A 56,806-nucleotide genomic window follows, 5' to 3' on the forward strand; every position below is an offset into this window, starting at 1 on the left:
GCCCGGCCGAGCGGGCCCAGTGGCCGGGGCTCAGGTCGGGCCGGTCGGGTCGGGTCGGGATCGGAATCACGGCCCGGGTCGGGGTCGGTCGCCCGGCTCCGCCCGGCCCAGTGACCAGGGCTCGGAGCCAGGGCTGAGATCGGGGTTGGCCCGGCCGAGCGGGCCCAGTGGCCGGGGCTCAGGTCGGGCCGGTCGGGTCGGGTCGGGATCGGAATCACGGCCCGGGTCGGGGTCGGTCGCCCGGATCGACCCGGAGCCCGCCACCAGGGCTCCAGGCCGGAGTCGGCATCGGGATTGGCCTGGCCGAGCGGGCCCGTCGGGGCGTCGGACCGGAATCGGGTCGGGACAGGACGGGCCGGGATCGATATCACGGTCCGGGTCGAGGTCGGTCATCCGGCTCGGCCCGGCCCAGCGACCAGGGCTCGGCGCCAGAGTTGGCATCGGGATCGGCCCGGCCGAGCCGGCCCGGTGGCCGGGGCTCAGGGACGAGTCGAGGCCGGAATCGGGGTCGGGGTCGGTCCGTCCCGTTGCGGTGGGCTCGGTGGCGTACCGGGGCCATCGGGGAACGTTTGGCCTCCCCCGTGCGCCGTTCTCACGTCCCGGGGCCGTCAGGGGGGCTCCGGGTGGAAGTCCCCCAGGAAATCTCCGCCCGGCTCGACGACGCCGTAGGTGTTCGCCGGTACCTCGTGCCACGCGCCGGGCAGATCGCCCAGGGGTTCCGAGACCACCAGGCGGGTGTCGTCCGAGATGTCCTTGAGGAACGCGGCGTCCGGATGCAGCGCCCGCAGGGTTTCCACTCTGCTGCTGTAGTACAGGGACCTTGGCGTGCCCTCGCTGGCGTACCTGAAGGCCAGGACGCGTTCCCCGTCCGCCACGGCGATCGTCATCTGCAGAGGGGCGGGCACCCCGTGCTCCCTCCCGGTCCGCTCGACGAGCCCGGCCATACGGGCGACCGCACGCGGCGGATCGTCGTTCAGCCCGAAGGTCAGGGCCAGGTAGAACATCACCTCGGAGTCCGTGGTGCCCTCGATCGACGCGAAGCGCCGCGGGTCGACGGCGAGGAGCAGATCCCGGCGGAGTTCACTGAAGCCGGCGATCGAGCCGTTGTGCATCCACATCCAACGGTCATACCGGAACGGATGGCAGTTGGTCTGCTGCACCGCCGTACCGGTGGAGGCCCGGACGTGCGCGAAGAACAGCGGGGAACGGACGTGCCCGGCGATCTCCTGGAGATTGCGGTTGCTCCAGGCCGGACCGACATCGTGGAACACGGCCGGGGTTCGGGCGTACTCCGCGTACCAGCCGATGCCGAAGCCGTCGCCGTTGGTCGTCTCGACGCCCATCCGCGCATGCAGGCTCTGGTCGATCAGCGAGTGCTTCGGACGGTAGAGGACCTCCTCCAGGACCACCGGAGTTCCCGAGTAGGCGAGCCAGCGGCACACGGCTCACACCCCCGTCCGCATCGGCGCGCGAGCGCTTGCGCACCGCGGGGTGCGAGCCGTGGCGCACCCGGGGCGTGCCGGATCGCGGCGTCGGCCGGTCGTTCCGTGTCCGTTCCCGACAGGGCCGGTGTCCTCGGTCATCTCCGCCTCACGCCTTCCCCTGAGCGCGCCAGTGGTTGTCTCCTCACCTCATCCGTTCACCGAGGAGAGCACATCGCCCGGCACGGGTGATTTCCCGTCCGGTCCCGGGGCTCGGGACGTGAGCCCCGGAACCGGACGGCAGCCGGGATCAGCCGAAGGTCCCCTGCCGGAGCAAAACGATCACCGAGTGCCGGTGGTGCCGGCGGTGCCTCGCGGTGCCGGTGACCTGCGGCAGGCGTCCCCGCTGACGTCACCGGCACCGAGCTGCGGCTACCGGCCCGGTACCGGTCCGGACGCCGTGGCCGGTGTCGGTGCCGGTCCGTAGCCCACGGGACGGGTCGTGAAGGTGCCCCGGCCCCGCGTGCGGCTGCGCAGCCGGGTCGCGTAACCGAACAGTTCCGCCAGCGGCACGGTCGCGGTCACTGCGGCCGCCGCACCGCAGGACTCGGAGCCGCCGACGCGCCCACGCCGGGCGGCCAGGTCCCCGAGGACCCCACCGACCGCGTCCTCCGGCACGGTGACCGTGACTTCGGCGACCGGTTCCAGCAAGGCCGTCGCGCAGAGGCGCAGGGCCTCGCGGAGGCCCAGCCGGCCGGCGGTGCGGAAGGCCGTGTCGGAGGAGTCCTTCACATGGGTGGAGCCGTCGGTGAGTGTGACCCGCAGGCCGGTCACCGGGTGCCCGCGGAGCGGACCCTCGGCGAGGGCGTCGCGGCACCCGGCCTCGACCGCGCGCACGTACTCCTGCGGCACCCGCCCGCCGACCACGGCGGACCGGAACTCGAAGCCGGTGACGCCCACTTCGGGGCCGAGCGGTTCCACATCGAGCACGACGTGGGCGAACTGCCCGGCCCCGCCGTCCTGTTTGACGTGCCGGAAGACGAACCCGCTCACCGTGCCGACGACGGTCTCGCGGTAGGCGACCCTGGGGCGGCCCACGGTGACCTCCGGTCCCCCGTCACGCCGGATCTTCTCCACCGCGACCTCCAGATGGAGTTCGCCCATCCCGGACAGCAGGGTCTGCCCGGTCTCGGCGTCGGTGCGCACGACCAGCGAGGGGTCCTCCTCCGCGAGCCGCGCCAGCGCCATCGCGAGCCGGCCGGTGTCCGTACCGCGCCGCGCCTCGACCGCCACGGACACCACGGGCTCGGCGACCACCGGCGGTTCCAGGAGCAGCGGGGCGGCGGGGTCGCACAAGGTAGACCCGGCCCGGGCCGACTTCACGCCCGCGAGCGCGACGATGTCACCGGCGACCGCCCGGTCGAGCTGGGCGTGCCGGTCCGCCATGACGCGCAGGATCCGCGCCACACGCTCGGTGCGCCCGGTGCCCGGGTCCCACACGGTGTCCCCTTTCTCGATCGTGCCCGAGTAGACACGCACATAGGTCAGTCGTCCGGTGGCGCTCGCGTTCACCTTGAACACGAGCCCGGCGAACGGCGCTTCGGGATCGGCGGCCCGCGGCTGCTCGGCGCCCTCGTGGACACCGCGCACGGCGGGCACGTCGAGTGGCGACGGCAGGTAGGCCACCGCCGCGTCCAGCAGCGGTTCGATGCCGCGGTTGCGGTAGGCGGAGCCGCACAGGACGACCACGCCGTCTCCGCTGCGGGTGAGGTCGCGCAGGGTGGCGGCGAGGGTGGCGGCGGAGAGCGTCTCCCGGTCGCAGAACTCCTCCAGGGCCGCCGGGTGCAGTTCGGCCACCGCTTCCTCCAGTGCCCTGCGCCGCCGTACCGCCTCCTCCCGCAGCTCCTCCGGCACCGGCCCGTCCACGGCCGTACCGTCACCGTCCGCCCACACCAGGGAGCGCATCCGCACCAGGTCGACCACTCCCCTGAAGGCGTCCTCGGCTCCGATCGGCAGCTGGACGACGAGCGGGGCCGGGTGCAGCCGTTCCCGGATCGAGTCGACGGCCCGGTCGAGGTCGGCGCCCGCGCGGTCCAGCTTGTTGACGAACGCGATCCTCGGTACACCGTGCCGGTCGGCCTGCCGCCACACCGACTCGCTCTGCGGCTCGACCCCGGCGACGGCGTCGAACACGGCGATCGCCCCGTCGAGGACGCGCAGCGAACGCTCGACCTCGTCGGCGAAGTCGACGTGGCCGGGGGTGTCGATGAGGTTGACGCGGTGACCGTCCCAGACGCAGCTCACCGCGGCGGCGAAGATCGTGATGCCGCGGTCGCGTTCCTGGGGGTCGAAGTCGGTGACGGTGGTGCCGTCGTGCACCTCGCCCCGCTTGTGGGTGGTGCCCGTCGCATACAGGATCCGCTCGGTGACGGTGGTCTTGCCGGCGTCGACGTGGGCGAGGATGCCGAGGTTGCGGACGGTGGTGAGGGTGGTGAGGTCGGTGCGCACGGCCCGGTGCCTTTCGGGAAGGGGTCTGGAAGAGGGCAGCGCGATGTCCCGTACGCCGGGTGGACAGGGTGCGGCGGTGGCCGGGCGGGTGCCGGGCGGACTGCCGGGGTGTCAGCGGGGCGTCGCGGGCATCCGGTGCCGGCCGCGCAGCGGGCACCGGACGGACGAGGACACGAGGATCACCTCGGTCCGCGAAGGGGGAACGACGACGGCGGTACGGTCACGCACGGCCCGGCTCCCCTCGATCCTCACAGCTCATGAAGCGCGCCACCGTGGTGTCGGTGCGGCGCGCGATGCATGAGCGAGTGTAGGAAAAGGATCAGGCGACGAGTACCGATTTTCTTCCCGGGCTTTCGCGTACAACGGCCGCGCCCCGACGGCCGGTTCCGACCACTGGTTCCGACGAACGGTTCCAACGGCGGACCGCTACCCGGCGACCATCCGGCGACCGGACCGGCGACCGGCGCTACCGACGAGCCACCGCTAGCCGACAACCGACTCCAGTACCCGGGAGAGTCGGCGAACCCACTCCCGCGCCGTCCCCCGCACCCAGGGATGCCTCTCCTGAAAGCCGGCCCAGTCCACGTCCCGGTGAAGCGGCACGGTCGGGCGGAGGGCGTCCGCCTCCACGGGTGCCGTGTCACGGAACACGGAGCGCAGCAGGCGGGGCGGCAGCGACGTGCCCTCCGCCTCGGCGAGGAGCACGGCGTCGTACAGGTCCTTGCCCTGTGCCCGGCCGCCGTCCCGGCTGTCGGTGTGCAGCCACAGCAGCTTCCACGCCAGGGACAGGTCCCGGCTCGCGGTCCGTACCGCCGTGGGACTTCCGCCGTCACCCCGCGGAATCAGCGTCCACACCGGCGGCTCGGGGAGCCGTTCGTCCCGGGCGAAGTCCAGCCGTACCTCGCCGGGCGGCAGGCCTTCCGCGTGCCAGGGGATGAGCAGCCGTACTCCTGGTGTGGCGTAATACGCGTACGTCCACGTGCCGTCCACGCGCGCGTTCTGTGCGTCGAGGAACACGCCGGGGGCGGCCTGCGGGTGGGCGGCGACTCGTTCGAGCAGGTCCAGGTACGGGACGCTGGTCTCCACGACATCCGTTTCGTACAGCCAGGACAGTCCTTCGGGCGGCAGGACCGGTCGCCGGCCGCCGGTGTCGAACTCCTCGTACGTCCACATCTCGTACCGCGCGGCACCGTCGGCGGCCTCGGGCCACTGCTGCACGGTGTCGAGCCGGTCGAGGTGGGGATACGGGTCCAGCGGATCGACCCCGACAGCGTCCTCCAGGACCACCCAGTCGAGGTCGGCGGGCTCGCGCGCCGCGTCTCCCACCCACGCGGGCATGACCATGCTGCCGCGCAGCACCAGACTCCCGCTCCATGGAGCGTCCGCGACGAGGGCCAGCACATGGTCCAGAGCCGCCCGCCGGACCACCGCCGGACTCGCGGTGTGCGTCCCGGTCTCGGCGCGGACAGGTTCATCGGGCCCACCGTCGCCCCGCTGTGCGTTCACGGCGCAGACCGTAGCGTTCACCACTGACATCGGCGGGGCGGAGCGGACGCAGCGCGAACACGGAAGAACCCCATGGCCGCAGCCATGGGGTTCCCACTGGTGTCCGAGGAGGGACTTCTGGCCGCTGTTGGTCATGCGTTGGTCACGTGTCCAACCGGTCCAGCTCAGGGCAGCTCGAGGTCATGCCCCCTGTGGTGGTGTAGCTGTCGGTGGGCCGCCCATTCAGGAAGAGGACTGGCGAAAGGCGCTCGCCCTGCGCGGCGATGGCACCCTCGGGGGTTTCGCTGAAGAGCACGCGCCAATACGGTGGCCCGGTGATGTCGATCAAGAAGTTCCAAGTCACCTTCGACTGCGCAGAACCTGAGCGCCTCGCCCGTTTCTGGTGCGAGGTGTTGGGGTATGTGATACCGCCGCCACCCGAAGGGTTTGCCACGTGGGACGATTTCAAGCGCTCGCAGCCACCTGAGGAGCAGGACGCATGGTTTGCCTGCATTGACCCCTCAGGCGTGGGTCCGCGACTGTACTTCCAGCGCGTCCCCGAAGGGAAGGCCGCCAAGAACCGGCTGCATCTTGACGTGCGGGTCGGCACCGGACTCGTGGGTGAAGAGCGCCTCGCCGCACTGGAGGCCGAGTGCGCACGGCTGCTCCCGCTCGGGGCGGTACACGTGCAAACGCTGTACGACGGCAATGATTCGTGCATCCCGATGCTGGACATCGAGGGCAACGAGTTCTGCATCGACTGAGGGGCCGCGAACGTCCCCTCCTTCGGTCATGTCCCGCAGACACCATCCAGCTTGACACCGACATCCTTCGGGGAGGGGGTTGCTGAAGTGGCAGCAGGAGCGGCAGGACGCTGGGCGTGCACGCCTCGGCTCCACCTGGGTCGATCATGACCTTGGGTTCGCCCGGGACGGGTTCAAGCTCTACCGGGGCGAGGCCGGAGGCCCCCAGGACTCGGAGAAGGTGTCCGCCCGCCGGCGGACCCTGCGGACGCGGCTGAAGCTGCCCGAGGAGTTCCGTATCCGCGACCGGAGGCACTGAGAAACAGAAAAACCCCAGATCAACTGGGGTCTCTGCTGGTGTCCGAGGGGGGACTTGAACCCCCACGCCCGATAAAGGGCACTAGCACCTCAAGCTAGCGCGTCTGCCATTCCGCCACCCGGACCAGGTGTCTGTCGCCCGGCCGGGGTCTCCCCCGCGGCGACGAGACAACAATACCAAGGTTTCGGAGAGCGTTTCACCTGCGTATCCGTCCCCCGGGCAGGGGCCCGGACGCTCCGGGTCACTGGATCGCCGACTGTATACAGTCGGCGAGATCATGCGTACGGTAGGTAAGAATCATGGGTGAACCGGGGCCGCGAACCGGCCGGCGCCCGCGGGCGTCGCGTCAGCCCGCGTTGCGCTCGCGGTACGACCGCCGGGTGTGCTCGGTGTGCTCGCGCATCAGGTGGCTGGCGCGCTGCTCGTCACGGGCGGCGATCGCGGTGATCAGTTCACGGTGCTCGATCCACGACTGCCGGCCGCGCTGCCGGGCAACCGGCGTGTAGTACCAGCGGACCCGCCGGTCGACCTGGGCGGCCAGTTCGGCGAGGACCGCGTTACCGGCCAACTCCATCACCTTGGCGTGGAAGGCCGCGTTGAGGGCCACCGCACGGTGCACCTCCGCACGGTCCGCCTCCGCACGGTCCACGTCCTCGGCCGCCACCGCCTTCTCGCCCTCGGCGCACAGCTCCTCGAGGACGGCGATGCCGATGCTGTCCGCGTGCGCGGCGGCCAGCCGGGCCGCCTCCGCCTCCAGCAGCGTGCGGACCGTCAGGAGCTGGTCGGCCTCCTCCGCGGTCGGCTCGTGCACGAAGGCCCCCTGGGCGGGCCGTAGATCGACCCATCCCTCGGTGTTGAGCCGCTGCAGCGCCTCGCGCACCGGCTGTCGGGAGACACCCAGATGTCCGGCGAGTTCGCTCTCGACGAGGTGCTGGCCGGGCTGCAGGGCGCGGGTGGTGATCAGTTCCAGCAGTGCCTCGTAGACGCGGTCGCGCAACGGGCCGGGCCGTTCCAGCTTGGGCAGGGCCCCCTGCGGCAGTCCGGTCGACAGCATCGGGGTCCCCCTCCAGAGCCGGCCGCCGTGTCCAGCGGGCTGAGCGCGTACACGGTGCAAGTGCCCGCGCCCACTGTGAATTGTCTTTTGTCTACAGTCTACGGGGCACAGAAGCCGGGGAAGCGGGATCTGAGCGCGTCACGCCGACCGGGCGTACCCGCGGGACGGCCTCACGGGCACCGGACGACCTGCCCGGCGTACGACAGGTTGCCGCCGAAGCCGAACAACAGGGCCGCGTCCCCGCTGCTCACGGCGCCCCGCTCGATCAGCTTGGAGAGAGCGAGGGGGATGCTGGCCGCGGAGGTGTTGCCCGACTCGGTGACATCGCGTGCGATCACCGCGTTGACCGCGCCGATCTTCCCGGCGAGCGGTTCGATGATGCGCAGATTGGCCTGGTGCAGGACGACCGCGGCGAGGTCGGCGGGGGCGATGCCGGCCTTCTCGCAGGCGCGCCGGGCGATGGGCGGCAGCTGGGTGGTGGCCCAGCGGTAGACGCTCTGCCCCTCCTGGGCGAACCGGGGCGGTGTGCCCTCGATGCGCACCGCGTGGCCCATCTCCGGCACCGATCCCCACAGCACCGGCCCGATCCCGGGTTCCTGCCCCGGCCCGCACGCCTCGACCACGGCGGCCCCGGCCCCGTCGCCGACCAGGACGCAGGTGCTGCGGTCGCTCCAGTCGGTGACCTCGGACATCTTGTCCGCGCCGATGACCAGCGCCCGGGTCGCCGCGCCCGCCCGGACGGCGTGGTCAGCGGTGGCGAGGGCGTGGGTGAAGCCGGCGCAGACGACGTTGACGTCCATCGCGGCGGGCTGCGGGATGCCGAGGCGGGCGGCCACCCGGGCGGCGGTGTTCGGGGAGCGGTCGATCGCGGTCGAGGTGGCGACGAGGACCAAGTCGACGTCGCCCGGCGTGAGACCGGCTGTGGCGAGGGCCTTGGCGGCGGCGTGCGCCGCGAGTTCGTCGACCGGTTCGTCCGGGCCCGCGATGTGCCGGGTCCGGATGCCCACCCGGCTGCGGATCCACTCGTCACTGGTGTCGACCAGGCCGGCCAGGTCGTCGTTGGTGAGCACCTTGGCGGGCTGGTAATGGCCGACGGCGACGATGCGCGAGCCGTTCATGTCGTGGGTTCCCCTCGTTGCCTTGAGTGGCGGATCCACCAGTCTGATCAGTGACTCGCGGGTACGAGGGCAGGTGAAGCCACAGGAAACCCGCGCCCGAGTTGTCGGCTTCACTCAGCCCCTCGGAGCGCTCGTCCCGCACCGTGGCGTCTCCACGGTCGCCGTCTCGCCGGTCACCGCGATTCGGCCGACCCGTTCTCCGGCCCTCCTTCTCCCACCTCCGCGGTACCCCTCGAACCGAACGGAGTGTCCCCGTCAGAGTCGCAGTCCTCGGTGCCGGGTACCTGGGAGGAGTCCCGGCAGATGGAGCCGACTGCGGTGTGCGCGTACACCGGGGTGGACTGCGCCCGCACGCTCCATGTGCAGGACAATGAGATCGTCAAGGTCACCTCCCCGCACGACAACCCGGTGACCCACGGCAACCTCTGCAGCAAGGGCCGTTTCGGCTACCAGCACGTACAGAACCGGGGCTGATCAGGACATGGGACGAGTCACGGAACGACGCAAGGTCCTCCGGATCCGGGACGGGGCGGTCTCCACCCGGCCGGACACGCTCGTCGCCGAGGAACCACTGGAGATCCGGCTGAACGGCAAGCCGCTCGCGATCACCATGCGCACACCGGGCGACGACTTCGCGCTGGCGGCGGGATTCCTGGTGAGCGAAGGCGTGCTGGCCACCGCATCCGATCTGCGGAACATCGTCTACTGCGCGGGGGCGACCGCGGACGGGTCGAACACCTACAACGTGGTCGACGTGCAGACCGCGCCCGGCGTCAGCCTGCCGGAGTTCACCCTGGAGCGGAACGTCTACACCTCCTCCTCCTGCGGGCTGTGCGGCAAGGCCAGCCTGGACGCCGTCCGCACGACCGCCCGCTGGCCGATCGCCGACACTCCGCCGGTCCGGGTCGCCCCCGAGCTGCTGGCGATCCTGCCGGAGCGGCTGCGGGCGGCCCAGCGGGTGTTCGACCGGACCGGTGGACTGCACGCGGCGGCCCTGTTCACCGAGGACGGCGAGTTGCTGGACGTACGGGAGGACGTGGGCCGGCACAACGCGGTCGACAAGCTGGTCGGGCGGGCGCTGCAGAACGGGGACCTGCCGCTGTCCCGGACGATCCTGCTCGTCTCGGGCCGGGCCTCGTTCGAGCTGGCGCAGAAGGCGGTGATGGCCGGCATCCCGGTACTGGCTGCGGTGTCGGCGCCGTCGTCGCTGGCGGTGGACCTGGCGGCGGAGACGGGTCTGACCCTGGTGGGTTTCCTGCGGGGCAGCTCGATGAACGTGTACGCGGGTGAGGACCGGATCACCCTGCGGGAGGCGGCCGCCCAGGGCTGACGCGTCCGTCCGCAGCACAGCGGAAGGACCCCGCCGACGGGCGGCCGCCCAGGGCTGACCATCCCGCCGCAGCACAGCAGCAGGCTGACCATCCCCCGCGGCCCGGCTGCGGGGCCCCGTCGGCGGGGAGCACCCCTGCGCCGCGCGGCCCAGCCCAGCCTGTCGGCTCCTCGCCGGTCACCGGCGTTTCCCCGATCCCGCGGAGGGGGCGAGGGGCGGTCCGCGACGGTAGACGGTAGACGGTACGTCAGCCGTCGGTGCCGGAAATCCGCAGCAACAGGCCCGTGAACTGAGCACGTTCGGCGGCCGACAGCGGGGCGAGCAGCTCGTCGTTGGCGTCGCGGGCCGCCTGTTCGCAGCGGGCCAGCAGGCGGGTGCCCTCGTCGGTGAGGGACACGGCGTTCTTCCGTCGGTCCCGGGGGTCGGGGGCGCGGACCACGAGGCCGGCGGACTGCAGGTCATTCAGGACGCCCACGACGTCCTTGGGGTCCAGGCCCACGCTGCGGCCGAGGTCGGCCTGGGCGACCGGGGCGAGGTCGCGGACGGCGGAGAGGACCACGTGGTGCCACATCTTCAGGCCCTCGACCGCGAGGGCGTCGGCGACCAGGGAGCGGCCCCGTGCGGCGGCCCGGCCCAGGAGCCAGCTGGGGAGGGAACGGATCGCGGGCAAGGGTGCTTCGGACATGGCGCCAGCCTATCCAGAAACCGTTGGACTTCCCAACGAACCTCCTTTACCGTTGGGTCTTCCAACGAAATCGTGGGTAATCCCCACGATCGATTTGCCGGTGTCCCGGCCTGGAGGTTGCCATGCGTCGTGTCCGATACGAGTCCACGGGTGGCCCGCTGTTCCTGGAGGAGGCTCCCGTACCCGCACCCGCCCCCGGCGACGTGCTGGTGCGCGTCGAGGCGGTCGGAGTCACCCTGCCCGTCGTCCGCAAGGTCACCGCGGCCGCCGAGCCGATTCCGCTGGGCGGTGAGATCGCCGGTGAGGTGGTCACGGTCGGCGAGGGTGTGACCCGCTTCCGCGCGGGCGACCGGGTCACCGGGCTCTGCTTCGGCCATGGCTATGCCGACTACGCCCTGCTGCACGAAGCCATGGCCACGCCGATACCGGAGGGGGCCACCGCCGTCGACGCGGTCGCGCTGGTGCGCGGTGGCCTGGTGGCGCTCGGGGCGCTGGACGCGGCGCGGCCCGCGGCGGGCGAGGCGGTGCTCGTCACGGCGGCGGCGAGCGGTGTGGGGCACCTCGCGGTGCAGCTGGCACGGGCGTGGGGGGCGGGCCGGGTGGTCGGCGCCGTCTCTGATCCGGGCAAGGCGGACTTCGTCCGCTCCCTCGGCGCGGACGACTGTGTTCCTTATGGCGACGGCAGCTGGGGGGAGCCCGTCGACTGTGTCCTGGACGCCGTCGGCGGTGATCTGCTCACCCCCGCCCTCGCCGCGCTCGCCCCGCACGGCCGTCTGGTCGCCTACAGCTCGGGCGGCGGCACGATCCAGGCGTACGACCTGCTGGTGGGCGCCAAGTCGGTGATCGGCTTCCAGATGGCCCTCATCGCCCGTGGCCGGCCGGAGCTGTACGAACAGTGGCGGCGGGAACTGTGGCGCATGTTCGCCGAAGGCACCGTGAAGCCCGCCGTGCACGGCGAGTACGCCCTGGAGGACGCGGCGAAGGCGCACGCGGCGATCGAGACACGGGCCAACCTCGGCAAGGTCGTCCTGCGCCCGTAAGTGCCCGCACGCTTCTTGTGGGGCGCCCCGGGCCCAACTACCGTCGTTGAGACGCACGTTGGACATGGGATGTCCGGATGTGCGGATGTCCGGCCGACGAAGGGCAGGTCGCACCGTGCCGTCAGGTCTTCGCGCCCGTCCAGGATCCTTACTCGCCGGCGTCGCCCTCACGGCGACCGCCCTGCTCGTGTCCTTGGCTCCCGCTCCGCCGGCCGAGGCCCGGCAAGCGCACGCAGCGGCCGAGTTCGCGCAGCAGGTCCTGTTCAGGGCCTCCCAGGATCCCGGCTACGCCTGCTTCCGCATCCCGGCGATCGTCCGGAGCGTCGACGGCACGCTGCTGGCGTTCGCCGAGGGACGGGTGCTCAACTGCGGTGACGCGGCCGACATCGACATCGTGCTCAAACGCTCCACCGACGGCGGCCGCACCTGGGGCCCGTTGCGGGTGGTGAACGAGGGCGCCGGCGACACCCACGGCAACCCGGCACCGATCGTGGACCGCGACACCGGCCGGGTCTGGCTCGCGGAGACGTACAACACGGGCCGTACCGACAGTGCTGGCTGCTCGGTCCCCTGCGACCGCAGCCCGCATCTGCAGTACAGCGACGACGACGGCCTGACCTGGTCCGAGCCGCGCGATCTCAGCCCCGAGATCCTGCCCGCCGACTGGAACTCCTGGTACGCGACCGGACCCGTGCACGGCATCCGGCTCACCCGCGGCCGGCACGCGGGGCGGCTGGTCTTCGGGGTCAACACCGAGACCTGGGACGGCGGCCGGGTCACCGCCAACCACGCGGCACTCGTCGTCAGCGACGACCACGGCGGCCACTGGCGGATCGGCGCCACCGACACCTGGCCCGTCGCCGCCGACGGCACCTTCCGGCAGAAGCCGTCCGAACTCGCCCTCGCCGAGCGCGGTGACGGCTCGCTCCTGGTCAGCGGCCGAGAGCAGGACGGCACCGACCTCGGTCACCGCACCCAGGCCGTCAGCCGTGACGGCGGCGGCAGCTTCACCGGCCCGTTCCACGATCTGCCCGATCTGTACGCCCCGCAGGTACAGGGCTCGCTGCTGCGCCTGGGCGACCGTCTGTTGCTGGCCTGCCCCGGCGACCCCGACCGGCGCCGCACGATGATGATCCGGTCCTCCTACGACGGCGGCCGCACCTGGGACGGCGCGGACCGCGGCACGGTCGTCACGACGGACTGGTCCGGCTATTCCGACCTGGTCCGCGTCGACCCTGGCACGGTGGGCCTGCTGTACGAGGGGGGTGCGGTGGACGCGCGCGACGAGATCCGCTTCGCCCGCTTCACCGAGGACTGGCTCACGCCTCGCCGGGGCCCTGATCCGGCCACCGCCGACCTGGCCCCGCACGCCCGCCCGGCGGCGGTGCTCGGCGGCGCCGAGGAGACGGACGGGGTCTTCGGGGGCGCGCTGGAGTTCGACGGCGCCGACGACGCCGTACGCCTGCCGTACCGAGCCGAACTCCCGCTGGGCACCCGGGACTTCACGGCGTCCCTCTGGTTCCGGTACACGGCCACGAGCGGGGAGCAGCCGCTGCTGTCGATGGGCGGGACCGGCACCGGTCAGCCGCAGGTGTGGGTACGCGGCGAACCGGCGAACAACCGGGTGCAGGGCCTGATCACCGTGTGTGACGCGGCGGCGGCTCCGCGGACCGCGTACGTGCGCACGGATACCGCGTACAACGACGGGCGGTGGCATCACGTGGTGCTGCGTCGCGACGGGGGTACGGCCGAGCGTGCGGGAGGCCTGATGTTGTCCGTCGACGGCACGCGGTCTTCCGTCGCCGACCTGCCGGGTTCCGTCAGCCGCAACTCTCCCTTCGGCGTGCACATCGGTCAGCGCATGGACGGCCGCGCCTTCTTCACCGGCGCGATCGACGAGGTGCATGTGTGGGACCGGGCGCTCACCGACGAGGAACTCTCGGACCCGGAGGCGCTGCGGTCAGCGAAGGACACGGTTCTGTGGCTGCCCCTGGACCACGTGCGCGGTTGACTCCCCCGCCGCGTCCGGGGCTTCCTCAGGATCACGGGACCGGCGCTTGGCGATGACCGCGCACACCATCAGCTGCATCTGGTGGAAGAGCATCAGCGGCAGCACGGCCAGGGAGGCGTGGGCGCCGAACAGGACGCTCGCCATGGGCAGTCCCGAGGCGAGGGACTTCTTCGACCCGGCGAACTGGATGGCGATCCGGTCCTCCCGGCCGAAGCCGAGCGCCCTGCCGCCGTACCAGGTCAGCACGAGCATCACGGCCAGCAGCACGGCCTCGACGGCGAGCAGTGCGGCCAGCCGGACGGGGCTGACCTGGTGCCAGATGCCCTGGGTCATGCCTTCGCTGAAGGCGGTGTAGACGACGAGCAGGATCGAGCCGCGGTCGACCAGTCCGAGGACCTTCTTGTGCCGGGCGACGAAGTCGCCGATCCAGCGCCGCAGCAGCTGCCCGGCGAGGAACGGCACCAGCAGTTGGAGCACGATCTTCATCAGCGAGTCGGTGGAGAACCCGGCCCCGCTGTTGCCGAGCAGGGCCGCCGCGAGCAGCGGGGTCAGGATGATGCCGGCGAGGGAGGAGAAGGAGCCGGCGCAGATCGCGGCAGGCACGTTTCCGCGAGCGATCGACGTGAACGCGATGGACGACTGGACCGTGGACGGCACCAGGGTCAGGAACAGCAGCCCCTGGTAGAGGGGCTGGGTCAGCAGTGCCGGGACGGTACCGCGCAGGGCGAGCCCGAACACCGGGAAGATGACGAAAGTGCAGATCAGCACCGTGAGGTGGAGCCGCCAGTGCTTGAGTCCGTCCAGTGCCTCCCGGGTGGACAGGCGGGCGCCGTAGAGGAAGAAGAGGAAGGCGATCGCGGCCGTGGAGGCGCCCGAGGCCACGTCGGCGGCGGTGCCCCGGGCCGGGAGCAGCGCCGCGAGGCCCACCGTCCCGAGCAGCAGCACGATGTACGGGTCGATCGGCATCCAACTCGGCCAGCGCAGGCGTTTCACGATGCTCCGATTGCTGTGCGTGTCTGTGTGTGTCAGTGGCTGTCCTGCGGTTCACGGGCCCGCAGCACCCCTCTCCATCGTCCTCCCGCACCCGCCGATCGGGAATGGCGCACACCACTCTGACTGCCATCATGTTCCGTGATAAACGGGGGCCGGCCGCCGGACTAGGCTCGGAGCCGTGTACGACCCTACGCAGCTGCGCACGTTCCTGGCGGTGGCCCAGACGCTCAGCTTCACGCAGGCCGCCCGGCGGCTCGGGTTGCGCCAGTCCACGGTCAGCCAGCAGGTGCGGCGGCTGGAGGACGCGGCCGGCCGACAGCTGTTCTCCCGGGACACCCACTCCGTGGAGCTGACGGAGGACGGCGAGGCGATGCTGGGCTTCGCCCGCCGGATCCTGGAGGTGCACGAGCAGGCGACGGCGTTCTTCACCGGCACGCGCGTGCGTGGCCGGCTGCGGTTCGGCGCCTCGGAGGACTTCGTCCTCACCCGGCTGCCGGAAATCCTGGAGGGCTTCCGCTACGACCACCCCGAGGTCGACCTGGAGCTGACGGTCGAACTGTCCGGGACGCTGCACGAGCGGCTGGCCGCCGGAAAGCTCGACCTGGTGCTGGCCAAGCGGCGCCCGGAGGATCCCCACGGTGAGCTGGTCTGGCGCGATGACCTGGTGTGGATCGGTGCGGATCGGCTGCGCCTGGACGCCGACCGGCCCGTACCGCTGATCGTGTACCCGCCGCCCGGCATCACCCGGGCCCGCGCGCTGGAGGTCCTGGAGGGGCAGGGCCGTGACTGGCGGATCGTGTGCACGAGCGGCAGTCTGAGCGGGCTGATCGCGGCGGCCCGCGCCGGCCTCGGCGTGATGGCACACTCCCGGCGCCTGATCCCGCCCGGCCTGTTCCGGCTGCCAGACCGGGCCGGCCTGCCCGAACTGGGCAAGGTCGACTTCGTCCTCGTCCACGGACGGCGCCGGGCCGCGGCGGAGGACGCCGCGAACGCCCTGGCGGCGGCGATCCTGGCGGGCGGCGAACGCCTGCGGCGACGCGGCGACTGACCGGGCCGACCACCCCACCGGCCCCGTCCCCCGACTCAGCCGCCCGCCCGAACCCCCCGGAAGACCGGGCGAGTCAGCCCATCGCATCGACATCGCCCTCCTCCACGGCCGGCGCCGGAACACGACGCACGGCGCCGCGAACACCCCGGCCATGCCGATCCCGGCGGGCGGCGAACACCTGCGGCGACGCGGCGACTGACCGGGACCACCGCCCCCACCAGCCGCATCCCGCGGCAGGGCCGCCCGGGAGGACCGGGTGGGTCAGCGCATTGCGCGGTACGTCAGTTGTTTGACCCGGCGCAGGAAGGGGGTCGCCTCCACGTGCTGGACGCCGTCCAGGTGGCCGAGGGGACCGCTCAGGTAGGCGTACAGGCCGGCGGTGTCGCGGACGACGGCGGTGACGGCGATCTGGGAGGGACCGGCGGTGGCGGAGGCGAAGGCGATCTCGTCGTGGGTGGCCAGCGTCCGGCCGACGGAGTGCAGGGCGCCCGGCGTGGTGGTGATCCACAGCACGGCGGCCTTGGGATAGCCGAGGATCTCGGAGTTGTACTCGACGTCGACGTACACCGCGCCGGAGGCGATCAGGGCGGACAGGCGGCGTTTGACGGCGGATTCGGAGCGGCCGGTGACGCGCTGGAGTTCTGGGTAGGTGGCGCGCCCGTCGCGTTCCAGTGCGGCGAGCAGCGGGGCGTCCTCGGGCTCGAGGCAGGCCGGACCGGGCTCGGGCAGCTCGGGGCGCAGGGCGGCGATCTCCGCGTCGTCGAGCGCCCGGAACTTGCGCAGCCAGCCGACCGGGCCGCCGTAGAAGCGGTGCAGAAGCTGCAGGGCACGGATCTCGACGACGCTCGGGGTGCGCGGCAGCTTGCCGAGGAGGAGGTCGTCGTGGTCGCCGGGGCTGCGCGGCCGGGTCAGGCAGGCGATTTCGGTGCCGCCGGAGGCCAGCCCGATCCAATAGGTGTCGGGGCGTTTGGCGAGGGCGTCGGCGATGACGGCGGCGCCGTCGGGTGCGCAGCGCAGGCGGAGCATCCACTGGTCCTGGCCGAGGCGGTCGGCGTCCCGGAGGACGACGACCCTGAGGCCGCCCTCGGCACACAGGCGCCGGTAGCGGCGTGCGACGGTCTGGTCGGAGACGCCGAGGACGGCGGCGATCCGGCTGAAGGGGGCCCGGCCGTCGATCTCCAGCGCGGAGAGCAGCCGTAGGTCCAGCAGGTCCAACTTGTCGGATTCCATCTTCAGCATGGTCTCCCCCATCGGATTCCGTCGAGCATCGCCCTTGCCGACGTCCGATCGGCCGCCGACGGGCATCGTACGCAGCGATACGCAGCCCGTTCGTACAGGGGAGTTGAGGAGATGCGTACATGGGGGACGCTCACGGCCGTGTGCCTGAGCACGTTCATGTTGCTGCTGGACGTGACGATCGTGGTGGTGGCGCTGCCGGACATGGCGGGTTCGCTCCACGCCTCTCTCGGTGATCTGCAGTGGGTGGTGGACGGGTACGCGCTGGCGCTGGCCGCGCTGCTGCTCGGGGTGGGTGCCGCCGCAGACATCCTGGGGCGGCGCCGGGTGCATGTGGTGGGTGTGGTCCTGTTCGCGGCGGCGAGTCTGCTGTGCGGGCTGGCGTCGGGCCCGGGGACGCTGGTCGCGGCACGGGCGCTGCAGGGCATAGGCGGGGCGGCGATGCTCGCGACGACCCTTCCCCTGCTGGGCTCGGCCTACCAGGGGCGGCAGCGCTCCGCGGCACTCGGTGTGTGGGGTGCGGTCAGCGGCGGGGCGGCCGCGGTCGGGCCGGTGCTGGGCGGGCTGATCACCGAGGGCCCGGGCTGGCGGTGGATCTTCTTCGTGAACCTGCCGGTGAGCGTCGTTGCGGTGTGGCTGACGCTGCGGCTGGTTCCGGAGTCGCGCGGCCCGCGTGGGATCCGCGTCGACTGGGCGGGGACGGCCGCCTTCGCCCTGTTCGCCGGGGGCGCGACGTACGCGGTGGTGCGGGCCGGGGAGGATGGCTGGAGCGCGCCCGCGACGCTGATGTCGTTCGCCGTGGCCGCACTGGCGCTGGCGGTGTTCGTGCTGGTGGAGCGGCGGGTGGCGCATCCGCTGCTGGATCTGTCGCTGCTGCGCCGGCCGACGTTCGTCGGGGCGATGCTGGGCTCGTTCGCCTTCAACGGGGTGGCGTTCGGCGGGATCGCTTACCTCTCGATCTGGACACAGACGCTGCTGGGCATGTCACCGGTGCGGGGCGGGCTGACGCTGCTGCCGATGACAGCGGTCGCGATGGTGGTGGCGGTACTGGTGGGGAAGCGGCTGCACGGGGTGCCCGCCTGGCTGACCGTCGGCGGCGGACTGCTGCTGGTCGCTTCGGGCACCCTGTGCCAGGCGGTGCTGGAGGCGGGCTCCGACTGGACGGCGCTGGCGCCCGGGTTCGTGCTGGTCGGGGTCGGCACCGGCTTCGTCGCGCCGACGGTGGCCGGGGCGGCGCTGGCGGCGGTGCCGCCGGAGCGGGCCGGGATGGCGGGCGGGGCGGTGAACACGGTCCGGCAGCTCGGGTACGCGCTCGGGGTGGCCGTCTTCGGTACCGTGCTCAGCTCCCGGATGACCGGCACGCTGCCGGGCGGCGCGGCCCACGCACTGGCCGGCGGCGGCGCCGACGGGTTGCGTGGCGGCTTCTCCGAGCACACCCTGCGCGCCGCGTTCGCCACCGGCCTGAACGGTGCGCTGGTGCTGGTGGGCCTCGCGGGGACGGTCGCGGGCGCGGTGGTGCTGCTGCTCTTGCGCCTGGACCGGCCCGTACCGCTGGAGGCTTCGGGCGCGGTGACAGAGGAGGCGGTGGCCGCCCGCGGGTGAGCGGAGTGCGCCGGTGACCGACGGTGAGGGCGGCCCTGGGCGGGTGTTCCGGGGCCGCCTCCGTGCTCGCCCGTGGAGCATCCCGCCGTAATTGGCACGTACAGATTCGGTGGAGATTACGGCACCGAAACTTACTGACCCGTCAGTATTGTGTCCGTCCCTTCCCCATGTGAGGGCATTTTCCGGCCACCGTCCAGGGAAAACGTGAGGTTTGCTGGGGTTCCTACCCCCTCCCGCCCGGTCACGGCGTGGGGTAGCTTTCACCGCGCTGTGCCGAGCATCACGGGCGTGACCAAGCAGCGAGTGATCGGGGAGCGAGGTTTGCGCGAGTTCACCAACCCGCCGTTGGCGTCGGTGCCGCCGGTGGGCGGTCTGGCCGACGTCGTCTTCGAGCATGCCCTCACGGACCCGCTGCATGTCGCCCTCGGCCGCAAGGACGCCTCCGGGCAGTGGCACGACGTGACCTCCGCCGAGTTCCGTGACGAGGTCCTCGCCCTGGCCAAGGGCCTCCTCGCCCGCGGCATCCGGTTCGGCGACCGGGTCGCCCTCATGTCCCGCACCCGCTACGAGTGGACCCTGTTCGACTTCGCCCTGTGGAGCATCGGTGCCCAGGTGGTCCCCGTCTACCCCACGTCCTCGGCCGAGCAGTGCTTCTGGATGCTCTATGACGCCGAGGTGTCGGCGGCGATCGTGGAGCACGAGGACCACGCCATGACCATCGCCACCGTCATCGACCGGCTGCCGCAGCTGCGTCAGCTGTGGCAGCTGGACGCGGGCTGTGTGCAGGAGCTGTACGACGCCGGGGCCCATCTGGACGACGAGGTGGTGCACCGGCACCGGCAGGCGGTCACCCCGGACTCGGTCGCCACGATCATCTACACCTCCGGCACCACCGGCCGCCCCAAGGGCTGTGTGCTGTCCCACGCGAACTTCATGTTCGAGGCGGACACGATGATCCAGCGGTGGGAACCGGTGTTCCACACGAGGAAGGACAGCGAGGCGTCCACGCTGCTGTTCCTGCCACTGGCGCACGTCTTCGGGCGGATGGTGGAGGTCGCCGCGATCCGCGGCCGGGTCCGCTTCGGGCACCAGCCGCAGTTGCACGCCGCCGCCCTGCTGCCCGATCTGGCCGCGTTCCGGCCGACGTTCATCCTCGCGGTGCCGTACATCTTCGAGAAGGTGTTCAACGCGGCCCGCCGGAAGGCGGAGAAGGAGGGCAGATCCGGGCCGTTCGAGAAGGCGGTCGACCTCGCGGTGAAGTACGCGGAGGCCGTGGAGGCGAAGGCATGGGGCATCGGTCCCGGCCCGTCGGCGGGGCTGCGCATGCAGCATCAGCTCTTCGACAAGCTCGTCTACTCCAAGGTGCGGGCGGCGATGGGCGGCCGTATCCGGAACGCGATGTCCGGTGGTTCCGCGATGGACCGCCGGCTCGGGCTGTTCTTCGCGGGCGCGGGCGTGCAGATCTACGAGGGCTACGGCCTGACCGAGTCGACGGCCGCGGCCACCGCCAACCCGCCCGAGCGCACCCGTTACGGCACGGTCGGCCAGGCCATCCCGGGGGTGACCGTGCACATCGCGGACGACGGGGAGATCTGGCTGCGCGGCGGCAACGTCTTCCAGGGCTATCTCAACAACCAGAAGGCCACCGACGAGACCCTGCACGACGGCTGGCTGGCCACCGGCGACCTCGGCTCCCTGGACGAGGACGGCTATCTGACGATCACCGGCCGCAAGAAGGAGATCCTGGTGACCTCCGGCGGCAAGAGCGTCTCGCCGGGGGTGCTGGAGGAGCGGGTCCGCGAGCACCCGCTGGTCAACCAGTGCATCGTGGTCGGCAACGACCGCCCCTACATCGCCGCCCTGGTCACCCTCGACCAGGACGCCGTCGAGCACTGGCTGCAGATGCGCGGGAAGCCTTCGGGGATGCCCGCCGCCCAGCTGGTGCACGACGCGGATCTGGAGACGGAGGTGCGGCGTGCCGTGGTCGCCGCCAACACCCTGGTCTCGCAGGCCGAGTCCATCCGTACCTTCCGCATACTGGCCCAGCCGTTCACCGAGGAACACGGTCTGCTGACACCGTCGCTGAAGCTGAAGCGGAAGGCGATCGAGAAGGCGTACGCGAACGAGGTCGACGCCCTCTACCGGACCTGAGGTTCCGGGGGCAGCCGCGGACCGTGTTCACATGCTTGTCGGGCCGATATCGCGGTCAGGAATGCATCGCGGTGTGTGATCGTTGACGATGGGAGCACCACCTGTCGACAACCGAAGGATCAATAAGCTCGTGAGCAGCAAGGTCCCCCCGATCATCCTCAACAACGGCGTCGAGATGCCCCAGCTGGGCTTCGGCGTATGGCAGGTGCCGGACGACGAGGCCGAGCGGGCCGTCGCCACGGCACTGGAGGCCGGGTACCGCAGCATCGACACAGCGGCGATCTACGGCAACGAAGAGGGCACCGGCAAGGCCATCGCCGCCTCCGGCCTGCCCCGCGAGGACATCTTCGTCACCACCAAGCTCTGGAACAGCGACCAGGGGTACGACTCCACGCTGCGCGCCTTCGACGCGTCGCTGGAGAAGCTGGGTCTGGACTACCTCGACCTGTACCTGATCCACTGGCCGCTGCCGTCCCGGGACACCTACATCGACACCTACAAGGCGTTCGAGAAGCTGCTCGCCGACGGCCGTGTCCGTGCCGTCGGCGTGTCCAACTTCCTTCCCGAGCACCTGCGGCGGCTGACCTCTCAGACCTCGGTCGTCCCGGCGGTCAACCAGATCGAGCTGCACCCGCATCTGCAGCAGCACGCCGCCCGCGAGTTCCACGCCGAGCAGGGCATCGCCACGGAGGCCTGGTCGCCGCTCGGCCAGGGCAAGGGGCTGCTGGAGGTGCCGGCGATCGTCGCGATCGCGCAGAAGCACGGCCGTACTCCGGCCCAGGTCGTGCTGCGCTGGCACGTCCAGCTCGGCAACGTGGTCATCCCGAAGTCCGTGACGCCGTCCCGGATCAAGGAGAACATCGAGGTCTTCGACTTCAGCCTGGACGACGAGGACCTCGCGGCGATCAGCGCGCTCAACGAGGACCGGCGGCTGGGCCCCGACCCGGCCACCTTCGACATGGGCTGACGCCCGCCGGGCAGCACCGTGCGCCCTGCCGCGCCGGCGGGGCGCACGGCCGTGTCGCCGTTCAGCCGGCCCGCACGTCCGCGTGCACGACCTCGAACTCCTCCAGGCCCACCACCGTCACATGCGCCTTGGCCGCGCCCTCGTGCCGGGCCGCCGCCTGGCCGGCGCGGGACACCGTGAGGGAGCGGGGGTCGGTGAAGAGCGTGCCGACCATCCCGCGTCCGTGCCCCCGGTCCAGGAACAGGGTGGCCCTGGCCAGGCCGGGCAGGGTCTCCAGGCGGGGCAGCACGCTCGCGTGGAACGTGTCGGCGACCAGGTCCGTGTCCGCCGGATCGAATTCCACCCGGGTGACGCGCAGGCCGCCGCCGGCGGTGGGGTGCGGGAGCGTGTGGCAGACCGCGACCTCGTAGTTCTCGACCGCGATGGTTCCGGCGAAGGGCTCCAGCAACGCGGGCCGCCGCTCGCGCATCACCTCGTCGCTGTTGCGCCGGGCGTCCTCGGACTCCCACCAGCTGACCGTCAGCAGTTTGCCCAGGTCGCGGTCGACGAAGACGTCTGCTCCCCGGTATCCGGGCCGTTCTTCGAGCAGGTCGCGGCCCTCGGAGTTCAGGGCGCGGATCGCCGTGTCGAGTTCGGCCGGATCACCGGTCGCGTACACCGCGCGTACGAACATGACGCCTTGCCTCCCGGTGCGGTGGCCACGGGCCGTGCGGTGGCCACGGACTGGGCCGGACACTTCCGGCATATCCCCCCTCCTCAGTCTTGCCCGTGTCGCAAACCCCCGCAATACGCACGGGTTTTCGCCACTTGGCAACTCAAGGGTCGACGGCGACATGCAGCCGGGGTCACCTTGTGCCACACTCGGTAAGGAAACTTTCCTAACAGAAGGGTCCCCCACAGTGCGTCTTCGAACACTGACCCTCGCCGCGGCCTCCGGGGCCGCCCTGCTCGCCGCCGGAATCCTCCCCGCGAACGCGTCCTCGACCTCGACCTCGACCTCGACCTCGGCACCGAAGGCGGCCCCCGCGTCCGCCCAGGAGGGCACGGTCAGCGCGGCCGACCTGCTCGCCAAGGTGACGTCCTGTTCGCAGATATCCAACGGCAAGTACAAGACCGACGACGAGACCTCGGCCACGATCCCCGTGTGCGGCAAGAACGGCGCGGTGTTCTGGAAGGCCGACATGGACATCGACTGCGACGGCCAGCGCACCACCAACTGCAACGAGAACCGCGACCCGTGGTACCAGGACGACACCGCCTTCCACCAGTCCGACGGCAAGCCGCTGAAGGCCGAGTCCCTGCCCTATGTCGTGGTCCCCAGTTCCAGCACCATCTGGAACTACGCCGGCGCCGACATCAAGGGCGGCGGTGTGGTCGCCGTCATCTACAACAACAAGGTGGAGTACGCCGTCGTCGGCGACACCGGCCCCACCAAGATCATCGGTGAGGCGTCGTACGCCACCGCCCAGGCACTCGGCATCGACCCCGACCCGGCCAACGGCGGCGCCGACTCGGGCGTGACGTACATCCTGTTCAAGAACTCCACGGTCTCCCCCATCGAGAGCCACAGCGCGGCGGTGACACTCGGGGACCGGCTGGCCAAGCAGTTCCTCCAGAACAACTGAGGGACTTCACGCAGCGCTTCGCGACAACTGCCGTCGGACGTCCGTCAGTTCGGCTGGCCCAGTGGGCGTACGACCACGGTGTTGACGTCGACACCCGCCGGCCGGCGGATCGCCCAGATGATCGAGTCGGCGATCTGGTCGGCGGTCAGCAGGTGGCCCGGCGGCAGACTGCCGTAGCCGTCCCAGAACGGGGTCTCCACCCGGCCCGGCGCGACCAGCGTCACCCCGATCCCGAACTCCGTGACCTGGCGCCGGGTGTTCTCGGCGAGCCCTGTGACCGCCCACTTGGTCGCACCGTAGATGTTGCCGGGCGTGTTCACGAACCCGGCGACGCTGCCGACGAGGACGATCCGGCCCCGGGTCTCCTTCAGGGCCGCCACGGAGGCGCGGACGAGGAGGGCCGGACCGAGCACATTGGTGAGGACCATCTCGGTCCAGCCGGCCGGGTCACCGTCGGCGACGGAGTCGTGGGTGGCGAAGCCGGCGTTGGCGACGACCGTGTCCAGTCGGCCGTATGCCTCGAGGGTGCGGTCGACGGCGTCCTGTATGTCGCCGAACGCCGACGCGTCACCGGCGACCGTCCGCAGTTCCGCGGGATCGCCGAGCCCCTCGGCGAAGTCCCGCAGCCGCTGTTCCGAGCGTCCGGTGACGGTGACGCGGTGTCCCGCCTCCAGCAGTTGCCGGGCCACGGCCGCGCCGATTCCACTGCCGCCGCCGGTGATGAGCGCGACCGGAGAGTCGTTCATGAAGTCCCCCTGTGATTGCCCGCGTTGGGTACGAACCGGGAGAGTCCATCACTTGGAGGGCGCTCGAAGTCAAGAGCGGTCGCAGGTGGTCCGGTACGGCAGGGCGAGCCCGTTGACGCCGCGGTCGGCCGCGGCCACGGTGTATGCCCGGGCCGGGACGGGCCTGACCGAGGCGGAGTGGCACCGCTTCCTCCCCTCTGCAGCGCACCGACGGGAAGAGTTCGGCGGGCGCCGTAAGCCGACGGGAGGTTGTGGCGGGTGCCCTGCGCCCACGAGCCGGGCAGCGAGACACCGGGCCCGGTCCGGTCGGCGGTGGCCGGCCGGCCTGCGTCTTGCGCGGCGATGACGCCGGGCGTCGTATCGGCGTCACCGGCGCCCCGGCCGGTGCCTTCCGCGCCGGTGACGCCGAGTGTCCGTGCCGCCCGCCACTGGGGCGGGCGGCGTATCGCCGCGTGGCATCGCGCCCGTCGGTTTCCGGACGTACCGACCCCTGCGGGCTAGACCGGGCGTACCGCCGTGTGCACCGTGGAGGCGCCCAGGACGAACACGTCCGGGCGGCGGTGCACGCTCGCCGGGTCGGACGGGTCGAGGAGGCGGTCGAGGGTGGCCCGGTCCTCCGGGTCGAGTCTGTCGCCGAGGCCGTCGCGCAGCCGGGACAGGGACGCGGCGACGTAGGCGCGGGCCCGGTCGGTCACGGGGGCGGGCAGGTCGAGCAGGAAGCTGCGGGTGCGCGTGTGCTTCAGGCCGGCGGCGGTCAGCAGGGCGGCCCAGTCCTCGGTCTCGGCGACGGAGCCGGGCAGGTCGGCCCGCATCCGGGCGAACCACTCGGCCTCCAGCGCGTCCAGCCGTGCCTGGAGTCCGGGGCGGCCGATGCCGATGTCCCGGGGCAGGAAGCGGGAGGGCAGACCGCCTTCGAGGAGGGCCAGGGTGCCGCCGGGGGCCACTCGCTCCGCGAACGCGGCGAGCGCGGATCGCTGGTCGCCGAGGTGGTGCAGGCTGCGGCTGGCCCACAGCAGGTCGGCCGGATACTCCAGCTCGTCCAGGACGCCCGGCAGTTCGCCGGTGAGCGTGTCGAACCGGTCGGCCACGCCCTGCCGTGCCGCGCGGGCGCGGGCCTGCTCCAGCAGCGGCTCCGCGCCGTCGACGGCGACGATCCGGGCCCCGGGGAACGCCTCGGCGAACAGACACGAGACGACTCCGGGTCCGCTGCCCGCGTCGACGATCAGCCCCGGCTCGGTCACCTCCTTCCCGAGCCATGCCATGACCCGTTCGTAGACGGGGGTGAACAGCTCCGCCTGGGACTCCAGCAGGGAGCCCCACTCGCTCCAGTCGATGTCGGTGGTGTCGGGTCCGTGCTTGTGGTGGTGATGGTCGTGCGCCATGGCGGTCAGCCTCTCGTCCGGTTGCCGCCAGCGTGCGACGGCACACCGGGTCCGGGCCAGCCCTGTTGCCGGTACGGCAAAAACGGGGCCGCGAGAACCGGGCGATCGGCAAGCCGGAACGCGGAAAACCGGACGCCGGAGGGCCCGCCGATCGGCGACGATGACCCGATGACCGACGCTGACCCGAGAACGGGCGTCGCCCCGACGACCCGGCGGCCCGGCGACCTGGTGGAACGCTTCCTCGCCGACGGCTTCGTGAAGCTCGAGGGCGCGGTCCCGCTCCGCGTCACCACGGACGGCGCGCGGCTGCTGTGGCAGGAGACGGGCTACGATCCCGACGACCCGGCCACCTGGAAGGACCCGGTCGTGCGGGTGGCCGGCATGGCGCAGGGACCGTTCGCGGCGGCCGCCAACTCACCCGCTCAACGACCTCTTAGCCCTGGCAGGTCTGTACGGGCACGGAGAAGACCTGCGAACCGTCACGCGTGATCCGGTAACACTGCCGGATGGTCTCTTCCGACACCACGACCGACACCCTCACCGTGCTACCGGTCCTCGTGACGGCGCTGACCGTGAGGAACCGCCGGTAGGGCGCGAGAGCCCTCCGCACTCCGGCACGGTTCAGCTCCGACGCTTCCAAAGCAGCGACACGCTGGCCGGCTATCCGGGCGCCGCTGCCGATCGAGACAGACGGGCCGCAGGTGTCGTACTTGAAGACGGACATCGTCGACGTCCAACCGTGGCCTTTCGCCGGGGCGTAGGTGTATTCGAGGCATCTGTCGATCACGCCCTGGCTGATGCCGAAGAGTGTCCTGGACTCGTACTCGACCCGTTTGACCACGCGGGCCCTGAATGCGTGACGGGACGCATCGTAGGAGATCACGGGAGCGCCGGTGTGCTGGTGGATAACAGCTGTGAGAGCGTCCGGATCAGCCGAGCCTTCGTCGCCGAGGGCACGTATGGTCTCGTTCTTCGTTCGGCGGAGCTGGTCGTCGAGCGCCAGCAGAGCCTGCTGCCGGTGCTCGGCATTGACCTTGTCGGTGTGCCATGACCAGTACCACAACGCGCCGAGTACGGTGCTGAGCACGACGATCAGCACGATCAGGGCGGTCAGACAGCCGGTGGTCATGGCACGCTCCAGCCGTGCCATGACCACCCGACCACGCCCGTGAAGGGACTGCACTAGCTGCCCTTGTATCCGATGTCGGCCAGAGCCTGGCCCATGACCTGTGCGTAGCCTGCCGTTCCCGCATTCTTCGGGTGGAACGCTTCGAGGCTGAGGCAGATGTTCTGCCCCGGCTTGGGGATGTAGGGAGCCTGGTTGGCGGGGTCTCCGTCGTGGAAGTCACCGTCCCCATTGGGACCTGCCACCACTCCGTTGATCCATTCGTCGCTGTCACACAGCCCATGCTCCTTGAACGCGGGGACGGGATCGGCGAACGCCACCTTGGTGCCGCTCCTCTTCAGCTCGTCGACCTTGGCCTTCTGCTTGTCGCGCATGTAGTCAGCCAGGTAGTTCAGAGTATCGAAGTCGCCCGCACAGCACTGACTTTCGCCGACGATGTGGGGGTAGCCCATGAGAACGATCTGCGCGTTCGGTGCCGCATTGGCGATCTCGTCGATCACGGTTCCGGTGTCGGCGACGGCTTGGTCGATCTTTCCCGTGTAGTCGTTCCTGTCGCATACGCCGATCACGTACCAGTTCTTGACGGCGTTGGTGAAGTTACCGCCTTTGCTTCCGCCGATGGTCAGCATGACCAGTGTCGTGTCCGAGCTGAGGACACCGGAGTCGATCTGCGTCTTCTCGTGATAGTTCCCCATCCATCCCCATGAGTTGGGGTCTCCCGTCGTGAGCTGCGACGTTGTTGCGCCGGAGCAGGTGACGTTCTGGAAGTCGACCGAGGTCGTGTGGCTGTCCGAGAGACTGCCGAGAGGTGTGGTGTAACCGGGCAGGAGCAGCTTGCGGCCCCACGAGTCAGCGCTGCGCCGGCACGCGTTCCAGGTCCGCTTGCCGTGGTCTCTGTCGGACTCGGGCGAGTAGCTGCCCGCGCCTTCGCCGGAGCTGTAGGAGTCGCCCATGGTGACCACCATGTGCTTCGGCTTGCCCAGTAGCTTCTGGAAGGCGGCCGCGGTGAAGGCCACGTCGTCATCGGCGGTGCCGTCATTGGTCGTGTTGGTCAGCTCCACCCGTGGAGTGCCGGTGAACTGGTAGACGCCGAGCTCGGCCCACGTGTTCTTGCCATAGCGGGTGTTGAGGTAGCGGTCGCGGTCACCGCCGGCGACTACTCGGCGACCGCCATCCGCCGCCCGTGTCCCTCTGCCACCCGTTCCTGGTGCACGCGGCCCAGCCGCACCACGGCGCACGGCCCCGCTTCATGGCGCAGCCGGTCCCTGTACCCGGCGGTGTCGTACGAGCTGGACCGCCCGGACGGCTCGTACTCGGCGGTCGGACTCGCGATCCGCCGGGGCCTGTCCTTCGGCTCTGTGGGCGAGGACTGACCCCGGCGGGCGTTCACCGCGTCAGTGGGTCAGGACAGCGGCGGGTTGGCGTTCTGCATCAGCTGCTGGAACTGGGCGGAGAACCAGTGCCCGGCCAGTGGCGAGTTCGGCAGCGCGCCCGTGGGGTTGTTGCCGTTGCGGCCGTTGCCGCCGTAGGTGGGGTCGCACATCCGGTCAAAGCCCTTGCCCTCGTCGTTGTCGATGGCGGAGCTGGCTCCGTCCGACTCCCCCGGGGGCTTCACCCACACGTAGGCGTCGATCCCGGCCGCCGGAGCCGCGGTCGGCCGTTCGCCGAGGCCGGCGCCGCTCTGGTTGCACCAGTTGCCGGCGTGGATGCGCCGGTCGGTGCGGCTGCCGTCGACGTAGTCGTCGACCGAGGTCAGCGGGCCGGACTTGGTGGGCCGGGCGGCGCCGCCCCAGCCGTTGCGGGAGGTGTCGATCAGCATGCCGAGTCCGGAGTTGAAGCCGGTCGCGACGAGCTTGTCCCGCATTGCCTGCGCGAAGGACTGCTCGTCCACGTACTGGTTCCAGTCCACCCACTCCGACTGGCGCACGGTCTGCCCGTTCACGCTGTCGGTGACCTTGAAGTACGGCTCCTTGGTGGCGCTGTAGTTGGCGGTGTTGACGATGAAGCCCGTCACGTCGTTCACACTCGCGCCGTTGGTGGTGGCGACCTTGTAGAACTCCTGCACGGCGGGGCCGAGGTTGGTGTCCCAGCCCAGCCAGCCGTGGTGACCGGCGTCGATGTAGTTGTAGACGTTCGGGATGGCGCCCAGCTTGTCCAGGGCGTAGCTGACGCCCTTCTCGTAGTTGCCGTTGGACTTCATGGTGGCGCAGGCGTCGGTGCTGCCGGCGGTGCCGCCGGCGTTGGTGATGAGGTTGGGCAGCGAGTCGGGTTCGATGACGGTGGCGATCCGCAGGCCCGCGTACTTGGCGTCGGCCAGGATGGACGCGATCGGGTCGATGTACTGGGTCTTGTACTTGTCGATGTCGTTCGGGCCGAGTTCACCGTTGGAGGCGAGGGCGGCGCAGTCGCGGCCGGGGAGGTCGTAGATGACCAGCTGGACGACGAGGTCGCCGGAGCCCTTCTGCTTCAGGGCCTCGTCCAGGTGGGCGCGCAGGCCCATGCTGCCGCTGACCCCGTTGACGGTGGCGATCCGGTCGAGCCAGACCGCGGTGGGCTGGTTGGCGACGCGGCTGCCGCCCGGTTCCGCGGCGGCCTTGGCGGACCACTCCGGGTTCACATAGACCTTGGCGCCCGTGTAGGGGTTGTCGGCGCGGCTGCCGGTGTCCCCGCCGCCGCCTCCGCCGCCCGTGCCGCCACCGGTGTCCCCACCAGTGCCGCCGCCGGTGCCGCCGCCCGTGCCGCCTCCGCTGCCGCCGTCGTCGACGTTGCAGGTGACGCCGTCGAGCGTGAACGTGGCGGGGACGGCGTTGCCGCCGCTGTAGGAACCGTTGAAGCCGAAGCTGACCGAACTCCCGGTGGCCAGAGTGCCGTTGTAGCTCTCGTTGGCGGCGGTGACAGCGGTACCGCTCTGGCTGATCTTCGCGTTCCAGCCGTTGGTGACCTTCTGAGTGCCGGTGTACGACCACTTCAGCGACCAACTCGACCTGGCCGCAGCGTTGTTGGTGAGGGTCACGGCAGCGGTGAAGCCGGTGTCCCACTGGCTCTGCACCTTGTAGTCGACGGTGCAGGGCACGGCGGCGAGGGTGGCGCCGGGGCCGGACGGCAGGGCGGCGAAGGCCGTTCCGGAGGCTCCGGCGAGGAGCCCCAGGGCCACCAGCAGCGTTGTTCTGGTACGACTCATGAGTGCGGGTTTCCTTCTTCTTCGGGTGCGGAGGGTCACGGGTTGAGGGCGCGCAGGTGGTCGCGCAGCCCGATGCCGTACGCGGTGGGTGTCCCGTCGTAGGCGGAGATCAGGGACGGTCCGGAGGAGCAGTCCCAGGTGTTCCAGGTCCAGCCGAGGTAGGACAGGTTCCGGTCGTCGAACCACTTCATGACCTGGTCGACGAACCCGTGCGAGCAGGTGTTCTCACCGACCTCGCCGGCGACCAGCGGCACCTGGGCCGCGACCGGGGCGAGGGTGGAGTTCCAGCAGCTCTCGCTCGCACAGGTGTTGAAGTTGTAGACGTGGTAGGCGGCGGCGAGACTGCCGGCCGGGTCGGTGGGCCTGTATGTCAGCCACTGGCTGAGGTCGTTGGAGTAGGCGAGCCCGCCGCCATGATGACGTTCCTGGCGCCCGCGCCTCGGATGCTGTCGACGAGGTCCTGCATACCGGCGACCTCGTACGAGAAGCCGGGGCAGGTCCCACCGTCCCGCCAGCACTTCCAGGCGTCGGTCGTGCTGGAGGTCGCCCGGTCCGGGTAGGGCTCGTTGAACAGGTCGAACACGGCCGCCCGGTCGTCCTTGAAGGTGCCCGCCACCGAAGCCCAGAACGAGGGGCCGTACCGCATGTCGGGCATCGGCTTCTGGCAGGTGGCGTGCACGTCGGAGCAGCCGGCCGAGTTGCCCGTGTACTGGCCGTACGACCAGTGCATCTCGAGTATCGGCGTCATGCCGTGTGCCTCGACCCGGGCCACCAGGTCCTTGACGGCGTTGATGTACTCGGTGCCGCCGTACTCGGGCTTGATGTTGGAAAGTCCCAGCCAGCACTCCTCGTTGAGCGGTATGCGGACGGCGTTGGCCTTCCAGTCGGCGATCGCCTTGACCGCCGCGTCGTCCACGGGTCCGTCCCAGATGCCGTAGCCCTGCACGCACATGAACTCGCCCCCGGAGCGGTTCACTCCGAGCAGCCGGCGGGTCGCGCCGCCGGCGTCCACGAGCCTGGTACCGGAGACGTGCAGGGCGGGTGCCGTGCCGTCGCCGGACGGCGGTGGATCGGTCGGTGAAGGATCGGTCGGCGGGGGTGTCGCCGGGTCCGGGTCCGCATTACAGGTCGTGCCGTTGAGCTTGAACGCCACCGGTACGGCGTGGTTCGCCGACCAGGAGGCGAGGAACCCGGCGCTGACGCTCGCACCGGTGCCCAGGGAGCCGTTGTAGCTCTCGTTGGCCGCGGTCACGGTGGTACCGGACTGGGACCACTTGGCGTTCCAGCCCTGAGTGACCTTCTGGCCGCCCGCGAAGTCGAAGGTGAGCTTCCAACTGCTCAGCGCGGCGTGGTTGTTCGTGATCCTCACGGAGCCCTGGAAGCCGCTGTCCCACTGACTGGTGACGGCGTACTCCACCGTGCAGGCGGGCGTGGCTCCCTGGGCCGTGACCCCCGGGACGACCACGCTGCCGAGGAGCGCGGCCGCACCGGCGGCGGCTAGAAGTACGGAACGCGGGGGGTGTCGCATGAGCGACTCCTTGCAGCTTGGCGCGCCGTGACAGGCGCGTCGACTGAATGGAACCGCTCCCACTGGTGCGATGGAAGGTAGCGGTAAGTGGCGCGATTGCCCAGGGGAGTTGCTCGACTTTTCGTCGCCGGATCCGTCGAATCTTTTCGACTCTTCAAGCACCTTGACCGCTCACGGGCTCATCCCCACTATGGGAGCGCTCCCACTGGTTCAAGCCTTGACTTCTCCCGAGCCGCTCTCCGCAAGGAGGAACCAGCACATGGATCCCGGACGCAGACGCAGAGCCGCGGGGCGGTGGTGGACCGCCACGCTGGCCGCGCTCGCCCTGCCCCTGACGATGCTCGCCGCCGGCACGACCACCGCGCACGCGGCGACCGTTCAGTGCAGCGTCGACTACAAGACCAACGACTGGGGCTCCGGCTTCACCGCCGACCTCACGATCACCAACCGCGGGACGGCCGCGATCGACGGCTGGACGCTCACGTACGCCTACGCGGGCAACCAGAAGCTGAGCAACGGCTGGAACGGCACCTGGTCCCAGTCCGGCCAGGCGGTCACCGTGAAGAACGCCTCGTACAACGGCACCGTCGCCGCGGGGGCCGCCGTCTCCACCGGCGCCCAGTTCGGCTACAGCGGCACCAACACCGCGCCCAGCTCCTTCGCGCTCAACGGCACGACCTGCGCCGGCGCGCACCAGCCGCCGGTCACCGTGCTGACCGACCCGAGCGCGGGCGCGGTCTACACGCAAGGGGACGCGGTCCCGCTCGCGGCGACCGCGGCGGCGGCCGACGGCGCGACGATCGGCAAGGTGGAGTTCTACGACGACACCACGCTGCTCGGGACGGACACGAGCGCCCCCTACGCGCTCTCGGCCTCAACCTTGACCGTGGGCAGTCATTCGTTGGTGGCGAAGGCATACGACAGCCTGGGCGCGTCGGCGGAGTCCACCCCGGTGGGGATCACGGTCGCCTCCGGTCCGGCCGTGGTCGCCTCGCCGAGCCAACTCGGGGTGCGGCAGGGCAAGTCGGGCACCTTCGCCGTGAAGCTGTCGACGCAGCCGAGCGCGAACGTGACGGTGGGCGTGGCCCGCACGGACGGAAACACGGGCCTGTCGGTCGCCGGCGGCTCGTCGCTGACCTTCACGCCCGCCAACTGGAACACCGCGCAGTCGGTGACCGTGACGGCAGACTCCTCCGGTACCGGCAGCGCCACCTTCACCGCCTCGGCGACCGGTCACACCAAGGCGACGGTCACGGTGACGGAGCTGGCCGCGTCGAAGGCGTACGACGCCCGCTTCCTGGATCTGTACGGGAAGATCACCAACCCGGCGAACGGCTACTTCTCCCCCGAGGGCATCCCGTACCACTCGGTGGAGACGCTGATCGTCGAGGCCCCGGACCAGGGCCATGAGACGACGTCGGAGGCCTACAGCTATCTGCTGTGGCTGCAGGCGACGTACGGCAAGGTCACCGGTGACTGGTCGAAGTTCAACGGCGCGTGGGACCTCATGGAGAAGTACATGATCCCCACCCACGCCGACCAGCCGACCAACTCCTTCTACAACGCCTCGAAGCCGGCGACGTACGCGCCCGAGCTGGACACGCCGAACGAGTATCCGGCGAAGCTGGACACCTCGGTCCCGGTCGGTTCGGACCCGATCGCCGGTGAGCTGAAGTCGGCCTACGGCACGGACGACGTCTACGGCATGCACTGGATCCAGGACGTCGACAACGTCTACGGCTACGGCAACGAACCCGGCAAGTGCGAGGCGGGACCGGCGGCCACCGGACCGTCGTACATCAACACCTTCCAGCGCGGTGCGCAGGAGTCGGTCTGGGAGACCGTTCCGCAGCCGACCTGCGACGCCTTCGAGTACGGCGGCAAGAACGGCTACCTGGACCTGTTCACCGGCGACTCCTCCTACGCCAAGCAGTGGAAGTACACGGACGCCCCGGACGCGGACGCGCGCGCGGTGCAGGCCGCGTACTGGGCGGACGTGTGGGCGAAGGCCCAGGGCAAGGGCGGTGACGTGACCGCGACGGTCGCCAAGGCGGCGAAGATGGGCGACTACCTGCGGTACGCGATGTACGACAAGTACTTCAAGAAGATCGGCAACTGTGCCGGACCGTCCACCTGCCCGGCCGGCACCGGCAAGGACGCCTCGCACTACCTGCTCTCCTGGTACTACGCCTGGGGCGGCGCCAACGACACCAGCGCGGGCTGGGCCTGGCGCATCGGCTCCAGCCATGTCCACGGTGGTTACCAGAACCCCCTCGCGGCGTACGCGCTCAGCTCCAACGCCGAGCTGAAGCCCAAGTCGGCCACAGGATCGGCCGACTGGGGCAAGTCGCTGCAGCGGCAGCTGGAGTTCTACCAGTGGCTGCAGTCGTCCGAGGGCGCCATCGCGGGCGGCGCGACCAACAGCTGGCAGGGCCGCTACGCCACCCCGCCGTCCGGTACGCCGACCTTCTACGGCATGTACTACGACTCGCAGCCCGTCTACCACGACCCGCCCTCCAACCAGTGGTTCGGGTTCCAGGCGTGGTCCATGGAGCGGGTCGCCGAGTACTACCAGCAGACCGGTGACGCCAAGGCGAAGGCGGTGCTCGACAAGTGGGTGAAGTGGGCGCTGTCCAGGACCACGGTCAACCCGGACGGCACCTACCGGATCCCCTCCACCCTCCAGTGGTCGGGGCAGCCCGACACCTGGAACGCCTCGAGTCCCGGGGCCAACACCGGGCTGCACGTCACCGTCGCCGACTACACCAACGACGTCGGCGTGGCGGCCGCCTACGCCAAGACGCTCACGTACTACGCCGCCAAGTCCGGTGACGCGACGGCGAAGGCCACGGCGAAGGCGCTGCTGGACGGCATGTGGAACAACTACCAGGACAGCCTGGGCGTCGCCGTCTCCGAGACCCGCAGCGACTACAGCCGGTTCGGCGACAGCGTGTACGTGCCGAACGGATGGACCGGCACCATGCCGAACGGTGACGCGATCAGCTCCTCCTCGACCTTCTCCTCCCTGCGGTCCTTCTACAAGAACGATCCGGCCTGGTCGAAGATCGAGGCGTACCTCAAGGGCGGTGCCGCGCCCGTCTTCACCTACCACCGGTTCTGGGCCGAGGCGGACATCGCCCTGGCCATGGGCTCGTACGCGGAGCTGCTGGAGTAGGCCGGCGGGGAAGGCCACGGACCGTGTGCGGCTGATCGCGCCCTCGCGGCAGCCGCACGCGGACACCGTCCCGCGCCCCTCCTTGGGCGCGCCGCACCGCACCTCTTCTTTCGGCGGTCCCCACCCGCACTGGGGACCGCCCCTCTCATGAGATCACCGGCTCGACGGCCTGGAACGGCTGGTCACTGACCTGGTCCTTCGCCGACGGCCAGCAGGTCACACAGATGCGGAACGCCGGATACCCCCGGTCGGGGGCCACGGTGACGGTGCAGAACGTGAGCTGGAACGGAACGGTGGCGGCGGGCTCGTCCGTGGGCTTCGGGTTCACGGACGACTGGTCCGGGGCGAACACCGAACCCACGTCGTTCCAGCTGGGCGGGCAGCACGGCACCGTGAGTCCGGGCTGAGGCTCCGCACCTGTCGGTAGCGATAACGGGGTTGCGGTGCGCTCCACAACCCCGTTGGATCATCAGGTCATTCGAGAGATCCGCACACCGGCGCTCCGCTCCTGCCGGTCGTGTCCGGTCAGTTGATCCGGCGAAAGGAAGTCCGGCATGAATGTGGCACCCGTGACGGAGAGCGGGGCGATGCTGCCGATCTGCCGCACCTGCGGCACCCAGTACGGCGCCGCCCGACCCGACTGCCCCGTCTGCCTGGACGAGCGTCAGTACGTCGGGCGCGACGGCCAGCAGTGGACCACGCTGGCGGAACTGCGCGGCGGCGGGTACGAGGGCCGGTTCGAGGAGCAGGGGCCGGGCGTGCTCGGCATCGGCTGTACGCCGGACTTCGCCATAGGCCAGCGCGCCCTGCTGCTGCGCACGGCGGCCGGGAACGTGCTCTGGGACTGCGCGCCCTACCTCGACGACGCGATGGTCCGTGCCGTGGAGGAGCTGGGTGGGATCTCCCTGATCGCCATCAGCCACCCGCACTTCTACTCCACCATGGTCGAGTGGGCGCACGCCTTCGACGCCCCCGTGTACCTGCACGAGGCGGACCGCCGGTGGGTGGGCCGGCCCGATGCCGCGCTGCGGTTCTGGACCGGGCAGACCCACCGGCTCACCGATGAGCTGACACTGATCAACCCCGGCGTCCACTTCCCCGGCAGCGCGATACTGCACTGGAACGCGGGAGAGGGCGCGCTGTTCACCGGCGACGTCGTCAACGTCTGCCCGGACCCTCGCTGGGTCACTCTGATGTACAGCTACGCCAACCACATCCCCGAGCGTCCGGATGCCGTACGCGCCGCCGCCGACCTCCTGCAACGCCACCGCTTCGACCGGATCTACGGCGCGTGGTGGAACCGGGTGGTCACCGGCGACGGCAACGAGGTGCTCCGGCGCTCGGTCGACCGCTACCTGCGTTTCCGGCAGGGCGACACCGACCAGTCCGCCCCGCAGGCCGTGCATCACTGACGACTCGAGGTGTTCTTCCCTCGTACGAGGAGGCGGCCGCGGGACGGATGCACGCGGCCGCCTCCGGCCTTTCAACGGAGCGGTGGCGCCGGGTGGTTCACGGTGTGTACACCGCCGGCCGCGGGGCCGCGGCCATCCCGTCCCCGATGAAGAAGCTCGGGTGCGGCGGCTGGTTGCAGGCGGTGTTCTGCCACGCCAGGGCGGTGCGGTACTGGGTGTCGTGGAGGAGGGTGGTGATCCTCGTGTTCGTGTCGTACGGCGTCGAGTAGATCCGCAGGGCCGTGTTGTCGCTCGTCGGCCAGACCACCTCCTCCCGCCAGTCGCCCAGGATGTCCCCGGACAGCGACGGGGTCGCCTAGGTGCCGTTGTCGGAGTGGACGGAGGCGCCGGTCAGCAGGCGGGTGTCGCCTCGATCATTTCCTGGTTCGTGGTGTCGGCTTCGCACTACGGACGAGCGACCGGCGCGTCAATCCTGGTGTACGCACTTCGGCGCCACTCGCGCCCAGGTGTGACGCGGGCCGGGGCCCGCCGGATTCGCTCAGCGGCCGCCCGTCCAGTTGTGGGCCACGTCGACCACCAGATGGCCCGACACCTGCTGGACCCGGAACGGCAGCCGGGCCCGTACGCCGAGACCCACCTGCGTCTCGCCCTCGAAGCTGCCGGCGAACCGGGTGTCCCGGAACGTGCGGTACCCATGGACGTTCACGCCCGGCAGGGTGCGGCCCACCCGCCCCGGGTACGTGACCGCGCCGGTCGCCGGGTCATAGCTCGGCGCGCCGACATGGACGTCGAGCACAGCCCCGCCGCCGACCGGGATCGTGCGCCCGGTGGCGCTCTGCCGGAGCCGGTCCACGTACTCGACGTGGTAGCCGATGGCGCGGCCACCGCCGGGCACGTCGAACACCATCCGGTCGTAGCAGTCGTGCCGGCCGGTCCTGATGTCCTTCAGCGGTACCGCCCCGGTGGCCGTACCGCCCTTCGCTCCGCTGCCCCAGCCGGTCGGACAGGCCGTGGGCCGCGCGGTGGCCGGAGTGGCGTCCGCCGCCGTCGCCGCGCCGCCCAGCCCGGCACCCGCCAGGACGAGAAGTGTCGCGATGAGTCTTGTTGTCCGCATGATGTCCCCCTTGGTCACGCCATGCTGTTATGGGATAAGACATCCGGGTATGGCGAATGGTTGCACGCTGGGAGGGGGAGACCGCGCGCGTCCGTCCAGGCTGGACGCAGGGGGCTGCGGATCGCGCGGGAGGAGTACGCCCGATGGGAAGCGAAGGTTGGCGGTAGCTGACCTTCAGGGGCGCGAGCGGAGCCTTTGAGTACGCCCGGGCCTGAGAGTCCTGTTGACATCGAGGCCGACCAGACCTACACGTCAACACCCCCCCGCCCCGGCGGCGCCTAGGCTGAACGCATGACTGATGCGGCGGGACGGGTCGAGCCGTCCGGGGTGTGGGCCACAGCCGTGGGCGTGGCCCGGGTGAGGGCGATGGAGACGGCACGCGAGCAGCCGCTGTTCCGGGACCCGCTGGCGCTGGCCTTCGCCACGGCCGGCGGGATCGGCCCCGGGGCGCCGCCGCCTCCGCGCGCGGACGAGGCGGCGCGGCGCCGCTGGCTGGGTGTGGCCTTCTCGATCGTCATCCGGACGAAGTTCCTGGACGACCTGCTGGACCGGGCGGTCGCGTCCGGCGTCCGGCAGGTCGTGCTGCTCGGAGCCGGGATGGACAGCAGGGCCTTCCGGATGGACTGGCCTGCGGGGACCCGGCTGTTCGAGGTCGACACGGCCGAACCGCTGGACTTCAAGGCGTCGGTGCTGCGTCAGGAGCGGGCCGTTCCGCGCTGCGAGCGGATCACCGTCCCGGTCGACCTGCGCGAGGACTGGCCCGGCGCCCTGGCCGCGGCCGGGCACGATCCGGCGCAGCCGACGGTGTGGATCGCCGAGGGACTGCTGATCTATCTGCCCGAGGACGCGGTGCAGTCGCTGCTCGAACGGGTCGGCGCGCTGTCCGCTGCAGGCAGCAGGATGGGCCTGACACTGGGCTCGCGCGGTGTGGTCGACCGCTTCCGCGGGGACGCCGCTCCCGGATCGGTAGCGTCGATGTGGGTCTGGGAGATGCCGGAGGACCCGGTCGGCTGGCTGGGCGGCCTCGGCTGGGAGGCGGAGACCTTCACCCTGCGTGAGCGCGCCGAGGCCTACGGGCGTCCGGTGCTCACCCCGGCGCAGCAGGACGAGGGCACCGGCGGACTGGTCTCGGCGGTGCGCGCGGCGCACTGAGGACGACGAAGGCCGCCCCCCGCGTGTGGCGGGGGCCGGCCTTCGACTGTCCACCGGCACCAGGCGCTGCTGGACCGTCGCGTTCGCCGGCCCGCCCCGGAAGTGATCGAGACGACGTTCGCCCCGCGCCGGTGAGGCCGCGACGTCAACTGCGGGCAAGGAAGCCGATGGTGGCTGGTCCGGCACCGTGGCGGTCCGCCACCGTGACGGCCACACGCTCCACATGACGAGCTGGGTCGTATATGTGCCGGCCATGGACTGGCTCCGCGCGCGAAGCGCGACGTGGAGCAGGGCATGGCCTCGGGCCGCTTCACCGTGGTCGACCCGGTCATCGCCCTGACCGCGCTGAACGGCAGTCTGCTGGCGCTGCCGGAGTTGGGGTTCAACAAGCCCGAAGTCGACGGCGACGAGGCCGCAGGCACCATGACCGAGATGCTGCTGCACATGCTCGGCCTCTCCCCAGGTGAGGCCCGCGACCTCGCCCGACAGCCCCTTCCCGCTGCCGCCTGAAGAGGATCCTGTCGCGCACCGGCCGACCGGCGCTGACTGCGCACTGGTTCCCGCGGCCTGCGCAAGGTGCCCGGAGTGGATCGTCTCTCATGCCTGCTGTCTGCCACCACCGCCCTCAGAGTTGGAGGGGCAGGTGGCGCGGCCCGCGGAGCATGGCGTTCTGCCGGTAGGGCGGCGGGTCCTGGACCAGGCGTGCCGTGCCGAGGTAGGGGAGCAGCGCGCCCAGTGCGGCGTGGGCTTCGATGCGGGCGAGGGGGGCGCCGTAACAGAGGTGGATGCCGCTGCCGAAGCCGAGGTGCTCGTTGTCCGGGCGGGTGGGATCGAACCGGTCGGGCTCGCGGAACCGCATGGGGTCGCGGTTGCCCGAGGCCAGCACCATGACGAGGGACGTGCCTTCGGGGATCCGGGTGCCGGCGACCTCGATGTCGGCGCGCGGGACGCGTTCGCGCATGTGGACAGGTGGCTCGTAACGCAGCAGTTCCTCCACCGCTCGGGGCAGCAGGTCGGGGTCGCGGCGCAGCTGGTCCAGGTGCTCGGGCCGGCGCAGCAGGGTGAGGACCCCGTTGGCGATCAGGTTGACCGTGGTCTCGTGTCCCGCGATGAGGAGCAGCACGGCGGTTTCCGCGAGTTCCTCCTGGGTGAGCCGCAGCGCGGGGTCCGGCTCGTTGACGAAGGCGGAAAGCATGTCGTCGCTCGGTCGGCCACGGCGCTGCTCGGCGAGGTTCACCAGGTACCCGCCCATTTCGATGCGCGCCTGGTCGCCGGCCTTGTCCGCCTCGGTGGTGTCCGCTTCGGGCCTGACGTCGGCGGCCGCGACCAGAGCGTCGGACCAGGCCCGGAACAGCGGCTCGTCCTCGCGCGGTATGCCGAGCAGCCGGCAGATCACCGTGACGGGCAGCGGATAGGCGAACCGAGCCGGTGAATCCGCCGCCGATCACCAGTACCCGCTCCGGCCCGGCGGCCAGTCGCTCGGCCAGCCCTTCCCCGTCCTCGCGCGTGCGCAGGGTGAACACCCCGTCCAGGGCGGATTCCTCAGGGTTGGGCCAGGGCCGCGCCCGGGTGCCGGTGGCGATCAGCAGCCGGTCGTACGGCAGCGACTCGCCGTCTTCCAGCAGCACCCGTTTCGCCAGCAGGTCCACACCGGTGGCGCGGACGCCCAGCCGCCACTCGGCCTCGGGGTCGCGGCGCATCGGCAGCTCGGTGGTGTCCGCCGTCGCCTGACCCAGCAGCACTTGCTTGGACAGCGGCGGCCGGTCGTAGGGCGGGTGGGGCTCGTCCCCGACCACGGTCAGTGAGCCGATGAAGCCCTCCTCGCGCAGCGCCTCCGCGGCCCTGAGCCCGGCCAGAGACGCGCCGACGATGACGATACGGCCGTCCTTGAGGTCACCGGGCACGAGCGCTCACCTCTTCCCCGAGGAGGATGGCCTGGACCGGGCAGGCCGCGGCGGCCTGCCGTACGCGTTCCACCTGGTCGTCGGGGACGGCCGTGGCGTACAGCAGGCCCTCCTCGCCATGCAGCTCGAACACCTCCGGCGCGAGGAACACGCACTGCGCGTAGCCCTGGCAGCGCGTGAGGTCGACAACGGTCCGCATCCTCACCACATCCTCCGTTGTCTCGCCCCCCTCGTTTCCAGCATGGGCCGGGAACCCCGCGCCCGCACGTCGCGGCCGCGGGACGGACAACCCCGGCGCGCCGACGGAAAGGCGATGACCAACTCGTCTGTGAGCAGCGGATTTGTCGAACCTCGTATGTGCCGGTTCATCCCGGTTGCCTTCGTCACGTGATGACGACACCGGCACGAGTCGCTAGAGGCCCCAGCTCCACGCCATCTTCATCACCGCTAGCGCGCGGCGGACCGGAACCGCGGTGGTCACTCGGGTCGCCCCCGCCGACGTCATAAAGCCGCAGCGGCTCGCAAACTGACTTCGTGGCCTATCTGGCCGGCGGAGTGCGGGTCTTGGCGCGGCGGGGCGCGCCGGTCCGGGGCGTGGGCGGGAGGGGGCCGATTGCCTTGACCATGCGCAGGACGGGGGCGGTCTCCAGGCTGCGGATCGCTTCCACGGCTCCCACCTTCTCGATGAGATAGCGGTGCAGTGCTGTCGGGTTGGGGCACAAGGCCTCGGCGACCAGGTTGCTGGGGCCCGTGACGGCGGCCACGTACGCGAGTTCGTGGTGCCCGGCCAGGATCCGGGCGACGTGGTCAAGGTGGGCGGGGGCGACGGCCATCCACAGCATTGCCTGTGTGGTGACGCCCAGCAGGGTGTTGTCGAGCTCGACGTCGAAGAAGAGTGCGCCGCCGGCCCGCAGATCGGCCAGCCGGCGCGCGATGGTGGCGGCCGACCAGCCGGTGGCCGCAGCGAGGTCGGTGAGGCTGGCCCGGCCGTCGCGCTGGAGGGCGGCGAGCAGGTCGCCGTCGGCCGGGGTGAGGGCCTGCTGTGCGGGACGGGCGGGCGCGGTGGCGGGCATGAGGCGGCGGCGCTGCTCGGCATTGAGGCTCTGTGCGCGTCCGTGCCAGGTGGTGGGTCCGCCGAGATACGTGTGCAGCACGCAGTGTGCGGAGACGGCGGTGATGCCGGACGTGCGGGGGATGTCGTGCAACAGCAGTGCGTGCCCAGCCTGGCCGTCGGCGGTAGGCGTGTGCACGAGCGCGACGATCTCGGTGCCGCCCGAGGCCAGCATGACCCAGGAGGTGTCGGCGCGGCGAGCGAGCGCGGCCGCGAGGTCCTGGGCGGCGCGCGGGCCGGCGGTGAGCCGCAGCAGCCACTGAGTGCGCCCGGCCCGGTGGGGGTCGGCCAGGCCCACTACCCGCAGCGACGCCTCGGCGCACAGCCGCCGGTAACGGCGGGAGACAGTCTGCGTCGAGACGCCGAGGACCTCGGCGATCGTGCTGAACGGCGCCCGGCCGTCGATGTGCAGGGCGTGGATGAGGCCGCGATCGATGTCGTCCAGCATGTGAGAATCATGCACTCAAGGCGGAAACGTGGAAAATCTGATCACGCTGTCGGCAAGAGTGGAAGCGGGATCGCGCCTCGGCGCACCGTCGACCCATGCGATACGAATCCACCACACCCCATCCGCACCGCTGGGCCGCGCTGGCGGTGCTCCTGCTTGCCGAAGCGATGAACCTCCTCGACGCCACCATCATGACCGTCGCCGCGCCGGTGATCCGCGCCGACCTCGGTGGCTCGGACGCGGCCATTCAGTGGTTCAGCGCCGCCTACACACTGCCCTTCGCCGTCTTCCTGATCACCGGCGGGCGCCTGGGCGACATCGTCGGCCGCCGACGGATCTTCCGCGCCGGCATGGCTGCCTTCACCCTCGCCTCGCTGGCATGCGCGCTGGCCCCTTCCACCACGGCGTTAATCGCGATACGGGCCGTGCAAGGGGCCGCCGCGGCGCTCATCATCCCCCAGACCATCGGCATGATCCGTGCACTGTTCGACGGCCGCGAGCTGGCCCGGGCCATGGGCTGCATCGGCCCCGTCATGGGGCTGGCCGCCGTCACCGGTCCCGCGCTCGGCGCCGTGCTCACCCACGCCGATCTCTTCGGCTCCACGTGGCGCGCGGTGTTCCTCGTCAACGTCCCCCTCGGCGCCGCCGTCCTGCTGGCCAGCCGCCTGCTGCGTGAGGACCGCGCCGCCAAGCGGCCGCGTCTGGACCTCACCGGTACGGCGCTGGCGGTGCTGGGCACAGGCCTCGTCATCCACCCCCTGATTCAGGGCGGCGCGGCGGGGTGGCCGGGTTGGTGCTGGGCGCTGCTGACCGTCGGCGGCGCACTGCTGGCCGGCTTCGCTCTCCACCAGCGCCGGCGCGGGCGCTACGGCCGCAGCCCGCTGGTCGAGCCGAGCCTGTTCCGCGAGCGCGGCTTCCCCGCCGCCCTGATCGCGTCCGTGCTCTTCTTCGCCGCGATCAACGGACTGATGCTGGTGATCGTGGTGCAGCTGCAAGTCGGCCTGCACTGCGACACGCTGACGGCGGGCTTCACCCTGCTGCCATGGTCGGTCGCTATGGCACTGTCGTCCTGGGCCGCCGGCGCCTGGCTCGTACCGCGATATGGGGCCTGCGTCATGATTGCCGGCCTGCTGGCCCTGCTCGTCGGCACCATGGCCGCGGCGGTGGTGTATGGCACCGGTCGGCCCGACTCCTACCCGTGGGCGCTGCTCCCAGCGCTGGTGGTGGCCGGACTCGGCCAGGGCCTGTACGCCGTGCCGTTCTTCACCACTGCGCTGCACCACGTCCGCCCACACGAGACCGGCTCAGCAGCCGGCCTGCTCAACGCCGTCCAGCAACTTGGAGGCACCCTCGGTGTCGCCCTGCTCGGCAGCGTCTTCTTCCACAGCACCACCACGTCCGGCGCTCTCGCGCAGGAGAGCGCCGCGCTGACAGGCGCCCGGAACGCCTTTTGCGTCGCGGCCGTGCTGATCCTCGCCACGACTGCCGCCACCTCCTTCATGCGACCGCGACAGCAGCGGAGTTCCTCACCCACCGGACAACGCAACGCCGTGAGGTAGCGGGGCCGACAGTGATGCCTGTGCGCTGCCCGGACCGGCTCCCGGAAGAACCGTGCCGGGCGGCGTAACGCGGTGACCGTGCCGGCGGCGTCCGCGGCGGGGACGGGAGGCGAGGACGGCGTCGATGTCGCTGCCGACGTCGTGCGCGACGGCCTTGTCGACGGTGGTGACGTAGACCTCGCCGGGCCGCAGCACCCGGGCGCACTCGGAGACGACGGCGCGGACGTCCTCGGCACCGTCCAGCAGGTGCAGCAGGTGCAGCAGGTGCAGCAGCCCGACGGTGGTGATGGCGTCGACGCTGCCGGTGCGCAAGGGCAGCCGGCGGCTGTCGGCCCGCACGATCGCGCCGGGGATCCGGGCCGAGGCCATGCGGACCATGGCGGGGGTGAGGTCGGCGCCCGTCACCCGCAGCCCGGGGCGAGCGGCGGAGAGCCGCCGGGTGACGATCCCGGTGCCGCGGGCGACGTCGAGGAGACGGCCGGAAGTGCCGGGCATCAGGGCGAGATGGCCCGCGTGGCGGCCTCGGCGCGGGCCTCGCCGCCGCGGGAGGCGTCGTAGTGGCCGGCTTCCTCGTCGTGGTCGAGCACACCGCTCAATGTGCGCCGTGACCAGGAGCGATGTCCTCCACCCTGCGGGCGAGACCGAAGTCCTTCTCGGTGACGGCGCCGCCCGCACTGTGGGTGTTCACGCTGAGGGAGACGGTGTTGTAGCCGAGGGTGAGGTCGGAGTGGTGGTCCAGCTCGTCCTGGATGCCGGCGATGTGCAGGACCAGTGCCGCGGCCGCGAAGTGCGAGCCGAGCCGGTAGGAGCGGGTGAGCCGGTCACCCTCCACCGACCAGCCGGGCAGCTCGGCCAGCCGGTCCTCGATCTCCTTCTGCGACAGCGGCTCGACGGCCATGGCGGGTCTCCGTTCGGCGCGGTGGGGGTGGCGGGTACGACTTCAGCCTGCCACGTCGGGGGCGGGCGCACTCCCCGACGCGTCGGCCGTTTCCCCACGCCGCCCCCGGGCGCCGGCCACACGTCCGGGGCCCGGCTCGGTACCCCGCGCACTCCCCGGTCAGGGCCGTCCCGGTCGATTAGGGTCGTCGGCATGACCATTGCCGCGTCCGGTCCTCCCCTACCCGCGTCCACCGCCGTCGCCGACCAGGGTGTCGGCCCGCACTTGCGCGCCTGGCGGGAGCGGCGCCGGATCTCCCAGCTGGAGCTGGCACTGCGTGCCGACTCCTCCGCCCGGCACATCAGCTTCATCGAGACCGGCCGGTCCCGGCCGAGCGAGGAGATGGTGCTGCGGCTCGCCGAGCATCTGGACGTGCCGGTCCGGGAGCGCAACGCCCTTTTGCTGGCTGCCGGTTACGCCCCGCACTACCCGGAGACCCCGCTGGGCGACCCGGCGCTGGACGCGTTGCGCGACGGCATGGAACGCCTGATCCAGGGCTACGAGCCCTACCCCGCGCTGGTGGTGGACGCCGGCTACACGGTCCTCGCGGCGAACCGGGGCATCGCGATGCTGCTGGAGGGCGTGCCGGAGGAGCTGATGGCACCGGCGCCGAACGCGATGCGGCTGACCCTGCACCCGCGGGGGCTGGCGCCGCGTATCCGGAATCTGCGGGAGTGGCGCGGGCATCTGCTGGCGCAGATGGAGCGGGAGATCGCCCTGCACCGCTCCGAGCGGCTGCGTGCTCTGTACGAGGAGGTGTCGGCCTACCCGGTGCCCGAGGACGCGCCCGGTGAGGAACCGGCCGAGCCCGTCCCGTACTTCGCGCTGCCGATGCGGATCGAGCACGAGGGCCGAGTCCTGTCGTTCGTGTCGTCGATCTCCACGTTCAACACGCCGATGGACGTCACGGTCGCCGAAATCGCCATCGAGACGTTCCTGCCGGCGGACCCGGCGACCGGCAAGTACCTGCACACGCTGGCCGGTTGACCGACGGCTTCCGGCGCGGCCCGCCCGCACGCGACCCGCACCCGCGCGAACACGCCGACGAGCCGACCACCGCATGCCCGACCACGCCGACGACGACGCCGACGACCAGTCCCCTCGACCGGGTGTGCGAGGCGGCATCCCGTGACAGACTGCCCGCGTACTTCGGCGCGTAGGGGAGGGCGTGGCGTGAGTGAGCGGCGGGCTGCGCCCACCGTGGGCCAGGTGGTGCTCGGCAAGCGGTTGCAGGAGCTGCGGGAGGCGGCCGGGCTGAGTCGCGAGGAGGCCGCCCGGGTGCTGCGGGTGGCGTCGGCGACCGTACGGCGCATGGAGATGGCCGAGGTCGCGCTCAAGATCCCGTACGTGCAGGTGCTGCTGTCCACCTACGGGGTGGCCGAGGAGGAGGCGGCCGCGTACGTGCGGCTGGCGGAGGAGGCGAACCAGCCGGGGTGGTGGCAGCGGTTCCACGATGTGCTGCCGGACTGGTTCAGCCTGTACGTCAGCCTTGAGGGCGCCGCCCGGGTCATCCGCTCCTACGAGCCGCACTTCGTGCCCGGACTGCTGCAGACCGAGGAGTACGCGCGGGCGGTGATGGAGGCCGGGACGATCGGGCAGAGGCAGCCGGAGACGATCGAACGGCATGTGTCACTGCGTATGGAACGGCAGCGGCTGCTGGAGCGGCTCGATCCGCCCCACCTGTGGGTGATCATGGACGAGACGGCACTCAGGCGTCCGGTGAGCGTGCGGTCCGAGGTGATGCGGGACCAGCTGGACCGGCTGCTGGAGTTCGCGGAACGGGACCGGGTCACGCTGCAGATCGCCGAGTTCGCAGTCGGCCCGCACCCGGGGACGTACGCTCCCTTCACGCTGTTCCGGTTCGCCGAGCCGGAGCTGCCGGACATGGTGTTCACCGAGTACCTGACCGGCGCGCTCTACCTGGACTCGCGCCGGGAGGTCGCCGCGCATCTGGAGGTGCTGGACCACATGACGGCCCGGGCGGCCTCCGCGCAGCGCACGATGAGGCTTCTTCGGGAGTGGCGCGAGAACCTCTGACTTCGGCCTTCCGGCACCGTGACCCGTACGGGTCTGTGAACAGGTGCGTTCCGGCGCCCGCCCCTAGGTTCGGACCACGGGGTGAGCCAAGGGAGCGCACGTGACCGACTCGCGGATACCGCAGACGTCCGGCGCCGCCAAGGAGGCGTGATGCCCTCGGACGCGGTGCTGTACCAGGCGGCGGCGCTCTGCCTGACCTACCCGGACGACGACTTCGTCGCCCGGCTGCCACTGCTGCGCGAAGCCGCCCCGCAGCTGCGGGCGTTCACCGACCACGCGGCCCTCACCCCGCCGCTGGAGCTGGCCGCGCACTATGTGCAGGTCTTCGAATCCGGGAACCGGCACAGCCTGTACCTGAGCCGGTGGCGCGACGGCGACACCCGGCGGCGGGGGACGTCCCTGGTCCGGTTCAAGGACGTCTTCCGGGAGCACGGACTGGAGTTCAGCGGCAAGGAACCGCCGGACTTCCTGCCGGCGGTACTGGAGTTCACCGCGCGGACCGGCGACACCGGACTGCTGACCGAACACCGCGACGGCCTGGGAGAGCTGCGTACGCGGTTGACCGACTACGGCACGCCGTATGCCGGTGTCCTGGACGCGGTATGCGCCACGGTGCCGACCGCACACACGGGGGTGCGCCCATGACCACGCTCCTGTGGGCGCCCTGCCCTACGGCTGAAGCGGATGATGGCGGGCGTGCCGGTCCCGCGCCGGGCGTTCCGGCGGTCAGGCCGCGCCTCCCTTCGTGTCCCGGTCCTCGTCGACGATCTCCGCGTCGACCACGCCCTCTTCGTCGGGGGCGGCACCGTGCTCCTCGGCGCTCCGCTCCCCGGCCGCTTCCCCGCCGGCGGCCGCCGCGTACATGGCCTGCCCCATCTTCTGGCTGACGGTGGCGAGTTTGTCGACGCCGGTGCGCAGGACGGCGGTGTCCGCGTTCTGTTCCAGCAGGGCCTTGAGTTCCGTGACCGCCTCCTCGACCTCCCGGCGGGTGTCGGCGGGGACGCGTTCCTGGTTGTCACGGAGGAACTTCTCGGTCTGGTAGACGAGTTGTTCGGCCTGGTTGCGGGTCTCGGCGGTCTCGCGGCGTGTGCGGTCCTCCTCCGCGTACTGTTCCGCCTCCCGCATCATGCGGTCGATGTCCTCCTTGGGCAGGGCGGAGCCGCCGGTGACCGTCATCTTCTGCTCGCGGCCGGTCGCGAGGTCCTTGGCGGAGACATGCATGATGCCGTTGGCGTCGATGTCGAAGGCCACCTCGACCTGCGGGACGCCGCGCGGGGCGGGCGGCAGACCGGTGAGGTCGAAGACGCCGAGCTTCTTGTTGTAGGCGGCGATCTCGCGTTCCCCCTGGTACACCTGGATGCCGACCGAGGGCTGGTTGTCGGTGGCGGTGGTGAAGATCTCCGAACGTCGGGTCGGGATCGTCGTGTTGCGCTCGATCAGCTTGGTCATGATGCCGCCCTTGGTCTCGATGCCCAGGGACAGCGGGGTGACGTCGAGGAGGAGGACGTCCTTGACGTCGCCGCGGAGGACACCCGCCTGGAGGGCCGCGCCGACCGCGACGACCTCGTCGGGGTTGACGCCCTTGTGCGGGTCCTTGCCGGTGAGTTCCTTGACCAGGTCGGTGACCGCGGGCATCCGTGTGGAGCCGCCGACCAGGATGACGTGGTCGATCGCGGACAGCTTCACCCCGGCGTCCCGTACCGCCTGGTGGAAGGGCGTCGTGCAGCGGTCCAGCAGGTCGGCGGTCAGCTCCTGGAACTGGGCCCGGGTGAGTTTCTCGTCCAGGTGCAGCGGGCCCTCGGCGGAGGCGGTGATGTACGGCAGGTTGATCGAGGTCTCGGTGGAGGAGGACAGCTCGATCTTGGCCTTCTCGGCGGCCTCCCGCAGCCGCTGTACCGCCATCTTGTCGGCCGCGAGGTCGATGCCGTACTGCCCCTTGAACCGTTTGACCAGGTGCTCGACGACCCGCTGGTCCCAGTCGTCGCCGCCCAGGTGGGTGTCGCCGTTGGTGGCCTTCACCTCGATGACGCCGTCGCCCATCTCCAGCAGCGACACGTCGAAGGTGCCGCCGCCGAGGTCGAAGACCAGGACGGTCTGCTCCTCGCCCCGGTCCAGGCCGTAGGCGAGGGCGGCGGCGGTCGGCTCGTTGATGATCCGCAGTACCTTCAGACCGGCGATCTCCCCGGCCTCCTTGGTGGCCTGCCGCTGGGTGTCGTCGAAGTACGCGGGTACGGTGATCACCGCGTCCGTGACGTCCTCGCCGAGGTAGGCCTCGGCGTCCCGCTTCAGCTTCTGCAGCACCCGCGCCGACAGCTCCTGCGCCCGTAGGCGGGTGCCGTCGATGGAGCCCTGCTCGGGGAAGCGCCAGCCCGTGTCGCCCATGTGCCGCTTCACCGAGCGGGCGGTGCGCTCCACGTTCGTCACGGCCTGCCGCTTGGCGACCTCACCGACCAGCACCTCGCCGTTCTTCGCGAACGCCACCACCGACGGTGTGGTCCGCGCACCCTCCGCATTGGCGACGACCGTGGGCTCGCCGCCCTCCAGGACGGCCACCACCGAGTTCGTCGTCCCGAGATCGATCCCGACCGCACGTGTCATGGTCCGTCCCCTTCCGCCCTGGCGCCTTCGGCACTTCCAGCACAAGACGTGCGTACGGCGCTGTCAATGCACGGGTGCCCGGAAACGGCGATGCCGCGCCCCTCGGCGGGGGCGCGGCATCCGGGGACGGACGAGTGTCAGGCCAGCTCGGCCGTCAGAGTGATGCTCGTGCCGGCCAGGGCCTGGCTGACCGGGCAGTTCTTCTTGGCGTCCTCGGCGGCCGAGGCGAAGCCCTCCGCGTCCACGCCGGGCACCTCGCCGCGCACCGTGATGTGGATGCCGGTGATGCCCTCGCCGGGCTGGAAGGTGACGTCGGCGTTGGTCTCCAGCCGGGTGGGCGGGGTGCCGGCGCCGGCCAGGGCGTGCGAGAGGGCCATGGAGAAGCAGCTGGAGTGGGCGGCGGCGATCAGCTCCTCGGGGCTGGTCTTGCCGTTCGCGTCCTGGGCGCGCGAGGCCCACGTGACCGGCTGCTGGCCGATGCCGGAGGAGTCGAAGGTGACGACGCCGTTGCCCTCGAGCAGGTTGCCTTCCCAGACGGTGTGCGCGGTGCGCGTGGTAGCCACGATGGTTCCTTTCGCAAGTGGTCCCGTTTCCGGATTCCCTGTCCCTATCCGATCACATCCGGGCTCATCGCACTCTGAAGACCGGCCCGCGCGCGGTGAACGGGAGGTGACCACCCTGCGGGAGCAGATCGCCCTCCGCCCGGTGCAGCAGGTCGATGCCGGGCTGCGGGAGCGGGCGGGAAGCAGCGGCCGGCGCGCGGGATGTCCGGGGCGGCGGGCGGGGCGGGCGGGGCGGGCGTAGGACGACGACTGTGGGAGTCCATGAGCCCTCAGGCACGAGCCGAACTGTGGTCTGCCGAGGATGCTCACGCGTTCCAGGCCGAGCGAGGTGGCGAACTCCCGCACCAGGGACGACTTCCCGATGCCGGGGGCACCCCGGAGGAGACGGGCCGGACGGTGGCGAGACCGAGGAGGAGTTCGCGGACGCGGGCGGGGGTGATGGTGTCAGGCGGTGATTCCTCAACGGTGTTCGAAAGGGGTGCGACTCGAACAGTGTGGGTGTACGCCGGTGCGGGCAGGGCCGAATCTCAGGCCGCCCGCTCCTCCTCGACGTCCGTGGTGAGCGGCACCTGCGGGCCGTCCAGCTCGCCCAGCCAGCGGCGCAGCACACGGTGCACATGCTCGGCGCCGGTCAGCTGCTCTCCCTCCTCCACGGGTGCGGACAGCTCCAGCGGGGAGAGCAGGAACGGGCGCGACTGGGCCCCGCCGAGGCCGCCGTGGGAACCGATCTGCTCCTCGAAGGCGAGGACCTCGCCGTCGGCGGGGTCGTGGAAGGAGTTGACCATGATGTCGGCGGTGTGCGGAAAGGAGTGGGTGCGGCGGACGGTTTCGACGGCGCCGGGGCCGAAGAGGGCCAGTGGGCCGGGCTCGTCGTCGAGCCGGGCGAGCGGGATCTCGGTGCCGTACGGGCCGAGCACCACGCCGCCGTGCTTCTCGCTGCGCACCAGCAGGAAGCCGATGCCGGGGTGGTTGGCCAGCGTGGTGAGCAGGGCGGGGTGGCGGGCGTCGATCTCCTCCTTGGTCATGCGGTGCGGCACGTCCGGGAAGGAGACCAGGCCGAGGTTGCCGGACGCCAGCACGATCGGCTCCGAGCGGCGGGCCGGGCGGTGCCGCCCGCTGTCCTCCTCCACGGGCCGGCGCAGTGCGGCCCGGACGGCGGCCCGGGCCTCGGCGCCGCTGCGGGTGCGCTCGGCCTTGCGGGACACGGGCAGTCCGCAGCCGGCGCGGACGAGGTCGGCGAGGGTGAGGCCGTAGCGGGCGCGGAAGGTCTCGCCGGGGCTCTGTCCGTGGTCGGAGAGGACGACGAGCCGGTAGGGGCGCGGGGCGTGTTCGGCGACCCGCTCCAGGAGGGCGAGGGACCGGTCGAGGCGCTGCAGCACCTTCTCGGCGTCCCGGCTGCGCGGTCCCGAGTGGTGGGCGACCTCGTCGTAGGCGACGAGGTCGGCGTAGACGGCGGTGCGGCCGGCCAGCATGTCGCCCATCACCGCGGTGACGACGACGTCCCGCTCGACGACGGTGGCGAAGGCGCGCACGAAGGGGTACAGGCCGCCGCGGCCCACGCGCGGTCGCTGCTTGCGGATGCGGGCGCGGGTCGACTGGCCGATCTCGCGGACCACCTCGGCGACGAAGGACAGCGCGGTGCGAACGGCGTTGGCCGGGTCGGAGAAGTAGGCGAAGTAGCCCGCGCGGGAGCGGTTCTCCCGGCCGCGGCGGCGGGTGGCTATGGAGAGGACCAGGGCCTGTTCACCGGCGCCGCCGCTGAACAGGTTGCCGCGGCTGGCGCCGTCGACGGTGAGCAGTCCGCCGTCGCCCGTGTGCAGGATGGCGCGACGCTGCAGCTCGACGGCGCTCGTCGGTCGGTTGCACACCATCACCTCGCCCTGGTCCTTCTCGTACCAGCGGAAGGCCGGCACGTCGAAGGTGCTGCCGTGCAGGATGCCGAGCTGGCTGGCGCCGGTCTGACTGGACCAGTCGGTGCGCCAGGCGGTGAGGCGATGGCTGGGCCGTATGCGGCCGATCGCCGCAGGCGCCCCGTCGCTCGTCGGCCGTATGCCGTCGGTGAGCGGTGTGCCGTCGGCATACGGCCGAGGGTCGTCGGCGGGCCGTATGCGCTTGCCGGCCGGCTGCCCGCCGTCGGGGGTGGCCAGCCAGCGGGCGACGGTCGGCATCAGGCCCTTGCGGACCGCCTCGGTGAGCACGTCATGGCCCACGCCGTCGAGCTGGACGCAGACCAGGCCGGGGGCGGACGGGCAGGGCGGGTGGGCGCGGTGGCCGCGGGTGGCGAGCCGGTGCAGGCGGCGCCGGTAGGCCTCGTCGTCGCGTACGGCGAGGGCCGCGCCGGTGGCCGAGGCGACGGCGGACATCACGGCGGCGACGATGACGGCGGTCTCCGGGGCGGCCCCGCCGCGGCCGGAGGGGTTGATGTGCAGGGCGAGCAGCAGCAGGGAGCCGTTGAGGAAGAAGACCAGCAGGCCGAGCACCAGGGCCGGTACGAGCAGCAACAGCCGGACCAGGAGCGGCCAGACGACGGCCGAGAGCACACCGAAGGCACCGGCGCCGCAGGCGGCGGTGATGCCGATGCGGGTGGCACTGTCGCCGTCGGCGGACTGGAGCCGGAAGTCGGGCAGGAGACCGGCGAGGGCCAGCATGGTGAGCGTGGAGACCGCCCATACGGCGATGCTCCGCCCGATCTGACTGGCGATCCGCCGCCATCGCATGTCCCGCACGCCCCCGCACACCTCACGTCCCGCTCGACCAACCGGGCCGGCTCCACCTTGTCATACCGGTTGACGGCCACCGGGGGTCGTACCGGGCTGCGCCCGCCCCCCGGTCGTACCGGGCAACGCCCGCCCGGGCTCCGGTCACGAGGGGCGTCACCGTCCGTCGTAGCCGGCCGTCGGCATCGACAGGCGCCGGTGCACGTGTGCCTTCATCTGCGCGTCGTACGACGGCTCGGCCCGCCCCACCGTCTCCACGCGCACGCCCCGGCGCGCGCACTCGGCGGTGAACTCCTCCACCGACGACAGGGCCCGCTCGAGCACCCGCCGACTGGGCGCGACGAACACGTCCACCCCCGGCCGTACCCCGTCCCACAGGGCGCAGTGGTCGAAACGCAGGCCGCCGACGAGAAGTTCCCGGGCGACCACGTACCCGCGCTCGGCCGCCCAGCGGGCGCACATCGCGTGCTGGCTGCGGGAGTCCACCAGGAAGGGGTCGGACTCCAGTTCCTCCAGAGGTGTCAGGCTCGCGATGGCGGTGACCCGCACCGGCATGATCGCGCCGAAGACACCCCGCGGCTGTCCCATGCCGTCCCCCTCACCTCCGGATTTCGCCGCCGACCCTACTCCTGCCCGTAGGCTTCGGGGAGTCGCGTGAAGGAGGCGAAGAAGGTGCCGGTGGAGATCACCTGGTGGGGTCACGCCACCTGCACGGTGGAGGACGCGAACACACGGGTGCTCACCGATCCCCTGTTCGCCCGGCGGCTGGCGCATCTGCGGCGCCGCCGGGGTGCCGTACCGCCCGCCGAGGCCCGCCGTGCCGACGCCGTGCTCGTCAGCCACCTGCACGCCGACCATCTGCATCTGCCCTCGCTGGCCGCCCTCGCCCCGGGCACGCGCCTGCTCGTGCCCCGGGGCGCACCACGGGCGGTACCCGGTTTGCGCCGGCTGCGGCCACTGCGGATCACCGAGGTGGTGCCCGGGGACGAGGTGCGGATAGGTGACCTGCTGGTGCGGGTGGTGCCCGCGCTGCACGACGGGCGGCGGCTGCCGGTGGGTCCGCACCGCTCGCCGGCGCTCGGCTACGTCGTGACGGGCGAGGCGCGCACCTACTTCGCCGGGGACACCGGGCTGTTCGACGCCATGGCCGAGCAGGTCGGGCCGGTGGACGTGGCACTGCTGCCGGTGGGCGGCTGGGGACCGTATCTCGGTGAGGGTCATCTGGACGCGGGCCGGGCGGCGCGGGCACTGGCCCGGCTGGCGCCGCGCGTCGCGGTGCCGGTGCACTACGGGACGTACTGGCCGATCGGCATGGACGCGGTGCGTCCGCATGAATTCCACACGCCGGGCGACGAGTTCGTGCGGCTGGCGGCCGTGGCCGCACCGCAGGTGGCGGTGCACAAGCTGGGGCACGGGGAGAGTGTGCGGCTGGAGGTCGCGCGGTGAGCCGGCTGGCCTCCGCCGCGGCGCTCGCCGCCGTCTCCACGTCGACGGTGCCGCTGGAGTCGACGCGGCAGGCGCTCAGCTGTCCGTCGCTGTTCCTGCTGGTGCTGATCGGCGCGCTGGTGCCGGTGGTGCCGACCGGGGCGCTGGTGAGTTCGGCCGCGGTGGTGGCGTTCCATCAGACGGCGCCGTTCTCGCTGGCCCTGGTGTTCGTGACGGCATCACTGGCCGCGTTCCTGGGGGATGCGGCGCTGTACTTGCTGGGGCGGCGCGGGCTGCGGTCGAAGAACGGCTCCCGGTGGCTGGAGGCGATCCGGTCGCGGGCGCCGGAGGAGCGGCTGACGCAGGCGCGCGGGAAGCTGACCGACCATGGGATCGCGGTGCTGGTGCTGTCCCGGCTGGTCCCCGCGGGGCGGATACCGGTGATGCTGGCCTGCTTGCTGGCGGACTGGCCGCTGCGGAGGTTCGCGCGGGGGAACGTGGCCGCGTGCCTAGCCTGGGCGGTGACGTATCAGGTGATCGGGATTCTGGGCGGCTCCTTGTTCGAGGAGCCGTGGGAGGGGGTCGTGGCGGCCGTCGCGCTGACCGTCGCGGTCAGCGCGGTGCCGAGTCTGGTGCGGCGGGTTCGGTAGCGCCGTAGGGGCCGGCGCCCCTCAACGGGCGCCTGCCTCCAGCGTCTTGGAAGCTCCCACCGGGAGATCCCACAGGTCCTCGCGCGCCAGTCCCGCCTTCTCCCAGGCCACCTGTACCCGGGTGAGCGGTTCCAGGACCGGTTCGGCGGAGAGGATGAAGGTGCCCCAGTGCATGGGGGCCATGCGGCGGGCGCCGAGGTCGAGGGTGGCCTGGACCGCTTCTTCCGGGTCGCAGTGGACGTCGCTGAGCCACCAGCGGGGGTCGTACGCGCCGATGGGCATCAGGGCGAGGTCGATGCCGGGGTAGCGGCGGCCGATGCGGGAGAACCAGTGGCCGTAACCGGTGTCGCCGGCGAAGTACAGGCGCTGTCCGCCGGAATCGGTGAGGACCCAGCCGCCCCAGAGGCTGTGGCAGGTGTCGGTGAGGGTGCGCTTGGACCAGTGGTGGGAGGGCACGAAGTCGAAGCGGACACCGGAGAGTTCGGCGCCCTCCCACCAGTCCAGCTCGGTGACGCGGGTGAACCGCCGGCGGCGGAACCAGCGGCCGAGGCCGGCGGGCACGAACACGGGGGTGTCGCGCGGGAGCCGGCGCAGGGTGGGGGCGTCGAGGTGGTCGTAGTGGTTGTGGCTGATGACGACGGCGTCGACGCGGGGCAGGGTGTCCCAGGGGACGCCGACGGGGGTGATACGGGCCGGGGTGCCCAGGATGCGACGCGACCAGACGGGGTCGGTGAGGACGGTCAGGCCGCCGATCCGGACGATCCAACTGGCGTGTCCCGCCCAGGTGACGGCGAGGGTGCGGGTGTCGACGCGGGGCAGTGGGGCCGGTGCGTACGGGAGCCGGGGTATGTCGGCGAGGCCTTCCGGGCCGGGGCGTACAGCGCCTTCGCGGGCGAAGCGGGCGAGGGCCTTGAGGCCGGGCAGGGGGGCGGTGAGCCGGTCGTGGAACGTCCGTGGCCAGACCCGGTGTTCGCCGAGGGGGCGGGGCTCGGCCGGCGGTGGGCAAGGCGGCGTGAGGGGGGCCGGCGCGGTGGCCGGGCCGGTCGCCGCGGTCGCCGCGATCGTGACGGTCCTGGCGGTCGTGTCCGCGGTGGGGCCGGTGTCGGTCGTAGGGGTCGCAGTACTCGTGGTGGCGGTGGTTATCGTGGCGGTCGTGGTGGCGGTGGTCGTCGTGGTCGATCCGGGCTCATGCGTCTGCTGCGTCATCGAGGAGGCTCCCATCGCTGAGCGTCGTCGCGGAGATCGTCGAGGACCGACCGCAAAGAGACCAACGCGCGTTGCACGTGTGGCAGTTCCAGCGGCGCGGGTGACGTGAGGCATTCCGTGCGTTCCTCGTCCGTGGCTCCCAGCAGGTGCCCGGTGGCGAGCCGTACGCGCAGGGCCCCGAGGTCGTCACCGAAGCGGTGGCCGCCGGGCGCGGGCATGTCGAGCCGGGCGGTGAGGAGGTCCTCCAGTTCCTGAGCGTCGCCGACGCCTTGAGCCGCGAGCGGTTCGCGCAGAGGGGCGAGGTCGGCGTACAGGTGACGGCCGGCCTGGGGTGGGCGGGCGAGCGCGCCGGCGGCGACGACGGCGGCGTGCGCGGCGGCGGCCACGCGCGCGTGCAGCCGCACGGTGGCCTCACGGCGCTCGATGACGGGCGGGGGTTCGTCGAGGGCGTATCCGGCGGCCGCGGCGACGGGGGCGGCGATCCAGGCGCCGAGCGCGGTGAGGATGTCGAGTACGCGCGCGTGCAGGTGCCGGCCGGTCCCGGTGGCCGGGAAGCGTGCGATGGCGGCAGGCCAGCCGGGGGGCAGCAGGGCGCCGGCCAGGTCGGTGACGACGGTGACCCGGTCGGGCTGCATCTCGGCGGGGCTGAGCATTACCGTCCCGTGCGGGGCGTGCAGGGTGTCGCGCCAGGTCTCGTCGCTGACCAGGTGCAGTCCCTCGGCGGTGGCGGCCTCGATGGTCTCGTGCAGCAGTTCGGGCGGGGCCACGGTGGCGGTGGGGTCGTCGGCGACGGACAGCACCAGCAGCCGTGGGTCGCCGCCCTCGGCGCGGACCCGCTGGACGGTCTCCAGAAGGGCGAACGGGTCGGGGACGCCGCCGCTCTCGGCGGGCGTGGGCACATGGAAGACGGGCCTGCCGAGCAGCCTGGCGTAGGGCGCCCACCAGGCGGGGCAGGGGCGGGGTACGAGCACGTCGGCTCCGTCCCCGGCCAGGGCGGCGGTGAGGGCGAGCAGCAGTGCGGGGGCGCCGGGGCCGGCGGCCACCTGGTCGGGGCCACAGGGCAGTCCTCGGCGGGTCCAGTAGCCGCAGGCCGCTTCCAGCAGTGCGGGGGCGCCGCCGACGGGCTGGGCGTCGGCGCGGTGCGCGGCGGCGGCGAGCACGGCGGACAGTTCGGGCAGCACGGGCAGGCCGTCGCCAGGCAGGGGTGGGCCGTAGCGGACGGGGCCGTGGCCCTCGCGTTCCGTCCGCCGCATGTCCGCCTCCGCGCAGTCCGTGGTGCCGGGTGCCGTCCCCTCCGGGCCGTGGTGCCGTCGGGAGCCGCTGGGTGCTGTCCGGCGAGGTGCGTGGGCCCGCCGGCCGCTGGCGGTCGTCCCGCCGGGCGCCGTTCTCGCCGGTTCTGCTCTGTCGTGTGCGGTGCGTCCGGTGCGCTTTCCCGCGTCGGCTGCCGTGTGCCGTCGTATCCGGATCCGTGCTCCCCTCGCCGTCTGCCGTGCTGACCG

Annotated in this window: 47 protein-coding genes, 1 tRNA gene and 8 pseudogenes; 25 read left to right on the top strand and 31 right to left on the bottom strand. The window is 71.5% G+C overall.

Annotation, left to right across the window (positions count from 1 at the left end; genetic code table 11):
- Positions 1-608: 608 nt before the first annotated feature.
- From AC07C1_RS26200 to AC07C1_RS26215, 4 genes are all read right to left on the bottom strand, one after another.
- Positions 609-1,442 carry a class II glutamine amidotransferase gene (locus AC07C1_RS26200; RefSeq protein WP_478942768.1) on the bottom strand — a complete coding sequence of 278 codons (834 nt, stop codon included), beginning with the start codon at positions 1,440-1,442 and terminating at the stop codon, positions 609-611.
- 411 nt (positions 1,443-1,853) lie between these two features.
- Positions 1,854-3,929, bottom strand: coding sequence for an elongation factor G (gene fusA, locus AC07C1_RS26205; RefSeq protein ID WP_478942770.1), 2,076 nt, complete (start codon positions 3,927-3,929; stop codon positions 1,854-1,856).
- A 483-nt stretch (positions 3,930-4,412) separates the two neighbouring features.
- On the bottom strand, positions 4,413-5,435 hold the full coding sequence (locus tag AC07C1_RS26210) for a nucleotidyl transferase AbiEii/AbiGii toxin family protein (protein ID WP_478942772.1): 1,023 nt from the start codon (positions 5,433-5,435) through the stop codon (positions 4,413-4,415).
- Positions 5,436-5,577: 142 nt separating this feature from the next.
- Positions 5,578-5,763 carry a hypothetical protein gene (locus tag AC07C1_RS26215; protein ID WP_478942774.1) on the bottom strand — a complete coding sequence of 62 codons (186 nt, stop codon included), beginning with the start codon at positions 5,761-5,763 and terminating at the stop codon, positions 5,578-5,580.
- Between AC07C1_RS26215 and AC07C1_RS26220 the strand changes: the two genes are divergently transcribed.
- Together AC07C1_RS26220 and AC07C1_RS26225 are read left to right on the top strand one after the other, a co-directional pair.
- Positions 5,750-6,178 (top strand): VOC family protein, encoded by a 429-nt coding sequence (locus AC07C1_RS26220; protein ID WP_478942776.1) that lies wholly within the window; start codon positions 5,750-5,752, stop codon positions 6,176-6,178. The genes AC07C1_RS26215 and AC07C1_RS26220 overlap by 14 nt on opposite strands.
- Positions 6,179-6,257: 79 nt before the next feature.
- The gene (locus tag AC07C1_RS26225; RefSeq protein ID WP_478942778.1) at positions 6,258-6,476 is read left to right on the top strand and encodes a hypothetical protein; all 219 of its coding nucleotides are present in this window, start codon (positions 6,258-6,260) and stop codon (positions 6,474-6,476) included.
- A gap of 36 nt (positions 6,477-6,512) precedes the next feature.
- Here the strand turns inward: AC07C1_RS26225 and AC07C1_RS26230 are convergent.
- The 3 genes from AC07C1_RS26230 to AC07C1_RS26240 all read right to left on the bottom strand — a co-directional run bounded on the left by AC07C1_RS26230 (position 6,513) and on the right by AC07C1_RS26240 (position 8,648).
- Positions 6,513-6,600: transfer RNA gene (locus AC07C1_RS26230), tRNA-Leu, on the bottom strand.
- Positions 6,601-6,822: 222 nt separating this feature from the next.
- On the bottom strand, positions 6,823-7,530 hold the full coding sequence (locus tag AC07C1_RS26235) for a GntR family transcriptional regulator (protein WP_478942779.1): 708 nt from the start codon (positions 7,528-7,530) through the stop codon (positions 6,823-6,825).
- Positions 7,531-7,700: 170 nt separating this feature from the next.
- Positions 7,701-8,648: a beta-ketoacyl-ACP synthase III gene (locus AC07C1_RS26240; protein WP_478942781.1), complete on the bottom strand. Its 948-nt coding sequence runs from the start codon at positions 8,646-8,648 to the stop codon at positions 7,701-7,703.
- Between the two features lie 276 nt (positions 8,649-8,924).
- Here AC07C1_RS26240 and AC07C1_RS26245 point away from each other — a divergent pair.
- Together AC07C1_RS26245 and fdhD are read left to right on the top strand one after the other, a co-directional pair.
- Positions 8,925-9,122 (top strand): annotated as a pseudogene (locus AC07C1_RS26245) (2Fe-2S iron-sulfur cluster-binding protein); the annotation flags it as partial.
- Between the two features lie 7 nt (positions 9,123-9,129).
- Positions 9,130-9,978 carry a formate dehydrogenase accessory sulfurtransferase FdhD gene (fdhD, locus tag AC07C1_RS26250; RefSeq protein ID WP_478942783.1) on the top strand — a complete coding sequence of 283 codons (849 nt, stop codon included), beginning with the start codon at positions 9,130-9,132 and terminating at the stop codon, positions 9,976-9,978.
- A 247-nt stretch (positions 9,979-10,225) separates the two neighbouring features.
- Here the strand turns inward: fdhD and AC07C1_RS26255 are convergent, their stop codons facing one another.
- Positions 10,226-10,663 carry a MarR family winged helix-turn-helix transcriptional regulator gene (locus tag AC07C1_RS26255; RefSeq protein ID WP_478942785.1) on the bottom strand — a complete coding sequence of 146 codons (438 nt, stop codon included), beginning with the start codon at positions 10,661-10,663 and terminating at the stop codon, positions 10,226-10,228.
- 122 nt (positions 10,664-10,785) lie between these two features.
- On the opposite strand from AC07C1_RS26255, the gene AC07C1_RS26260 reads away from it, so the two are divergent.
- Positions 10,786-11,703: a quinone oxidoreductase family protein gene (locus tag AC07C1_RS26260; RefSeq protein ID WP_478942787.1), complete on the top strand. Its 918-nt coding sequence runs from the start codon at positions 10,786-10,788 to the stop codon at positions 11,701-11,703.
- 115 nt (positions 11,704-11,818) lie between these two features.
- Positions 11,819-13,714, top strand: a complete 1,896-nt coding sequence (locus AC07C1_RS26265) for an exo-alpha-sialidase (RefSeq protein ID WP_478942789.1) — start codon at positions 11,819-11,821, stop codon at positions 13,712-13,714.
- Here AC07C1_RS26265 and AC07C1_RS26270 read toward each other — a convergent pair.
- Positions 13,664-14,707 (bottom strand): bile acid:sodium symporter family protein, encoded by a 1,044-nt coding sequence (locus tag AC07C1_RS26270; RefSeq protein ID WP_478942791.1) that lies wholly within the window; start codon positions 14,705-14,707, stop codon positions 13,664-13,666. The genes AC07C1_RS26265 and AC07C1_RS26270 overlap by 51 nt on opposite strands.
- 178 nt (positions 14,708-14,885) lie before the next feature.
- Between AC07C1_RS26270 and AC07C1_RS26275 the strand changes: the two genes are divergently transcribed.
- Entirely contained in the window at positions 14,886-15,755 is an 870-nt protein-coding gene (locus AC07C1_RS26275) for a LysR substrate-binding domain-containing protein (RefSeq protein WP_478942793.1), read from the top strand.
- A 261-nt stretch (positions 15,756-16,016) separates the two neighbouring features.
- Here AC07C1_RS26275 and AC07C1_RS26280 read toward each other — a convergent pair whose 3' ends face one another.
- Entirely contained in the window at positions 16,017-16,994 is a 978-nt protein-coding gene (locus tag AC07C1_RS26280) for an Lrp/AsnC family transcriptional regulator (protein ID WP_478942795.1), read from the bottom strand.
- A gap of 111 nt (positions 16,995-17,105) precedes the next feature.
- On the opposite strand from AC07C1_RS26280, the gene AC07C1_RS26285 reads away from it, so the two are divergent.
- From AC07C1_RS26285 to AC07C1_RS26295, 3 genes are all read left to right on the top strand, one after another.
- The gene (locus AC07C1_RS26285; RefSeq protein ID WP_478942797.1) at positions 17,106-18,593 is read left to right on the top strand and encodes an MFS transporter; all 1,488 of its coding nucleotides are present in this window, start codon (positions 17,106-17,108) and stop codon (positions 18,591-18,593) included.
- 321 nt (positions 18,594-18,914) lie between these two features.
- The gene (locus AC07C1_RS26290) at positions 18,915-20,744 is read left to right on the top strand and encodes an AMP-dependent synthetase/ligase (protein WP_478942964.1); all 1,830 of its coding nucleotides are present in this window, start codon (positions 18,915-18,917) and stop codon (positions 20,742-20,744) included.
- A gap of 130 nt (positions 20,745-20,874) precedes the next feature.
- Positions 20,875-21,711, top strand: coding sequence for an aldo/keto reductase (locus tag AC07C1_RS26295; protein WP_478942798.1), 837 nt, complete (start codon positions 20,875-20,877; stop codon positions 21,709-21,711).
- A gap of 61 nt (positions 21,712-21,772) precedes the next feature.
- Here the strand turns inward: AC07C1_RS26295 and AC07C1_RS26300 are convergent, their stop codons facing one another.
- Complete coding sequence (locus tag AC07C1_RS26300; protein ID WP_478942800.1) at positions 21,773-22,384, bottom strand: antibiotic biosynthesis monooxygenase family protein; 612 nt, start codon at positions 22,382-22,384, stop codon at positions 21,773-21,775.
- Positions 22,385-22,610: 226 nt separating this feature from the next.
- On the opposite strand from AC07C1_RS26300, the gene AC07C1_RS26305 reads away from it, so the two are divergent.
- Positions 22,611-23,336, top strand: a complete 726-nt coding sequence (locus AC07C1_RS26305; protein ID WP_478942802.1) for a glycoside hydrolase family 75 protein — start codon at positions 22,611-22,613, stop codon at positions 23,334-23,336.
- A gap of 44 nt (positions 23,337-23,380) precedes the next feature.
- On the opposite strand, the gene AC07C1_RS26310 is transcribed toward AC07C1_RS26305, so the two are convergent.
- Together AC07C1_RS26310 and AC07C1_RS26315 are read right to left on the bottom strand one after the other, a co-directional pair.
- Entirely contained in the window at positions 23,381-24,082 is a 702-nt protein-coding gene (locus AC07C1_RS26310) for an SDR family oxidoreductase (protein WP_478942804.1), read from the bottom strand.
- Between the two features lie 497 nt (positions 24,083-24,579).
- A complete protein-coding gene (locus AC07C1_RS26315; protein ID WP_478942805.1) occupies positions 24,580-25,464 on the bottom strand; it encodes a class I SAM-dependent methyltransferase in 885 nt (294 codons plus the stop codon).
- Positions 25,465-25,632: 168 nt separating this feature from the next.
- On the opposite strand from AC07C1_RS26315, the pseudogene AC07C1_RS26320 reads away from it, so the two are divergent.
- Positions 25,633-25,887, top strand: a pseudogene (locus AC07C1_RS26320) (hypothetical protein); the annotation flags it as partial.
- A 10-nt stretch (positions 25,888-25,897) separates the two neighbouring features.
- Here the strand turns inward: AC07C1_RS26320 and AC07C1_RS26325 are convergent.
- Both AC07C1_RS26325 and AC07C1_RS26330 read right to left on the bottom strand, forming a co-directional pair.
- Complete coding sequence (locus AC07C1_RS26325; RefSeq protein WP_478942807.1) at positions 25,898-26,563, bottom strand: hypothetical protein; 666 nt, start codon at positions 26,561-26,563, stop codon at positions 25,898-25,900.
- An 83-nt stretch (positions 26,564-26,646) separates the two neighbouring features.
- On the bottom strand, positions 26,647-27,651 hold the full coding sequence (locus AC07C1_RS26330; RefSeq protein WP_478942809.1) for an SGNH/GDSL hydrolase family protein: 1,005 nt from the start codon (positions 27,649-27,651) through the stop codon (positions 26,647-26,649).
- A gap of 119 nt (positions 27,652-27,770) precedes the next feature.
- Between AC07C1_RS26330 and AC07C1_RS26335 the strand changes: the two are divergent.
- Positions 27,771-27,963, top strand: a pseudogene (locus AC07C1_RS26335) (phytanoyl-CoA dioxygenase); the annotation flags it as partial.
- Between the two features lie 29 nt (positions 27,964-27,992).
- On the opposite strand, the gene AC07C1_RS26340 reads toward AC07C1_RS26335, so the two are convergent.
- Both AC07C1_RS26340 and AC07C1_RS26345 read right to left on the bottom strand, forming a co-directional pair.
- A complete protein-coding gene (locus AC07C1_RS26340) occupies positions 27,993-29,771 on the bottom strand; it encodes a glycoside hydrolase family 6 protein (RefSeq protein ID WP_478942810.1) in 1,779 nt (592 codons plus the stop codon).
- 35 nt (positions 29,772-29,806) lie between these two features.
- Positions 29,807-31,299 (bottom strand): annotated as a pseudogene (locus tag AC07C1_RS26345) (cellulose binding domain-containing protein).
- 259 nt (positions 31,300-31,558) lie between these two features.
- On the opposite strand from AC07C1_RS26345, the gene AC07C1_RS26350 reads away from it, so the two are divergent.
- The 3 genes from AC07C1_RS26350 (at position 31,559) to AC07C1_RS26360 (ending at position 35,886) form a co-directional block, all read left to right on the top strand.
- Complete coding sequence (locus AC07C1_RS26350) at positions 31,559-34,474, top strand: glycoside hydrolase family 48 protein (RefSeq protein ID WP_478942811.1); 2,916 nt, start codon at positions 31,559-31,561, stop codon at positions 34,472-34,474.
- A 185-nt stretch (positions 34,475-34,659) separates the two neighbouring features.
- Positions 34,660-34,881 (top strand): cellulose binding domain-containing protein, encoded by a 222-nt coding sequence (locus AC07C1_RS26355; protein ID WP_478942965.1) that lies wholly within the window; start codon positions 34,660-34,662, stop codon positions 34,879-34,881.
- 147 nt (positions 34,882-35,028) lie between these two features.
- The gene (locus AC07C1_RS26360) at positions 35,029-35,886 is read left to right on the top strand and encodes an MBL fold metallo-hydrolase (RefSeq protein WP_478942813.1); all 858 of its coding nucleotides are present in this window, start codon (positions 35,029-35,031) and stop codon (positions 35,884-35,886) included.
- A gap of 97 nt (positions 35,887-35,983) precedes the next feature.
- Here the strand turns inward: AC07C1_RS26360 and AC07C1_RS26365 are convergent.
- Positions 35,984-36,295: pseudogene (locus AC07C1_RS26365) on the bottom strand (rhamnogalacturonan lyase family protein); the annotation flags it as partial.
- A 129-nt stretch (positions 36,296-36,424) separates the two neighbouring features.
- Entirely contained in the window at positions 36,425-37,000 is a 576-nt protein-coding gene (locus AC07C1_RS26370) for an AMIN-like domain-containing (lipo)protein (RefSeq protein WP_478942815.1), read from the bottom strand.
- Positions 37,001-37,291: 291 nt separating this feature from the next.
- On the opposite strand from AC07C1_RS26370, the gene AC07C1_RS26375 reads away from it, so the two are divergent.
- Together AC07C1_RS26375 and AC07C1_RS26380 are read left to right on the top strand one after the other, a co-directional pair.
- Positions 37,292-38,152 (top strand): class I SAM-dependent methyltransferase, encoded by an 861-nt coding sequence (locus tag AC07C1_RS26375; protein ID WP_478942817.1) that lies wholly within the window; start codon positions 37,292-37,294, stop codon positions 38,150-38,152.
- A gap of 258 nt (positions 38,153-38,410) precedes the next feature.
- Positions 38,411-38,662 carry a hypothetical protein gene (locus AC07C1_RS26380; RefSeq protein WP_478942967.1) on the top strand — a complete coding sequence of 84 codons (252 nt, stop codon included), beginning with the start codon at positions 38,411-38,413 and terminating at the stop codon, positions 38,660-38,662.
- Between the two features lie 115 nt (positions 38,663-38,777).
- On the opposite strand, the pseudogene AC07C1_RS26385 reads toward AC07C1_RS26380, so the two are convergent.
- From AC07C1_RS26385 to AC07C1_RS26400, 4 genes and pseudogenes are all read right to left on the bottom strand, one after another.
- Positions 38,778-39,572 (bottom strand): annotated as a pseudogene (locus tag AC07C1_RS26385) (cytochrome P450); the annotation flags it as partial.
- Positions 39,496-40,056 (bottom strand): annotated as a pseudogene (locus AC07C1_RS26390) (FAD-dependent oxidoreductase); the annotation flags it as partial. The pseudogenes AC07C1_RS26385 and AC07C1_RS26390, both read right to left, overlap by 77 nt.
- On the bottom strand, positions 40,046-40,255 hold the full coding sequence (locus tag AC07C1_RS26395; protein WP_478942819.1) for a ferredoxin: 210 nt from the start codon (positions 40,253-40,255) through the stop codon (positions 40,046-40,048). The gene AC07C1_RS26395 and the pseudogene AC07C1_RS26390, both read right to left, overlap by 11 nt.
- A 340-nt stretch (positions 40,256-40,595) precedes the next feature.
- Positions 40,596-41,615 carry an Lrp/AsnC family transcriptional regulator gene (locus tag AC07C1_RS26400; protein WP_478942821.1) on the bottom strand — a complete coding sequence of 340 codons (1,020 nt, stop codon included), beginning with the start codon at positions 41,613-41,615 and terminating at the stop codon, positions 40,596-40,598.
- 95 nt (positions 41,616-41,710) lie between these two features.
- Between AC07C1_RS26400 and AC07C1_RS26405 the strand changes: the two genes are divergently transcribed.
- Complete coding sequence (locus tag AC07C1_RS26405; protein WP_478942823.1) at positions 41,711-43,174, top strand: MFS transporter; 1,464 nt, start codon at positions 41,711-41,713, stop codon at positions 43,172-43,174.
- Here the strand turns inward: AC07C1_RS26405 and AC07C1_RS26410 are convergent.
- Both AC07C1_RS26410 and AC07C1_RS26415 read right to left on the bottom strand, forming a co-directional pair.
- Positions 43,163-43,761 (bottom strand): annotated as a pseudogene (locus AC07C1_RS26410) (class I SAM-dependent methyltransferase); the annotation flags it as partial. The gene AC07C1_RS26405 and the pseudogene AC07C1_RS26410 sit on opposite strands and share 12 nt — an antisense overlap.
- A gap of 5 nt (positions 43,762-43,766) precedes the next feature.
- Positions 43,767-44,072: a 4a-hydroxytetrahydrobiopterin dehydratase gene (locus AC07C1_RS26415; RefSeq protein ID WP_478942825.1), complete on the bottom strand. Its 306-nt coding sequence runs from the start codon at positions 44,070-44,072 to the stop codon at positions 43,767-43,769.
- Positions 44,073-44,264: 192 nt separating this feature from the next.
- Here AC07C1_RS26415 and AC07C1_RS26420 point away from each other — a divergent pair, with 192 nt between their 5' ends.
- The 4 genes from AC07C1_RS26420 to narJ all read left to right on the top strand — a co-directional run bounded on the left by AC07C1_RS26420 (position 44,265) and on the right by narJ (position 46,793).
- Positions 44,265-45,098 (top strand): helix-turn-helix domain-containing protein, encoded by an 834-nt coding sequence (locus tag AC07C1_RS26420; protein ID WP_478942827.1) that lies wholly within the window; start codon positions 44,265-44,267, stop codon positions 45,096-45,098.
- Entirely contained in the window at positions 45,095-45,271 is a 177-nt protein-coding gene (locus tag AC07C1_RS26425) for a hypothetical protein (RefSeq protein WP_478942829.1), read from the top strand. Before AC07C1_RS26420 ends, AC07C1_RS26425 begins: the two co-directional genes overlap by 4 nt.
- 13 nt (positions 45,272-45,284) lie before the next feature.
- Positions 45,285-46,148, top strand: a complete 864-nt coding sequence (locus AC07C1_RS26430; RefSeq protein ID WP_478942831.1) for a helix-turn-helix domain-containing protein — start codon at positions 45,285-45,287, stop codon at positions 46,146-46,148.
- 150 nt (positions 46,149-46,298) lie between these two features.
- Positions 46,299-46,793: a nitrate reductase molybdenum cofactor assembly chaperone gene (gene narJ / locus AC07C1_RS26435; protein WP_478942832.1), complete on the top strand. Its 495-nt coding sequence runs from the start codon at positions 46,299-46,301 to the stop codon at positions 46,791-46,793.
- Between the two features lie 81 nt (positions 46,794-46,874).
- Here narJ and dnaK read toward each other — a convergent pair whose 3' ends face one another.
- The 4 genes from dnaK to AC07C1_RS26455 all read right to left on the bottom strand — a co-directional run bounded on the left by dnaK (position 46,875) and on the right by AC07C1_RS26455 (position 52,584).
- A complete protein-coding gene (dnaK, locus tag AC07C1_RS26440) occupies positions 46,875-48,746 on the bottom strand; it encodes a molecular chaperone DnaK (protein ID WP_478942834.1) in 1,872 nt (623 codons plus the stop codon).
- A 137-nt stretch (positions 48,747-48,883) separates the two neighbouring features.
- Positions 48,884-49,309: an OsmC family protein gene (locus tag AC07C1_RS26445; RefSeq protein ID WP_478942836.1), complete on the bottom strand. Its 426-nt coding sequence runs from the start codon at positions 49,307-49,309 to the stop codon at positions 48,884-48,886.
- Between the two features lie 527 nt (positions 49,310-49,836).
- Complete coding sequence (locus tag AC07C1_RS26450) at positions 49,837-52,026, bottom strand: phage holin family protein (protein WP_478942968.1); 2,190 nt, start codon at positions 52,024-52,026, stop codon at positions 49,837-49,839.
- 156 nt (positions 52,027-52,182) lie between these two features.
- Positions 52,183-52,584 carry a hypothetical protein gene (locus AC07C1_RS26455; RefSeq protein ID WP_478942970.1) on the bottom strand — a complete coding sequence of 134 codons (402 nt, stop codon included), beginning with the start codon at positions 52,582-52,584 and terminating at the stop codon, positions 52,183-52,185.
- Between the two features lie 114 nt (positions 52,585-52,698).
- On the opposite strand from AC07C1_RS26455, the gene AC07C1_RS26460 reads away from it, so the two are divergent.
- Entirely contained in the window at positions 52,699-53,472 is a 774-nt protein-coding gene (locus AC07C1_RS26460) for an MBL fold metallo-hydrolase (RefSeq protein ID WP_478942972.1), read from the top strand.
- Positions 53,469-54,101, top strand: coding sequence for a DedA family protein (locus AC07C1_RS26465; RefSeq protein WP_478942838.1), 633 nt, complete (start codon positions 53,469-53,471; stop codon positions 54,099-54,101). The genes AC07C1_RS26460 and AC07C1_RS26465 overlap by 4 nt, the downstream gene beginning before the upstream one ends.
- A 21-nt stretch (positions 54,102-54,122) precedes the next feature.
- Here AC07C1_RS26465 and AC07C1_RS26470 read toward each other — a convergent pair whose 3' ends face one another.
- Positions 54,123-55,307: an MBL fold metallo-hydrolase gene (locus AC07C1_RS26470; protein WP_478942840.1), complete on the bottom strand. Its 1,185-nt coding sequence runs from the start codon at positions 55,305-55,307 to the stop codon at positions 54,123-54,125.
- Positions 55,304-56,560, bottom strand: coding sequence for an aminotransferase class I/II-fold pyridoxal phosphate-dependent enzyme (locus AC07C1_RS26475; protein ID WP_478942842.1), 1,257 nt, complete (start codon positions 56,558-56,560; stop codon positions 55,304-55,306). The genes AC07C1_RS26470 and AC07C1_RS26475 overlap by 4 nt, the downstream gene beginning before the upstream one ends.
- Positions 56,561-56,806: the final 246 nt, after the last annotated feature.

The sequence above is a fragment of the Streptomyces sp. NPDC045022 genome (assembly GCF_056432605.1).

Excerpts from the sequence above, each read along its gene's own strand:
- AC07C1_RS26235 (WP_478942779.1), bottom strand. The coding sequence starts at position 7,530 with ATGCTGTCGACCGGACTGCCGCAGGGGGCCCTGCCCAAGCTGGAACGG.
- AC07C1_RS26240 (WP_478942781.1), bottom strand. The coding sequence starts at position 8,648 with ATGAACGGCTCGCGCATCGTCGCCGTCGGCCATTACCAGCCCGCCAAG.
- fdhD (WP_478942783.1), top strand. The coding sequence starts at position 9,130 with ATGGGACGAGTCACGGAACGACGCAAGGTCCTCCGGATCCGGGACGGG.
- AC07C1_RS26255 (WP_478942785.1), bottom strand. The coding sequence starts at position 10,663 with ATGTCCGAAGCACCCTTGCCCGCGATCCGTTCCCTCCCCAGCTGGCTC.
- AC07C1_RS26260 (WP_478942787.1), top strand. The coding sequence starts at position 10,786 with ATGCGTCGTGTCCGATACGAGTCCACGGGTGGCCCGCTGTTCCTGGAG.
- AC07C1_RS26280 (WP_478942795.1), bottom strand. The coding sequence starts at position 16,994 with ATGCTGAAGATGGAATCCGACAAGTTGGACCTGCTGGACCTACGGCTG.
- AC07C1_RS26285 (WP_478942797.1), top strand. The coding sequence starts at position 17,106 with ATGCGTACATGGGGGACGCTCACGGCCGTGTGCCTGAGCACGTTCATG.
- AC07C1_RS26300 (WP_478942800.1), bottom strand. The coding sequence starts at position 22,384 with ATGTTCGTACGCGCGGTGTACGCGACCGGTGATCCGGCCGAACTCGAC.
- AC07C1_RS26310 (WP_478942804.1), bottom strand. The coding sequence starts at position 24,082 with ATGAACGACTCTCCGGTCGCGCTCATCACCGGCGGCGGCAGTGGAATC.
- AC07C1_RS26315 (WP_478942805.1), bottom strand. The coding sequence starts at position 25,464 with ATGGCGCACGACCATCACCACCACAAGCACGGACCCGACACCACCGAC.
- AC07C1_RS26340 (WP_478942810.1), bottom strand. The coding sequence starts at position 29,771 with ATGAGTCGTACCAGAACAACGCTGCTGGTGGCCCTGGGGCTCCTCGCC.
- AC07C1_RS26350 (WP_478942811.1), top strand. The coding sequence starts at position 31,559 with ATGGATCCCGGACGCAGACGCAGAGCCGCGGGGCGGTGGTGGACCGCC.
- AC07C1_RS26360 (WP_478942813.1), top strand. The coding sequence starts at position 35,029 with ATGAATGTGGCACCCGTGACGGAGAGCGGGGCGATGCTGCCGATCTGC.
- AC07C1_RS26370 (WP_478942815.1), bottom strand. The coding sequence starts at position 37,000 with ATGCGGACAACAAGACTCATCGCGACACTTCTCGTCCTGGCGGGTGCC.
- AC07C1_RS26375 (WP_478942817.1), top strand. The coding sequence starts at position 37,292 with ATGACTGATGCGGCGGGACGGGTCGAGCCGTCCGGGGTGTGGGCCACA.
- AC07C1_RS26395 (WP_478942819.1), bottom strand. The coding sequence starts at position 40,255 with ATGCGGACCGTTGTCGACCTCACGCGCTGCCAGGGCTACGCGCAGTGC.
- AC07C1_RS26400 (WP_478942821.1), bottom strand. The coding sequence starts at position 41,615 with ATGCTGGACGACATCGATCGCGGCCTCATCCACGCCCTGCACATCGAC.
- AC07C1_RS26405 (WP_478942823.1), top strand. The coding sequence starts at position 41,711 with ATGCGATACGAATCCACCACACCCCATCCGCACCGCTGGGCCGCGCTG.
- AC07C1_RS26415 (WP_478942825.1), bottom strand. The coding sequence starts at position 44,072 with ATGGCCGTCGAGCCGCTGTCGCAGAAGGAGATCGAGGACCGGCTGGCC.
- AC07C1_RS26420 (WP_478942827.1), top strand. The coding sequence starts at position 44,265 with ATGACCATTGCCGCGTCCGGTCCTCCCCTACCCGCGTCCACCGCCGTC.
- narJ (WP_478942832.1), top strand. The coding sequence starts at position 46,299 with ATGCCCTCGGACGCGGTGCTGTACCAGGCGGCGGCGCTCTGCCTGACC.
- dnaK (WP_478942834.1), bottom strand. The coding sequence starts at position 48,746 with ATGACACGTGCGGTCGGGATCGATCTCGGGACGACGAACTCGGTGGTG.
- AC07C1_RS26450 (WP_478942968.1), bottom strand. The coding sequence starts at position 52,026 with ATGCGATGGCGGCGGATCGCCAGTCAGATCGGGCGGAGCATCGCCGTA.
- AC07C1_RS26470 (WP_478942840.1), bottom strand. The coding sequence starts at position 55,307 with ATGACGCAGCAGACGCATGAGCCCGGATCGACCACGACGACCACCGCC.
- AC07C1_RS26475 (WP_478942842.1), bottom strand. The coding sequence starts at position 56,560 with ATGCGGCGGACGGAACGCGAGGGCCACGGCCCCGTCCGCTACGGCCCA.